Below are 56522 nucleotides of genomic sequence, written 5' to 3' on the forward strand. Positions count from 1 at the left end.
TGCAGCGCAACGTGGCGAATGCCCTGACCGTCCAGCTTGCGCCCGGCGCGCTGGATGCTCATCAGCGCGTCGGCGCCAGTCAGGTGAACGGTCATGCCACTTTCGTTGCTGCTCAGCAATGCTTTGTCACCCCAGCGCGCGTCGGCGGCCTGGGAGCTGAGCGTAATTATCATCGGTTGTGTTGTCATCGCGTGGCTCCGTTTGCGTTAGGTGTCACCTTGCGCCAGAACCGGCGCAAGGGGTGCATGAATTAGCGGGAGGTTGCCGCAGGCGATACTGCCCGCAGGCGCGTTACCGCTTTGTTAACCAGTTCGATAGCGTACTCAATTTCTTCTGCGCTAGTGAAACGTCCGAGCGAAAAACGCAGCGAGCTGTGTGCCAGCTCCTGCTCAACGCCCATTGCGCGCAGTACATATGAGGGTTCGAGACTGGCCGAGGTACAGGCGGAACCGGATGAGAGCGCCAGATCTTTCAGCGCCATAATCAGCGATTCGCCATCAACGTGGGCAAAACTGATATTGAGGATGTTTGGTGCGCCCTGTTCGAGCGAACCGTTGAGGTTCACATTACCCAGTTTACTGATGCCGCTCCACAGACGCTGGCGCAGCTCAGCCAGACGCGCCATTTCGCTGCTCATCTCTTCACGCGCAATGCGATAGGCTTCGCCCATGCCAACAATCTGGTGCACCGGCAAAGTGCCTGATCGCATACCACGCTCGTGTCCACCACCGTGCATCTGCGCATCGATTTGCAGACGCGGTTTACGTCGCACCCACAGCGCACCGATGCCTTTGGGGCCATAGAGCTTGTGCGCCGAGAACGACATCATATCCACCGGCAGTTCACTGACGTTAATCGGTAACTTGCCGACGCTTTGGGTGGCATCAACGTGGAACAGCACATCTCGCGCATGGCACAGCGCGCCGAGGGCAGCGATATCCTGAATCACACCGGTTTCATTATTAACGTGCATCAGCGACACCAGCACCGTATCGTCGCGCAGTGCAGATTCAAGCATCTGCGGCGTGACAATGCCGTCGCTGCCCGGCTGTAAGAAAGTGACATCAAAGCCTTCATGCGCCAGCTGCAAACAACTGTCGAGCACCGCTTTGTGTTCGGTTTGGCTGGTAATGATGTGTTTGCCGCGCGCCTGATGGAATTGTGCTGCCCCCTTAATTGCCAGGTTATCAGCTTCTGTTGCGCCAGAGGTAAAAACGATTTCACGCGGATCGGCATTGACCAGCTCAGCAATTTGATTGCGAGCAACATCAACGGCCTCTTCAGCCTGCCAGCCAAAACGGTGAGAACGGGAAGCGGGGTTACCGAAGGTGCCATCCATGGTGAGGAACTGCATCATTTTGGTGGCAACACGTGGATCGGCAGGCGTGGTGGCTGCGTAATCCAGGTAAATCGGTAATTTCATTGCGCTAAAACTCCGTATAAAAAATCATACGTCTTTATAGCATGCTTCGGCCTAACCTACCTTAGCAGGAAAGGCCGAAGTGAGATCAATTACGCGCGGAGATTAACGTTGATGGTTTCTTGCACACGATGCTGCTGGAAGCGGCGATTGTCGATCGCGTTCTGACGATCGGCAACATCGAGGATTTCCTGATTATTCACCAGTTCCGCCAGCGTGATGTTGTTAAGGAAGTCGCTGATGCGCTCACTCAGATCGCGCCACAGAACGTGCGTCAGGCAACGCTCGCCGCCCTGGCAGCCTTCTTTACCCTGGCATTTGGTGGCGTCGACAGATTCATCAACGGCGGTGATTACCGCACCCACGGCAATGGCGCCAGAGTCTTTACCTAACAGATAACCGCCGCCCGGACCACGAACGCTGGCCACTAAGCCATGCTTACGTAAGCGTGAGAATAACTGCTCCAGATAGGATAGCGAAATGCCCTGACGCTCAGAAATGTCAGCTAGCGGCACTGGGCCTTCATGTGAGTGCAGTGCAACGTCCAGCATAGCGGTTACGGCATAACGTCCTTTGGATGTCAGTCTCATAGCATACAACCTCGTAAGCGTCCGTCCGGTTATCGGCGGGTTATCTGATGAATTGACGCCAGTCTGACATTCCCGAGTAAAACGGTCAACTATTTAACCAAGTAATTTACTCAACTATTTAACCAACTGTTTCACTCAACTATTATCCCCATTACCTTTGCGCTTTTCGAATGAGGCCATCATGCCGCGCAGGATGTTCAGCTCATCGCGTTCCGGACGTGCGCGCGTGTATAAACGACGCAGCTTGCTCATCACCTGGCTTGGCGTGCCTTCACGAATAAAGCCGCTGTTCAACATCATCTTCTCAATGTGCTGATAGAAGCGCTCCAGATCGTCGACCAATGGATACGGCGATTCTTCAGGCTCGGCAACCGGCGCCGCTTTATCTTGCGCGTCCAGCCACGCCATCCGCACTTCGTAAGCGATGATCTGCACTGCCATCGCCAGATTTAGCGAGCTGTATTCCGGATTGGCCTGAATCGCCACATGGTAATGACACTTCTGCAACTCTTCGTTGGTCAACCCCACCCGCTCACGGCCAAATACCAGCGCAACCGGTGCCTGCTTGCCCTCTTCCACGCTTTTAATGCCGCACTCACGCGAGTCAAGCATAGGCCACGGCAGGGAACGCGAACGGGCGCTGGTGCCGACGACTAAACTACAACCGGCAATGGCTTCATCCATGGTATCGACAATGCGCGCATTGCCAATGACATCGCTGGCGCCGGCGGCGAGGGAAATGGCCTGAGAATCAGGTTTTACCAACGGGTTGACCAGATAAAGGTTGGTTAAACCCATGGTTTTCATGGCGCGTGCGACAGAGCCCATGTTGCCGGTGTGAGACGTTTCTACCAGTACGATTCGGATATTTTGCAGCATAATTAGAGGCGATCAGGGAAATGATGGCGCGCATCCTAACATAAAAGTAGGACATTTGCTGAACACACTGATATACTCCGCGCCGTTTTCCCCGTTCTTTAACATCCAGCGAGAGATACCGATGCATCCGATGCTCAACATCGCCGTGCGCGCAGCGCGCAAGGCCGGAAATTTAATTGCCAAGAATTACGAAACCCCGGACGCTGTCGAAGCCAGCCAAAAAGGCAGCAACGACTTCGTTACCAATGTTGACCGCGACGCAGAACGTCTGATTATCGAAGTAATTCGTAAATCGTACCCGAAACACACCATCATCACCGAAGAAAGCGGTGAACTGGCGGGCGAAGATCAAGACATTCAATGGGTAATCGATCCGCTGGATGGCACCACCAACTTCATTAAACGTTTACCCCACTTCTCAGTATCTATCGCTGTGCGCATCAAAGGCCGCACCGAAGTGGCTGTGGTTTACGATCCCATGCGCAACGAACTGTTCACCGCCGTACGCGGTCAGGGCGCACAGCTGAACGGTTATCGTCTGCGCGGCAGCACCGCTCGCGATCTGGACGGCACCATTTTGGCTACCGGCTTCCCGTTCAAGCTGAAGCAGCATGCCACTCCTTACATTAATATCGTAGGCAAACTGTTCACCCAGTGTGCGGATTTTCGTCGCACCGGTTCGGCTGCGTTGGATCTGGCTTACACGGCGGCTGGACGCGTGGATGGTTTCTTTGAAATTGGCCTGAAGCCGTGGGATTTTGCGGCGGGCGAACTGCTGGTACGCGAAGCGGGCGGCCTGGTGACTGACTTTACCGGCAACCACGGTTACCTGATGTCAGGTAACATTGTCGCCGGTAACCCACGCGTGGTTAAAGCGATGCTGGCCACCATGCGTGAAGAATTAAGTGAAGCGCTGAAGCGCTAAGTAAGAGAAGGCGGCTGAATCAGCCGCCTTTTTTATTACCGACGTTCGTGACTTAATACCTGATGCGGCTGTGTCTTACGACCAATCCGCCCCAAAACGCCCGCCAGAACCGCTTCGATGATCAGCATAAAGAAGGTAAACCAGCTTGCTTTTGCCGTTGCCGCAGCCGCTTTCTCAGCAACTTCACGTGCTTTCTGCTCCGCTTGCTGTTTCAACTGCTGATACTGCTGTACGGCTTTTTGGTAACTTTGCTCGGTCTGCGTAACAATTTGATCAACTTCCTGATCGCTTTTACCGGTACGAGCTTTAATAATATTTTTCAGTGCGTCGCGATCGGCCGCTTGTAAGGTATCGGAATGACGACTCATTACCCCTTTCAGCCAATTTGCCAGATCGGTATCCGCATTTTGTGGATTTTGCGCGCTTTGTTTCGCCTGATCCTGCGCATTATTTGCTTCGCTATTTACATCTTTTTGTAAATTTTCAGGTTGTAATTCCGGCTTACCCGTCTGACGAAGGGTCGTTTGCAGTTCATTCTTTAAATCATCCAGATTAATGTTATTTTCCTGAAGCTGTTGTTTTGCCATATTGGTTACCGATGGCGCAACGGCTGAAATTCCACTGCCTACGGCATTAACACCCGCACCTAAAATATTAAAAGCGCCGCCAATAATACCGGTTGCTAAGGTTATCGCCAGCCACAGGGTTAAAATGGTACTCACACCAAACATCAATAACCCATGTAGTGCGCCCTCCCGTTGCGCCAGCCGTCCAGCGACATAGCTACCTACACCAATCGCCAACAGCATACTTACGCCGGTCCAAATTAACGCCCCCGTGCCCAGATGTTGCAGCGGATTTTGTTCCTGTTGCGGATCGATGGATGTCGCGCCAATGGCTGTACCTAAAATACCTAATAATATATGGATGATTAGCGCAGCGATAACGCCGGCAAATACTGCGCTCCAGGAAATACGTTTCAACGGTAAACCGACATGGGCTTCATGCACAGTTTCCACGCTGCCATTATTAATCCGAGATTCAGGCATCGTTCTCTCCTCGCAAAATATCACGATAATTTTTTATTATTGCTAAATGGACCAGAAGTCTCACTGGTGTAATTGAGCTTAGTAAGAGAACGCTATTTTCACCAGATAACGACGAATGAGATATTTAATTATATGAAGTAGAGAACAAAAATAAACGCAGCGGAAGGATGTTCCCGCCGCGCTTATTATTTTTTTTACTTAAATGAGAGGACGAATTCCGCCGCCAATATCCGGCGAAGCACTTTGCCACAAAGCAACGCCTGCAGCGATTAATAGCACGCTTCCCAATAAAGCGAGCAGCGGCATCAGCAGCTTTGCTGACTGGCCGGTGCCACGTGAATTTCCTAAACGTAGCGCCAGTGTACGTGAACGCTGCACCAATAAACCCAGTGCCGAAACGGTTAATGCAGTGCCCGCCGCCATCGCCACGGCTGATGCCACACCCCAGACATAAACACCAATTACTTTAGAAAACAGCAGCATCATAATGGCACCGGAACAGGGCCGCAGACCCATGGAGAGCACCACCAGCGCCTGCGTTTTAGCGCTCACTGCCTTGTCCATCTGCGCCGCCGTTGGCAGATGCGCGTGGCCGCAACCGCAGTATTCATCATGCTGATGCTGCAGATGAATCGCTCGAATCTGCATTCTCTGCGCAGGACGTAAATATTGGCTCAGCAAACGTAGTGCACGCCAGCCTACCCACACGCCAAGCGCAATCACCAGCAGATAACTGCCCTTCTCCAGCCAGTAGCTGCCGAGATGCAGCTGACGTGATGAGGTCTGCAGCACCACCAGCATCATCGTGACTAAACCGATCGCCACGCCGCCCTGTAACAATGCCGCCAATAGCGTCAGCTTCAGGCTGGTTTTGAGCTTCGCGGGATGCGTTGCGAGAAACGTACTGATCACCACTTTGCCATGCCCCGGGCCAAGCGCGTGAAGCACGCCGTACGCCAGGCTAAACAGCATCAGCGTTCCCCCCGCCTGCTGCGGTTTTTCAGCCACCTGTTGCAAGAGTTGCGTCATCTCGCGATTGAGAACTTTTTGCCACAGCACGCTTTGCAGCAAAATTTGCGTCCAATGCTGCCAAAGCAGCACGCCAGCCAGCAGCAGTAGCACCGCCATTAGCCACAGCGGCCATAGACGACGTGAAGGAGAAGAAATCAATGACATGTCAGGGTTACCGTTTGGGCAAATTGCTGGCCGAGATCCATATCTTCCGGCGGCGCATCGGCCTTATCCAGCGACAGCGCATACTGCTTGAGCGAGTCATCGGGTTTAGGCGTATGCAAATCGATTTGGCAGTGTGATTTAACGGTGTCGTCCATGGTTAATGACTGCGGATTGTCGTAATACATATCCACGAAATAGCTCGGATCAAACGTCTGAATGCGATACTGCTTCGCGCTTAATGACTGCGGCTCCCCCAGCGGCACAATAAACTCCAGCACCGCTTTGTTACCCGCACGCGACAAGTTGTACTCTTTCGGCAAGTTGAGGAATTTAACCCGATTTTTGTCTTGCCACACTTCGGTGAAGTAGTGCTGACCCAGCACGTTAGCCATCACCTGCGCCGCCAGCTTTTTCCACACCACATCGCCGGGCTTCGCTTTTCCTGCGTCGTAGAGCAGGTCAGCCGAGGTGATTTCATCCATGGTCCAGACCATTTTCATACCACTTAAACGATCGTTTTCACTGATGAACTGGGTTTTCATATCAATAAAGCTATGCGGATGGGACCAGGCTAGCGTGCTGAACAACAGCGTAAACGTAATGAGAGCAATTTTCATGTGTTATAACGTAACAATTTTAAAGTGAAGTGGAGAGTGGTCCAGAAAAATTGTGACCCGCCCTAAAGCTCTGAACAAAAGTCACGACAAAGTACAGGGCTACCACGTGGAGTTAGCTATTCTTAGCTCAAAAATGACCTGCGGATTAACCCTTGATGAGTTCTGCACCTTCTTCTGCACCACTCTTCAGCCGTTCCCAGCGTCGTTGTCATCTGCTACTGCTGCTATTTCTGCCCGCTCCCGCGTTGACGCTTGAAAAGCTCTGCCAGTTAAATGGCGTGGCGCCTGTTGTCGCCAGACAGGATATCGCGGATGTGGGAGAGGAGATACAGCGTTACCATCAACTGGAGCTACACCAGATGGTAGATGGCAGCTTCCGCATTCATGGGACGGAACTGGACAGGCGACTCTGCCTGATCCACTGGCTGCGACGCGCGCTGCGTTTGTCGCAGGATTTCGTCTGCGAGCATTTTGCCCCGGTTCTGCGCCAGCGCCTGAAAGTATTGAAAATTGAGAAAGCGCTCTGGGATGAAACCAATCTGCAGGCGTTAATTCAGCACTGTAGCCTGCGACTCGCGCGTGAGTTTAGCCCACGCGATCGTCTGTTTTTGCAGATCTTTATGAAATATTCCCTGTGCCAGCGCCAAAACGCCATCTTTAGCGAGGCGCAGCGCGCGTGGCTGGCAGAGAAGATAGAACGAAGCGCCGCTGATGATGTTATCCACCATTGGCAGAAACGCTGCCATATAGCGCCTGATGTGAGCGAAACCGATTTCTGGACGCTGCTGTTTAGCCTGATTCACGCGCCTGATGGTGCACAGCTCCGCGATCCTCAGGCGGTGAAACTGATGGGTGCGGTACACGCGCTCATCGCACGCTTTGAACAATTGGCGCAGACACAGTTCAGGAATCAGCCTGAGCTCACCCTGCAACTCTTTACCCATCTGGCGCAGGCGCTGGACCGCAGCCATTTCGCTATCGGTATCGATAACAGCGTGGCGCTGGATGTGGCACGGCTTTACCCACGCCTGCTGCGCACTACGGAGCGCGCACTGCAGCATTTCAGCAGTGATTTTGGCACGCGTTTTAGCGCTGAGGAAGTGAGCCTGGTGGCGGTGTTATTTGGTGCCTGGCTGATGCAGGAAAGTGCGCTGCAGGAAAAACAGGTCCTGCTGCTGACCGGCGCAGATTCGGCGCTGGAAGAGCTGCTGGAGCAGCAGCTACGTGAGATGACGCTGTTGCCGATCAACATCACTTATCAAGACGTGATGCACTTTCAGCGTGAAGGGGCATCACGTGATATTGCGCTGGTCATCACGCCCTATGCTATCTCGTTACCGCTTTTTTCACCGCCGCTGATTCATGCCGAGCTGCCGCTGAGTAGCCATCAGCAGCAGCGCATTCGCCAGCTGCTGGAGACTTAAGCCACGCGCGGGCGCAGGAACAGTGCCGGAAGCGCCACGAGGGCCATCACCCAAAACAGGTGTCCTTGCAGATGGGTGAAAAGTACGCCGCAAATCATCGTCATTACCGCAATACCGCCGCCCATCGCCAGCGCGGAGTACAGCGACTGCAAACGAATCACTTCTGCGCCTTTGCGTGCGGCAATAAAGCGCATCGCAGCCAGGTGGCAAACGGTAAAGCTACCACAGTGCAGAATCTGCGCCACGATCAGCAGCGGCAACGCCGTGCTGGAACCGAGCAACGTCCAGCGCACAATGGCGCATACGCCAGATAGCAGTAGCAGATCGCGCGCGGTCCAGCGGCGGAACAGCTTGCTGCTGAGGGCAAAAACAACGATTTCGGCCACCACGCCCAGCGACCACAAATAACCGACAATTGACGCTGAATAGCCACTCTCTTGCCACCAGATAGCGCTAAAACTGTAATAGGCTGCATGCGCGCCCTGCAATAACGTTACGCACAGCATGAAACGCCATACGGCATTTTCACGCAGCAGCTCACGCCATGCTTGCCAGCCTCCGTCGGTCGTTGCCTGACGTTCATTGCCTTGTGGCTTCGTCGCTGGCGTTAACATCATGCCGCCTAACATGCTCATCGCCCCCAATGACAGCAGCACAAGAATTGCCTGTGATGAAAAGGCGCTGACTAACATGCCGGTCAAGGCGGAACTGATGACAAATGCCAGCGATCCCCAAAGGCGAACCGGGCCGTAAGCCAGGCCGATTTGCTGGGTCCAGGTTGCGGCTAATGCGTCGCTGAGGGGCACCAAAGGCGAGAAAAACAGGTTAAAGCCCACCATGACTAACAGCAGCCACATCCACTGCTGTCCAATCCAATAGCCGATCGCAAACAGACATGTCATTAACGCCAGCAGGCGTAGCGCGGTGATGAGCTGCGAGGGATTTTTCACCTGGGAAGCAATCAGCAAACTCCCCACAAAACGAGCCACCATGCCGCAGCCAATGAGCAGGCCAATTTTTTCGGCATCCAGACCGGTGCCTTTTAGCCAGACGCTCCAGAAAGGCAGGTAAATACCGTAGCAAAAGAAGTAAGTAAAGTAGCCTAATCCGAGCCATTTGGCCGAGCCGATTGCCATATTCCCTCCAGCAAAAAATGCTGCTCAGCAGCATGAGTGGCCGCTACTTTGTCAGAGCCCCGCGGCCACGGCAATAAAAAAAGGATGGCTTACGCCATCCTTTTTTATACCGCATCGGCAAGCGTAAAACTTACGCGTATACCGGCAGACGAGTGCAGATATCCAACACTTTCTGCTTAGTGCGTTCGATAGTTGCTTCGTCGTTAATGTTGTCCAACACGTCGGCGATCCAGCCCGCTAATTCACGGACTTCAGCTTCTTTGAAGCCGCGACGGGTAACGGCTGGAGTACCAATACGGACGCCAGACGTCACAAATGGGCTTTTCGGATCGTTTGGTACGCTATTTTTGTTTACGGTAATGTTGGCGCGGCCCAGAGCAGCATCCGCTTCTTTACCGGTCAGATTTTTGCTTACCAAATCGATCAGGAACAAGTGGTTGTGCGTGCCACCCGAAACGATGTTGTAGCCGCGCTCAAGCAGTACTTCCACCATCGCTTTGGCATTCTTAGCAACCTGCTGCTGATAAGTTTTGAACTCTGGCTCCATCGCTTCTTTGAACGCCACCGCTTTACCAGCAATCACGTGCATCAAAGGACCACCCTGACCGCCCGGGAACACCGCGGAGTTCAGTTTTTTGTACAGCTCTTCGTCACCGTTTTTCGCCAGGATCAGGCCGCCACGTGGACCCGCCAGGGTTTTATGGGTGGTCGAAGTGACGATGTGAGCATGTGGAACAGGGTTTGGATAGACATCTGCCGCGATCAGACCCGCAACGTGTGCCATGTCAACAAACAGGTACGCGCCAACGCTGTCAGCGATTTCACGCATTTTGGCCCAGTCGCAAATACCAGAGTAAGCAGAGAATCCGCCTACGATCATTTTCGGCTTGTGGGTTTGCGCCAGCTCAGCCAGTTCGTCGTAATTGATTTTGCCGGTTTCATCGATGCCGTAAGGGATAACGTTATACAGCTTGCCAGACAAGTTAACCGGAGAACCGTGCGTCAGGTGACCACCGTGCGCCAGGTTCATACCCAGGATGGTGTCGCCCGGCTGCAGCAGCGCGGTATATACCGCGAAGTTGGCCTGTGACCCCGAGTGCGGCTGCACGTTAGCGTAGTCTGCGCCGAACAGCGCTTTAGCACGATCAATTGCCAGCTGCTCAACGATATCAACGTATTCGCAGCCGCCGTAGTAGCGCTTGCCCGGGTAGCCTTCAGCATATTTGTTGGTGAGCTGTGAACCTTGTGCCTGCATTACGCGTGGGCTGGTGTAGTTTTCAGAAGCAATCAGTTCAATGTGCTCTTCCTGACGCACTTTCTCTTGCTCCATCGCCTGCCACAACGCGGCATCATAATCGGCAATGTTCATATCACGCTTTAACATCCGGACTCTCCTGACTCAGCTTACTTTTTAACGGCAGTTTAGGCCCCGGCAAAGGGGCGAAGGCGAACAGTGTAAACGGTTTTGCCAGGTGACGGTAGCGCCAACACCCTCTTTTTGCGCAATCGATTGGCATGGCGTTGGAACGGGTTTTTTACGCTTTTATTGCAGCCAGTAAATCATGATATTTCCTCACTCTAATCCCGATAAAATTTCAGGTTTGCGGCCCAGCCCGCACCTTTCTTGCTTAATCCTTAAGCATTACGAGGGATTTACAGGCGCTTAGATTGAACTTAAGATGCATTTAAAATACATGTTTAAATTCACCCTAAGGATTTCACCATGCTTGATGCCCAAACTATCGCCATTATCAAATCGACCTTGCCTGCTATAGCGCAAATCGGCCCCCAGCTTACCGGCCATTTTTATCAGCGCCTGCTAACGCAGCATCCCGAATTGAAAAATGTGTTCAACATGAACAATCAACGCAGTGGTAATCAACGGGAAGCGCTGTTCAATGCGATCGTCGCTTATGGCAGCAATCTGGAAAATCTGGCCGTACTGCTGCCTGCAGTAGAAAAAATTGCCCAGAAGCATGCCAGCTTAAATATTCAGCCCGATCAGTACGCCATCGTCGGAGAAAATTTGCTGGCAACCATTGATGAGCTGCTGCATCCGGGTGAAGAGGTGTTAACCGCGTGGGGTAAAGCTTATGGCGTGCTGGCGGATGTGTTTATTCAGCGAGAAGAAGCCATTTATCGTGAGTCCGAAGAGAAAATAGGCGGCTGGCGCGGCGCGCGTGATTTCCGTATTCGCGCCATCAAACAGGAAAGCTCCGTGATCAAAAGCTTTGAGCTGTTGCCAAATGATGGCATGCCGGTGGCGGCCTTTCTGCCCGGTCAATATCTGGCCATTAGCCTGCATCCAGCGGGCAGTGAAAATATCCAGCACCGCCAGTATTCTTTGACGCATCAGCCTAACGGCAAATTTTATCGAATTGCCGTGAAGCGCGAAGCCTTAGGCAGCGTCTCGGGCTGGCTGCACGATAACGCGCGGGTCGGAGATATCGTGCAGTGCGCTGCGCCAGCTGGCGATTTCTTCCTGCAGGCGCAACCTACGACGCCCGTTACGCTGATTTCGGCTGGCGTTGGTCAAACGCCCATGCTGGCGATGCTGGCAAATCTTGCCGAGCAACAACACCCTGCCGCAGTTAACTGGCTGCATGCGGCTGAAGCGGGTTCACAACATGCCTTTGCTGAAGAAGTGCAGTCACTCGGTGCACGTCTGCCAAACTTCACGCCATACATCTGGTATCGCCAGCCGGCAGCCACCGATGCCGGGCGCTTCGATGCGCAAGGCTTGATGGATCTGGCGAGTATCTCTTCCGCACTCAATCAGGCCGATCGTCAATTCTGGATCTGCGGCCCGCTGTCGTTCATGCAGTTTGTCGCACGTCAGTTAATTGATGCGGGTGTAAACACCGATCGCATTCACTACGAAGTGTTTGGCCCACACAAAGTGCTTTAAAACAAAAGCCTGCGCAAGGCAGGCTTTTTCAGGTAATGCGCGGAGGGGCTTAAATTGCCTCTTCGTCCTCTTCACCGGTACGAATACGTACCACGCGCGCCACGTCGAAGACAAAGATTTTGCCATCACCAATTTTGCCGGTTTGCGCGGTTTTCATAATGGTTTCTACGCAGGTGTCGACGATGTCGTCACCCACCACCATTTCGATTTTCACCTTTGGCAGAAAATCGACCATGTACTCGGCACCGCGATACAGTTCAGTATGGCCCTTCTGACGCCCAAAACCTTTCACTTCACTGACGGTCATCCCGGTGATGCCTACCTCGGCTAAAGCTTCACGTACATCATCGAGTTTGAATGGTTTGATAATTGCATCGATCTTTTTCATGACAGATCCTTTTTAACTCCCTCCATGATGGACGGATACCGTTAGTATAATTGTTCCTGACGCTGCCGCAGCAAGCTACTCTTTAAATTCGCTGGCGTCCAATTCATGGCGCGACAGCAGCTTATAGAATTCAGTACGGTTACGTCCAGCCAGACGCGCGGCGTTAGTCACATTTCCTTTGGTCATCTGCAGCAGCTTGCGCAGATAGTTCAGCTCAAATTGATTGCGTGCCTCAACGAAAGTAGGCAACGCAGTATTTTCTCCGGCCAGCGCCTGCTCCACTAGCGCATCCCCGATCACCGGTGCGGTACTTAGCGCTACGCACTGCTCAATCACATTCACCAGCTGGCGTACATTACCCGGCCACGACGCGCCCACCAGCCGTTTCATGGCATCGACAGAGAAACTGCGCACAAAGGGTTTATGGCGATCGGCGGACTGACGCAGCAGATGATTGGCCAGCAGCGGGATATCTTCCGCGCGCTCATGCAGCGCGGGAATTCTGAGATTTACCACATTGAGGCGATAGTAAAGATCCTCGCGGAAACTTTTTTTCTCCATCGCTTTCGGCAAGTCGCGATGCGTCGCCGAAATAATACGCACATTAATAGTTAAATCGCGGTTGCTGCCTAGCGGGCGCACTTTGCGCTCCTGCAGAACACGCAGCAGTTTCACCTGTAGCGCCTGCGGCATATCACCAATTTCATCAAGGAATAGCGTGCCGCCTTCCGCAGCCTGGAACAAGCCTTCGCGTGCGCTAACGGCACCGGTAAACGCGCCTTTGGCGTGGCCAAACAGCTCAGATTCCAGCAGTTGCTCCGGCAGCGCGCCGCAGTTAATCGCAATAAACGGTTTTGTCGCGCGCGGGCTGGCCGCATGAATCGCCTGCGCCAATACCTCTTTACCGGTGCCGCTTTGACCATTGATCAAAATACTGACGTCGGATTGCGCCACCATATGTGACTGCTCCAGCAGACGCAGCATTTGCGGATTACGCGTCACAATCGTTTCACGCCATCCCTCATCGCCGATGGGCGCACGCTGCGCCAGCGCTTCATCAATCGCTTTGTAGAGCGCATCACGGTCCACCGGTTTTGTCAGAAAGCTAAACACGCCTTGCTGGGTCGCCGAGACGGCTTCCGGAATCGAACCGTGGGCGGTGAGGATGATGACCGGTAATCCCGCGTGACGTTTCTGGACTTCGCCGAACAGAGCCAGACCGTCCATCTCATCCATGCGCAGGTCGCTTATCACTAAATCGACCTTCTCTTTTTGCAGATGACGCAACGCTTCCGGGCCACTGGCCGCCGTCGCCACCTGATAACCTTCACTGCTCAGACGCATACCGAGCAATTTCAGTAAGCCCGGATCGTCATCCACCAGCAGTAAGCGTGCGGCTTGTTTCATGATTACTGATCCTCACTTTGCACATCGCTACCGTGCGATGTGTCGCTGCTGTCTGCGGCTTTGCGCGATGACAACTGGCGTTCAATATCCGTTAAACGCTCGAGTTTGCGTTGGGTATCCACCAGCGACTGACGCATTTTGGTTTGCTGCTGGCGCAGGTTATCCATTTCAGCATCGTTGCTCTGCTGCAGGGCAGCGTAACGTCCACGCGCTTCACTCAGCTGCAGCTGGGCCGCTTGATTACTGCGCCACAGCTGCAGCAACGGCCGAACTGACGCCGGATAAAAGGTGCCGTAACTATCTAAGGTATCGACATAAGTGCGGCGCTCAACCGGCGTCACGTTGCCGTTCGACAGTAAGATGCCTTGCTTAAAGGCGCGCGCCCATCCCTGTACCGGCCAGCGACGCGCTTCGGCGCGCGCTTCAGCAGGTGATAAGCGCTCTGCACAATCAATGGCGCGCTGCCAGTAAAGCGGGTTACTTACAGCGGCTGGCGTTTCGATTTGCCACAGGTTTTGGCAATCGGTCGCCAGATAATCGGGCAGACGCACGTCCGGCTCAGGCAAGCTGGCGCCATTATGCTGCGCAGGATCGCGTGAGGGGGCCTGGCAGGCGCTAAGGCCCAACGCCAGCAATGCACAGCTCACAAATTTGCATAGGGTTAATTTCATTAATCAGGCATTCCCGGCGCTGGTCGTCAAAATTATACGAAAACAGACATCCGCATCCTTGCGCGTTACCAACTGCAAATCACCTTGCATCCTGCGCAGGCAATCTTTGGCAATGCTTAAACCTAGCCCACTGCCTTTAACCGGCCCTTTACGCTGTTGGCTGCCCTGATAAAAGGGCTCGAAAATCATCGCCTGCTCTTCAGCCGGAATTGGTGTGCCGGTGTTTGCCACCTCAATCCACACCTGGTTGCCTTTCTGCTGGCTCTGCAGCCAGATGTTACCGGATTCGCTGCCGTAGTTCACGGCGTTCGAATAGAGGTTATCAATGACGCGCTGCAGCAGCGTGGCTTCCGCCAGGCAGTGATGAACTTGCAAATCTACGTGCGTTGTCAGTGCTCGCGCGTTAGCCGGCAGTGAATGTACTTTCAGTACCGCAGCGATGATGTCATTTAACGCAACCGGTTCCAGCGTCAGGGGGCCATCGGCCAGCTTGCGGTTGTAATCCAGCAATTGTTCAATCAGCCGCTGTAAATGACGGCTGCTGGTATCGAGTATCGCCACCACTTCCTGCTGCTCGGCATTCAGCGGTCCAGCGACCTGATCGGCCAGGAGTTCTGTCCCTTCGCGCAGGCTGGCGAGCGGCGTTTTCAGTTCATGGGAGAGATGGCGCAAAAATTCATGGCGCTGCGCTTCGAGCCAGCTCAGACGCTCACTCAACCAGACAATGCGTTGTCCCAGCGAGCGAATCTCGCGCGGGCCACGAAAACTGCCGCTATCACCCAGCGATCTGCCCTCGCCCAGACGATTAATCATGCGTTCAACACGTTTTACTGGGCCAATGATCATGCCGGTAAACAGCAAAACCAGCACCAGGCTAATCAGGAAGAGAATCAGTGCCTGCCAGCCAAAGAACTGACCGCGATCGGCAATTTCACGCTGCAGCTGGAGGCCGCGCGAAAACACCACTTCACGCGTCGCCTGAACCATTTGCGTGTTGGCGTCGGAAAATCGTTCCAGCGCACTACCAGCCTGAGCTTCGGGATTCCCGTTATCGCATTGCATCTGCTGCAGCTGCGGCAAAGTGGTTTGCAGCACTTTAAAAGAGGGAAGATCGGGCAAACTGGCGGCGTGGCTGCTCAGCATCTGGCCGTAGCGCGTCCACTGTGTTTGATATAGCTTCGCCAGTGACACATCACCTAATACGCAATATTGGCGATAGCTACGCTCCAGCTCAAGGGCGGTACGCGCCATTGCCTCGCTACGACGAACGTCGGTGAAGGTATTGCGGTTGGTATCCGCCGCCTGATTGCTCAGCGCCGAGAGGCTTTCCCACGCTTGCCATGCCAGCACCAGCAATGGCAGTAGTACCAGCAGAAAGGCCATCAACACCAACTGCCGCAGGGATCGGGGGAACAAACGCCATTTCTTCACAACCGCGCTTCCTTAAATGTGAGCTGCAGGCATGCTAGCGAAGTATCAAAACGGAGGAAAGGCCGGATATGAAAACGGCAGGCCTTTTGGCCTGCCGTGAGAGCGACGCCGCAGCATCGCTTACAAAATAGGTGGAGCCTAACTCAACGTTGCGTCCGATGTTTGATAACGTTGCAAAGCAAGCGATTATCGGTGAGGTGGACGACAGGCTCCGTTTGGTGCGTCATTCAGTTTTTATGAGCTCAACCGCCTAAGCGGGGCAATCATAAACAGGAGAATGAGCCACAATGTGAGTATAGCAAGTATCGTGCCAGAAAATAAATAGTGTTGATTATCAGAGGAGTGCCAACAAGGCAGCGAGAATTGTCGGTAAAGCGGACCGATTGGTCAGATACAAGTGTCGCCAATTAGCAACGCGTTAAGAGCCCTCATTTTTCAACATTATAAATCAATGGGTTAAATGTCACCTTTTGACGACACTGGCATGGCGGGATTGTCGCCTTTTTCCGACAGTTTGCATACTTGTGCGGTTTTTAGCCAGGTCGCCATTAATGGCGACCCTACAAAAAAATAAAGGCCGCGGTTAGGCGGCCTTGTAAGGTGCGCATTGATGCGCACCAGCAAAACAACTCAAGATTAACGCTTAGCCCAACTGCTTACGCGCATTGCGGAAGATACGCATCCACGGGCTGTCTTCGCCCCACTCTGCCGGGTGCCATGAGTTGCTCACGGTGCGGAACACGCGCTCAGGATGCGGCATCATAATGGTCACACGACCGCTTTCGTTGGTGACTGCGGTGATGCCGTTTGGAGAGCCATTCGGGTTCGCCGGATAGCGCTCCGTCACTTTGCCAAAGTTATCGACGAAGCGCAGCGCCACCAGACCTTTGCTCTCCAGCTGTGCCAGATGCGCACCGTCACGCACTTCGACAAAACCTTCGCCGTGTGATACGGCGATGGGCATGTGCGATCCTACCATGCCGTCCAGCAGCAGCGATGGGCTCGCCGCCACTTCGACCAGGCTGAAACGCGCTTCAAAGCGCTCGGACTGGTTACGCACAAAGCGTGGCCACAGTTCGCTGCCTGGAATCAGTTCACGCAGGTTCGACATCATCTGGCAGCCGTTACAAACGCCCAACGCCAGCGTTTGTGGACGATGGAAGAAGTTCTCAAACTCATCACGTACGCGGCCGTTGAACAGGATGGATTTGGCCCAACCTTCCCCCGCACCCAGCACGTCACCGTAAGAGAAACCACCGCACGCAACCAGCGCCTGGAACTCTTCCAGGCCGCGACGACCGGCCAGCAGATCGCTCATGTGTACGTCAACCGCAGTAAAGCCAGCGCGATGGAAAGCCGCCGCCATCTCCACGTGGGAGTTGACGCCCTGCTCACGCAGCACCGCCACACGCGGACGCGCGCCGGTGGCGATCATCGGTGCCGCAACGTCCTCTTCTGGCTTAAAGGTTAGATGCACGTTCAGACCTGGGTCCTTGTCATCTTTCTTCGCTTCATGCTCCTGATCGGCACAGGCTGGGTTATCACGCAGACGCTGCATCTGCCAGGTGGTTTCTGCCCACCAGGTACGCAGCGTGGTGCGGCTTTCGCTGTACACTGCACTGTCGCCAGAACGGATCACGAAGCGGTCGCCCGGCAGCGCTTTACCCATCACGTGCACGTTAGCGCTCAGGCCGTGGTCAGCAAACACCTGCTCCACTGCAGCGCGATCCGCGGCGTTGATTTGCAGTACCGCGCCCAGCTCTTCGGTGAACAGCGCTGCCAAAGCATCGCTGCCCAACGCGGCGATATCAACGTCGATACCGCAGTGTCCGGTGAAGGCCATTTCTGCCAGCGTCACCAGCAGGCCGCCGTCGGAACGATCGTGGTAGGCCAGCAGTTTCTGCTCGGCCACCAGCGCCTGAATAGCATTGAAGAAGCCAGCCAGCTGAGTGGCATCACGCACATCGGCTGGCTTGTCGCCAAGTTGGCGATAAACCTGCGACAGCGCGGTTGCGCCCAAGGTATTAGCGCCGTTACCCAGATCCACCAGCAGCAGCAGATTGTCTTGATCGGCCTGCAGCTGCGGCGTGACGGTGCGACGCACATCTTCAACGCGCGCAAACGCGGTGATCACTAATGACAACGGCGAGGTCATTTCACGCTGCTCGGTGCCTTGCTGCCAGCGGGTTTTCATCGACATCGAATCTTTGCCTACTGGGATAGTGATACCCAGCGCCGGACACAGCTCTTCGCCAACCGCTTTCACTGCGGCATATAAACCCGCATCTTCTCCCGGGTGGCCGGCTGCGGCCATCCAGTTCGCAGATAGCTTGACGCGTTGCAGTGAACCAATTGAGGTGGCTGCGATGTTGGTCAGCGCTTCGCCTACCGCCAGGCGACCGGAAGCCGCGAAGTCGAGCAGCGCGACCGGTGCACGTTCACCAAGGGAGAATGCTTCACCATGATAGCTATCGAGGCTGGCGGTGGTGACGGCGCAGTTGGCAACGGGGATCTGCCATGGACCCACCATCTGATCGCGCGCGACCATGCCGGTTACGCTGCGATCGCCGATGGTGATCAGGAAGGTTTTTTCCGCCACGGTTGGCAAATGCAGCACACGATGCACCGCATCAGCAATCGTAATACCCTCACGCTGCAGCGCATCGCCTTTGGCTTGCTGGCTGGCAACATCGCGCGTCATCTTCGGCGTTTTGCCCAGCAGCACGTCGAGCGGCATGTCGATTGGCTTATTGTCGAAATGGCTGTCGGCGAGGTTCAGATGCAGCTCTTCAGTCGCTTCACCAATCACCGCATACGGCGCGCGCTCACGCTGGCACAGCTCATCGAACAGCGCCAGCTTCTCTGGCGCCACCGCCAGCACATAACGCTCCTGCGATTCGTTACACCACACTTCCAGCGGGCTCATGCCTGGCTCATCACTGAGGATGTCGCGCAGGTTAAAGTTGCCGCCGCGGTTACCATCGCTGACCAGCTCTGGCATCGCGTTCGAGAGACCGCCCGCGCCGACGTCGTGGATAAACAGAATCGGGTTGGCTTCCCCTAGCTGCCAACAACGGTCAATGACTTCCTGGCAGCGGCGCTCCATTTCCGGGTTGTCGCGCTGTACCGAAGCAAAATCAAGATCGGCATCTGACTGGCCTGAAGCCATCGAAGAAGCCGCACCGCCGCCCAAACCGATGTTCATGGCCGGACCGCCCAGCACGATCAGCTTGGCGCCCACCACAATCTCGCCCTTCTGTACGTGATCGGCACGGATGTTACCGATACCGCCCGCCAGCATGATTGGCTTGTGGTAGCCGCGCAGTTCTACACCATTGTGGCTGTTAACGCGCTCTTCATAGGTACGGAAGTAGCCGTTAAGGGCCGGACGACCAAATTCGTTGTTGAATGCCGCGCCGCCCAGCGGGCCTTCGGTCATGATGTCCAGCGCAGTGACAATGCGATCCGGCTTACCGAAATCCTCTTCCCACGGCTGTTCGAAGCCTGGAATGCGCAGGTTCGAAACCGAAAAACCGACCAGTCCGGCTTTTGGTTTCGCGCCACGGCCGGTTGCGCCTTCATCGCGGATTTCGCCACCGGAACCGGTCGCGGCACCCGGCCATGGCGAAATGGCAGTTGGATGATTATGGGTTTCGACTTTCATCAGGATGTGCGCTTCTTCCTGATGGAATTGATATTCGCCCTGCTGCGCATCCGCGTAGAAGCGACCAACCTCAGAACCTTCCATCACCGCGGCATTGTCTTTATAGGCCGAGAGCACGTGCTCAGGGTTATGTTCAAAGGTGTTTTTGATCATTTTAAACAGCGATTTCGGCTGCTTTTCGCCATCAATAATCCAGTCGGCGTTGAAGATCTTGTGACGGCAGTGTTCGGAGTTTGCCTGCGCAAACATGTAGAGCTCAATGTCGTTAGGATTACGCCCCAGCTTAGTAAAGGCATCAAGCAGGTAATCGATCTCATCATCGGCCAGCGCCAGGCCCAGCGTGGTATTGGCCTGTTCAAGCGCGCGGCGGCCTGCGCCCAGCACGTCGATGCTTTTCAGCGGCTGCGGCGGCTGATGGGCAAACAGCTGCTGCGCATCGCTGAGGTCAGCGAATACGGTTTCCATCATGCGGTCATGCAGCAGGCTGGCAAGCTGCTGCCACTGCGCTTCCGTCAGCTCGGGGGCCTGCACATAGAAAGCCATACCGCGCTCAAGGCGTAACACCTGGGGCAGATCGCAGTTGTGTGCGATGTCGGTGGCTTTCGATGACCACGGCGAGATGGTGCCGGGACGCGGCGTAACCAGCAACAGACGCCCTTGTGGCGCATGTTCGGCGAGAGAAGGACCGTATTTCAGCAGGCGTTGCAGGCGGGCGTGTTCATCCGCGCTGAGCGGTGCGCTGACATCGGCAAAATGGACGTACTCGGCGTAAATATCACTCACTGGAAGGTGAGCGTCCTGAAAGCGGGTCAGCAGTTTGTTTACACGAAATGCCGACAGAGCGGGCGAACCACGCAGAATTTCCATCATTAAAGATCTCTCGTCTTTGAAGTGCCGGGCGACGCTTCATTGGGCGCAACAGGGGAAAACGGGCGGTATTATAGAGAAACAGCACGGGATACGAAACCGTTTGCGCATAAATTCTGGCACCTGGCGTTTGGCTGAATTTTGCACAATTCTTGCTATAAAAGTTGCCCTGCCTCTTTTTGTTGCGCAAAATGCCCCTCGCTCTGGGAGTTAAAACAACATAAATACTGCCTTTTAAAAGACAGAGGCCTGTGAGCCATTACGAGACAACTATTTGAAACGCCTAAAAATAAACTATCTGTTTATCGGTCTGATCACCGTGCTGCTTGCGCTAGCACTGTGGCCCTCCATCCCGTGGTACGGGGGAGGAAAAGACGCGCTATCACAGATCAAATCACGCGGAGTGCTGCGCATCAGCACGGTGAACTCTCCGCTGACTTACTACACCATTAACAATGCACCAGCCGGAATGGATTACGAGCTGGCGAAGCGCTTCGCCGATTATCTTGGCGTGAAACTGGAAGTTGAGGTGCGTCCTAACCTTGGCGATCTGTTTGACGATTTGGATGATGGTAAAGCGGATTTGCTTGCCGCCGGTTTGATCTATAACAGCGAACGCCTTGCGCACTATCAAAGTGGCCCGAGCTACTATTCGGTGTCGCAGCAGCTGGTGTACCGCATTGATAAGCCTCGCCCGAAAAATCTCGGCGATCTTAAAGGCCGCCTGATTGTGCAGTCCGGTTCGGCATATCTGTCAACTTTACGTTCCGCCAAAGCTGACAGCTATCCCGATCTCGACTGGGCGATCTCCACCGATCAAGGGCAGAAAGCGCTGCTTGAAGCCGTCGCCGACGGTAAGCTGGATTATACCGTGGGTGATTCGGTCACCATTGGCTTGCTGCAACGCATTCATCCGCAGCTGGCGGTGGCATTTGATGTGACGGATGAAGAGCCGGTGACATGGTATCTGCCGCGTAACGATGATGACAGTCTGAATGCGGCCATGCTCGACTTCTATAGCCAAATGGGTGAAGAAGGCGCGATGGCGCGGCTGGAAGAGAAGTATCTTGGTCACGTCGGCACTTTCGATTACGTAGATACGCGTACTTTCCTGCGCGCCATCGATAATACGCTGCCCGATATCAAACCGCTGTTTGAGAAGTATTCCGCCACCATGGATTGGCGCTTGTTAGCGGCGATCTCTTATCAGGAGTCGCACTGGAATCCGCAGGCCACCTCGCCCACCGGCGTGCGCGGCATGATGATGTTGACGCGCAATACTGCGGACAGCCTTGACGTGAACGATCGGCTCGATCCCGAGCAGAGTATTCGCGGCGGCAGTGAATATCTCAAGCGCATGATGGAAAAGGTGCCGGAGACGATACCTGAAGATGAGCGCATTTGGTTCGCGCTGGCGGCCTACAACATGGGCTACGCGCACATGCTGGACGTGCGTAAGCTGACGGCGAAACAGGGCGGCAACCCGGATAGCTGGGCAGATGTGAAGCTGCGCTTGCCAATGCTGAGCCAGAAACGTTACTACACGCAAACCACTTACGGTTACGCACGCGGCCACGAAGCTTATAACTACGTGGAGAATATTCGTAAGTATCAGATCAGTTTGGTGGGATATTTGCAGGAGCAAGAGAAGCGCATCGCGCAACAGTCGGCGCTGGAAGCGGAATTAGGCGCCGGTTACCCGGCAGTCGAACCGAAAATTGCGATGAATTAACCGCTGCGCTGCGCCTGTCGCAGCGCTTTCTTTTGCTCGCGACGCATGCGGAAGAAGTCACTCAGCATCCCGGCACACTCGTCTGCCAACACACCGCAATCAATCTGGATTTGATGATTCATGCCGGGATGACCAATAACGTCCAGTAAAGAACCCGCCGCACCGGTTTTCTCATCTTTGGCGCCAAATACTAACCGCGTGATGCGACTGTGCACCATCGCACCGGCGCACATCACGCAAGGCTCCAGCGTTACATACAGCGTCGTATCCAGTAAACGATAGTTTTCCAGCACTTTGCCGCCCTGACGCAGCGCCATGATCTCCGCATGCGCGGTAGGATCGTGCTGACCAATCGGACGATTCCAGCCCTCTCCAATCACGTTATCGCCCTGCACCAGCACCGCACCCACTGGAACCTCGCCCTGCTCCCACGCACGACGCGCCAACTCCAGCGCATAACGCATCCAATATTCATCTGTCTGTGGGTTCACCGGGCAACTCCTGCGGGCATCAAAGGCGGCGCATTATAGCGATGCTACTGCCGGAATCGAAGCGTTATTCCAGCTGTTGCAGCTCGCCGCGCGGCGTAACGCGCCAGCGATGCTGACAGAAGAACAGCAGCGGGTTGTCCTGCTTGCTGTCGCTGTAGCCACTATACAGCTGAAGAGGCGTGCCGATTTTCTCCTCCAGCTGCGCCACCTTTTCGTGCCCCAGGCAACGCATGGCCAACAAACGTCCACCGCGGCCCGGTTTCATCTGGCTGGCGATAAGTTGCACGCGCGGCAGGAACGCTGAATCAAAATAGACTTTTTCTACCAGCGACTGCGGAGAACCGGTAATCAGCCAGACATCGGCATCATTGCTGCTGAGATAATCGGTAAGTCGCTGTTGCACCACCGGAAAGGCGGTCACGCGTTCGCGGAACCAGTCAGCAAATTCGGCTTCACGCTGACGCAGGCGCGTTTCACTGTGGCCAAAAGTAATCGCCCATAGCAGTAAACTCATCGGCCAGCGCGCCGCGCGACCTTTGATCAGCATACCGAGCCCAATCACCGGTAACAACGGCACCACCAACAGCACATTGATCGGCTGACGTCGCAGCAGGTAGCGCATAAAGGTGCCAAACATATCTTGCTGATGCAGCGTGCCGTCCAGATCGAAAAACACCACGCGTCGTTGCGTACCTTTTGTCAAACAACACTCCTTTTCTATCCTTCGCGGTTTCTGCACTACAGTGTAGCCAGCTTCAGCGTTCGGGGCGAAAACTGCTATTTTTAATTCCAATGACTACAATGCCAGCTGAATAGTTTATTCTCTTTGCCCGCGCGTTGTTATCTGGCCGAAGCCTGCCAGCACCATAAGTGCAAAGCGCTCCGCGCTATCTGGAAAGCTGAATTAAGGATCTAACCATGAGTTCATTGCTGCGAATTCGCCAACTTTATCCTCGACTGGCGCTAAATGAGCGTCGATTGGCGGATTTTTTGCTGTCGCAGCCGGATCGGGCACGGCATCTGAGTTCGCAAAAGCTGGCGGAAGAAGCCGGCGTTAGCCAGTCCAGCGTGGTGAAATTTGCGCAAAAGCTGGGCTATAAAGGATTTCCGGCGCTGAAGCTGGCGCTGAGCGAATCGATGGCCGACCGTGATGCGATTACGGTACACAATCATATTCTTAGCGACGATCCGCTTAAAGTGGTGGGCGAGAAACTGCTCACCGAGAAGATCTCCGCGATCCGCGCCACGCTGGATATCAACAGCGAAGAAAAGCTGATGCAAACGTTGCAGCTGTTGAAAAATGCCAATCGTATTTTACTGGTTGGTATTGGCGCATCCGGTTTGGTGGCAAAAGATTTCTCGTGGAAGCTGATGAAAATCGGCATCAATGCGGTGGCTGAACAGGATATGCATGCGCTGCTGGCCAGTGTGCAGGCAATGGCACCCGGCGATGTGTTATTGGCAATTTCCTATACCGGCGAACGGCGTGAAATCAATTTGGCGGCGCAGGAAGCGGCACAGGTAGGCGCCGATGTGCTGGCCTTCACCGGCTTCACGCCAAATGCGTTACAGCAGTGTGCAACCATTTGCCTGTATACCGTGGCCGAAGAGCAAAGTACGCGTAGCGCGGCGATATCATCCACCAGCGCACAACTGGCGCTGACCGATCTGCTGTTTATGGCGCTAGTACAAAACGATCCTGAACGCGCGTCCAGCCATATTCGCCACAGCGAAGCGTTGGTGAAAAAGCTGGTGTAACAATTTTAAAGGCCGCTCAACGGCCTTTTGATTATGCGACACATTGAAATTTCAGGACTTGCTATATGTTTTTATTACGTTGAAATGTGCATCAGTTTTAAATTCGAGGCGATATTTACCACCATTTAACACATAAATTAACTCGTAACTCTCATGCTCTTTAAGGACAAATGGAATGCAAGTATTTAGTCGTTTCGTTTCAACGTCATCTTTAACGACTAATGGTTTAGCATAATTATTTTCAGAAGAACTCAACATGTAATACTCTAATTGATCTTCAGGAACAGTTTTTATGCAAAGCTGATTTCGTCCTATAAAGGCATCACCTTTTAGATGATAGCTCAGCCTATCGCCAACGCATCCACTGAGTAAAAAAAGCATCGGTAAAAAAAGGCGTTTATTCATTATGGGAAGCACCTTAAAATTGATCTATATTTTTCCGTCAAGTCATTAACAGGCTTATTACGCTCATGGTTTTTATATTTATTCATCCTATGATACGTAAGATAATCAAGCGTTGTTAACAACCAATAATCTGCAACAATTGAAGCCTGCTGTTCCATTGGGTAAAAAGACAAGATGCATTTAATAAGTGCATATTTATAATCTACCTACCAGGAGACCTCCACCCAAATTAACACTTTGTAATATTGCCTCAGATGAAACCATACTCTGACCTTGGCATTACTGTTTTATTTCAACATTGATTGATTTAAAGCAGTAAACCAGCGATCAAAAGTCACACCTTTTGTGATAAAGTGCGCGGCTACTTTCAATACTTCGACAGCAGCCATGGCTTTACTCATCACCACAAAATGCATCAACTGCGATATGTGCGAACCTGAATGCCCAAATCAGGCAATCAGCTTAGGCGACGCGATCTATGAGATTGATGTTGACCGCTGCACCGAATGCGTGGGCCATTATGATGTGCCGACCTGCCAAAGCGTCTGCCCGATTGATAACACCATTATTGCGGATCCACAGCACCCGGAAAGTCGTGAGATGCTGTGGGAGAAGTTTGTGGTGTTGCACCCTTAGTTCTCGATAATTACCGTCGCGCAAGCGTAATGGCGTTCATCCGCTAACGTCACATGCACGTGCTGTACGCCGAGCTGGCTGGCAATCACTTTAGCCTGTTCAAAGAAACGTAACCCCGGCTTGCCCAGCGCGTCGTTGTACACTTCAAACTGATTGAACGCCAGGCCACCGCGAATGCCGGTACCGAACGCTTTCGCGGCCGCTTCTTTTACCGCAAAACGCTTGGCAAGAAAACGCACCGGCTGCTGGTGCGCCTGATATTGCTGCCACTCGGCTTCGCTCAATACGCGGCGCGCCAGGCGATCGCCGGAACGCTCAATCACGCCCGCGATACGCTCGATCTCTACGATGTCGCTGCCAAGTCCGAGAATCGCCATTAGCGACGCGCTTCCCGCATCAGTTGTTTCATCTCAGTAACCGCATCCGCCAAACCGCTAAACAGCGCGCGACCAATGATTGCGTGACCGATATTCAGCTCATGCATCTCAGGCAGTTCAGCAATCGGCTGTACGTTATGGTAGGTCAAACCGTGGCCGGCATTCACTTTCAGGCCAAGGCTGGCCGCGAAGGTAGCGGCTTTTCGGATACGCGACAGCTCAGCCTGGCGCTCGAGTCCTTCTGCCGCTTCGGCGTACGCGCCGGTGTGAATTTCAATATAGGGCGCGCCACTGGCAACGGCGGCTTCAATCTGGCGATGATCGGCATCGATAAACAGCGACACCAAAATCCCCGCTTCACTTAGCAAACGCACCGCCGCATTGATTTTATCCTGCTGGCCAGCCACATCCAGCCCACCTTCGGTGGTGACTTCCTGACGCTTTTCCGGCACCAGACAAACGAAGTGTGGTTTGATTTCGCAGGCGATGTCGATCATCTCGTCCGTGACCGCCATCTCCAGATTCATGCGCGTCTGAATGGTATCACGCAGAATGCGCACGTCGCGGTCGGTAATGTGGCGACGATCTTCACGCAGATGCACGGTAATGCCGTCGGCACCGGCCTGCTCGGCAACAAACGCGGCCTGCACCGGATCGGGATAGTTTGTGCCACGCGCATTGCGCACGGTAGCAATGTGGTCAATGTTGACGCCTAACAGCAACTCAGCCATGACAATCCTTAAATGTGTTCAGTGTGTTTGCAGTGTACCGTGCTGAATATATCAGGCGGTAGAACCAGCGCTAGTCGTTTGCCACATCGGGTTTCTTTTTTGGCACAAACTGGCGAAACAGCTCCTGACTCTTCAGCGGTTTACCACCAAGATAGGGCTTCAGTGCCATGCGCGTAAAGCGTTTAGCAGCGCGCAGGCTATCAGCATCCGGAAAATCACGTTCCCATATTGCCCGCAGTTGACGGCCGGTAAAGCTACGCTGGTTCACCACCAAACTGGCAATAAACCCTTTCTCTTCACGATAGCTGTAGGTCATCTCATCGGCGATCTCTTCGCCGCTGCCGGCGCAGTGCAGGAAATCCACGCCGTAACCAAGATGTCCCAGTAGCGCCAGCTCAAAGCGGCGTAGCGCCGGTTCAGGCGAGCCGTTGCCTGCCGCCAGCGTTTGGATGCAATGAAGATAATCGAAGAACATGTCAGAGAAGGGAATTTGCTGCTCCAGCACGCGCGAAAGCAGTTCATTAACGTACAGCCCGCAGTAGAGCGTGATGCCGCTCAGCGGTAATGCCAGTGAAACGGCTTCGGCGTTGCGCAGCGTTTTGACGTCGCCGCGGCCGCCCCAGCGCACCAGCAGTGGCGTGAAGGGTTGCAGCGCGCCTTTTAATTGAGAGCGGCGCGAACGGGCGCCTTTGGCAAGGACGCGGACGCGCCCTTCGCTTTCGCTGAACAGATCGAGGAGCAGGCTGGTTTCGCTATAAGGGCGACTATGCAGCACAAAGGCGCGTTGCCAGCCTTCCATCGATTAACCTTCGTCAGAGTAACCTAAGCTGCGCAGCGCACGTTCATCGTCCGCCCAGCCAGATTTCACTTTAACCCACAGTTCAAGATGCACTTTCGCCTCAAACATCTCTTCCATGTCTTTACGCGATTCAATGCCGATGGTTTTGATCTTGGCGCCTTTATTGCCGATCACCATCTTCTTCTGGCCTTCGCGCTCAACGAGGATCAGGCCATTGATGTCATAGCCGCCGCGATCGTTAGAGACAAACTGCTCAATTTCTACGGTGACGGAATAAGGCAGCTCAGCGCCAAGGAAGCGCATCAATTTTTCACGGATGATCTCAGATGCCATAAAACGCTGCGATCGGTCGGTGACGTAATCTTCCGGGAAATGATGCTCAGATTTTGGCAGGCATTTGCGCGCAATCGCTGCAATAGCGTCAACGTTTTTGCCGCTTTCCGCAGAGATCGGTACGATTTCAAGGAAGTTCATCTGCTGGCTGAGGAACTGCAGATGGGGCAATAGAATGCTCTTATCCTGAATGTTATCGACTTTATTGATCGCCAATACCACAGGAACTTTGTTATCACGCAGCTTGTTAAGCACCATCTCGTCATCTGGCGTCCAGCGCGTGCCTTCAACCACAAAGATCACCAGCTCAACATCTCCGATGGAGCTGCTGGCTGCACGGTTCATCAAGCGGTTGATCGCCCGCTTCTCTTCCATGTGCAGCCCTGGCGTATCCACGTAGATCGCCTGATAAGCGCCTTCGGTGTGGATGCCCATAATGCGGTGACGCGTGGTTTGCGGCTTGCGTGAAGTGATCGACACCTTCTGCCCCAGCAACTGGTTCAGTAAAGTGGATTTACCGACGTTTGGTCGGCCTACAATCGCGACAAAGCCGCTATATGTTTCGAGTTCGCTCATTCGAGTCCTGACTTGGGCAGCGCCGCTTTCGACGCTGCGATGTGACTTATTTATTCGAGGCCAAGCTTAATTAATGCCTGTTCGGCGGCAGCTTGCTCGGCTTTACGGCGGCTGGAACCAATGCCCACCACCGGTTCTGCCATACCACTCACCTGACAGTGAATGGTGAATTCCTGATCGTGGGCTTCGCCACGCACCTGTACCACCAGATACGAGGGCAGCGGCAGGTGACGCCCTTGCAAATACTCTTGCAGGCGCGTTTTCGGATCTTTTTGCTTATCGCCTGGGCTGATCTGCTCCAGACGCGAGTGATACCAATCAAGAATCAGCTTTTCGACGGTCTGAATGCTGCTATCAAGGAAAATGCCGCCAATCAGCGCCTCAACGGTATCCGCGAGAATCGATTCCCGACGGAAACCGCCGCTTTTCAGCTCGCCCGGACCAAGACGTAAACATTCGCCGAGGTCAAATTCACGCGCCATCTCTGCCAACGTATTGCCGCGCACCAGCGTGGCACGCATGCGGCTCATATCGCCTTCATCGACGCGCGGAAAGCGGTGATAAAGCGCATTAGCGATCACGTAGCTGAGAATAGAATCGCCAAGGAATTCAAGACGTTCATTGTGTTTACTGCTGGCACTACGGTGCGTCAATGCCTGCTGCAATAAATCCGGATGAGTAAAAGTGTAGCCCAGTTTGCGCTGCAGCTTGTTAATGACGATGGGGTTCATGCGATTCCAGTTGTTCTGTGCGTCTGTCACTCTGCATACGAAACAGGGCTGCGTACCAACCTGTTCTGTTTCGTGTGCACTGGCCTCCCTTACGGAAGGCCAACCTTTTTTTAAAGCTAATTAGTGAATCCCACCAATGCGGCTAAAGCGCACGCCGGTCGGCCACTGTCCTTCTTGTTTCTCGAAGCTCATCCAGATAGCAACCGCTTTGCCGACCAGATTCTTCTCGGGCACAAAGCCCCAGTAGCGGCTGTCGGCGCTGTTATCACGGTTATCACCCATCATGAAATACTGCCCTTCCGGCACAATCCAGGTCGATTGCGGCTGACCCGGCTGCTGATAATACATGCTTGCCTGACTCTGCGCTTCGTTTACTAACAAGATATCGTGCGTTACGTTGCCCAATGTCTCTTTACGCGTGCCGAGACGCAGGCCGCCCTTCATGGTTTCGCCCTGCGGTGCTTCGAAGAAGCCGTTGCCGGTTTCATTACCATCGAAACCGCTGAAGGTCTGAATGAAGTTGCTTGGCTCAACGTTAGTGTACGTCACCGGCAGTGCCGTGTCGCAATTGCCGCTGCTGCAACCCGGATTGATAGTCAGGGTTTTGCTGTACGGATCAAACACCACTTTGTCGCCCGGCAAACCAATCACGCGCTTGATGTAATCGACGCTTGGATCTTTCGGGTATTTGAAGACCGCGACATCACCACGCTGCGGATGACCGGTAGGGATCAGCGTATTTTGCGCAATCGGATCTTTAATACCGTAGGCAAACTTCTCTACGAGGATGAAGTCGCCAATCAGCAGCGTTGGCATCATTGAACCTGATGGAATCTGGAACGGCTCAAAAATAAATGAACGCACGATCAACACCACTGCCAGCACCGGGAATACCGATGCCGTAGTTTCAACCCAACCCGGTTGCGCTGCGACTTTCGCCAACGTTTTACTGTCGAGCGCGTTGCCTGCCTGCGCTTGTGCCGCAGCTTGTTTAGCACGACGAGCCGGAGCCCATTTAAAGCGATCGATACACCAGATAATGCCAGTGACCAGCGTGGCGATCACTAAAACCAGGGCGAACATGTTAGCCATTAAAAATCCTTATTTGCTGTCTTTACCGACATGCAGAATGGCAAGGAATGCTTCCTGCGGCAGCTCAACGTTGCCGACCTGCTTCATTCGCTTCTTACCGTCTTTCTGCTTCTGCAACAGTTTCTTCTTACGGCTAACGTCACCGCCATAGCATTTCGCCAGGACGTTTTTACGCAGCTGCTTGACCGTTGAGCGAGCGATAATGTGGTTGCCGATTGCCGCCTGAATCGCAATATCAAACTGCTGACGAGGGATCAGATCTTTCATCTTCTCCACCAGATCGCGGCCACGATATTGCGAGTTATCACGGTGAGTAATCAGCGCCAGCGCATCAACACGTTCTGAGTTAATCATCACGTCGACACGCACCATGTCAGAGGTTTGGAAACGTTTGAAGTTATAATCCAGCGACGCATAACCGCGTGACGTTGATTTCAGACGGTCGAAGAAATCGAGTACCACTTCAGCCATCGGAATTTCGTACGTCAGCGCGACCTGCTTGCCGTGGTAAACCATGTTGGTTTGCACGCCACGTTTTTCGATGCACAGCGTAATGACGTTGCCAAGGAACTCCTGCGGCAGCAGCATATGACACTCAGCAATCGGCTCGCGCAGTTCGGCAATGTTATTCAGCGGTGGCAATTTCGACGGGCTGTCGACGTAAATCGTTTGACCGTCGGTGGTTTCCACTTCATACACTACGGTTGGCGCGGTGGTGATCAGATCGAGATCGTACTCGCGCTCCAGACGTTCCTGAATGATCTCCATGTGCAACAGACCGAGGAAGCCGATGCGGAAACCGAAGCCCAGCGCGGTTGAGCTCTCTGGCTCGTAGAATAGTGACGCATCGTTCAGACTCAGTTTGCCCAGCGCATCACGGAATGCTTCATAGTCGTCGGAACTGATTGGGAACAGGCCAGCGTAAACCTGTGGCTTCACTTTTTTGAAGCCCGGCAACACTTTTTCCGCCGGATTGCGCTGCAAGGTCAGCGTATCGCCCACTGGCGCGCCGAGGATGTCTTTAATCGCGCACACCAACCAGCCTACTTCACCGCAGTTCAACTCGTTGCGATCAACACGTTTTGGCGTGAAGATACCTAAGCGGTCAGCGTTATAGCTTTGGCCAGAGCTCATGACCTTCACTTTGTCGCCTTTGCGCAGCGTGCCGTTCTTAATGCGAATCAGCGACACCACACCAAGATAGTTATCGAACCATGAGTCGATGATCAGCGCCTGTAAAGGACCTTCTGGATCGCCTTCTGGCGGCGGAATATCGCGCACCAAACGTTCCAACACATCGGGCACGCCGATGCCAGTTTTCGCCGAGCAGCGCACCGCGTCGGTCGCATCGATGCCGACGATATCTTCAATCTCTTCCGCCACACGCTCAGGATCGGCCGCAGGCAGGTCGATTTTGTTCAGTACCGGTACCACTTCCAGATCCATTTCCATTGCGGTGTAGCAGTTTGCCAGCGTCTGTGCTTCAACGCCCTGTCCTGCATCGACCACCAGCAATGCTCCTTCACACGCCGCCAGCGAACGGGATACTTCATAGGAGAAGTCAACGTGACCCGGAGTATCGATAAAATTGAGCTGGTAAGTTTCACCGTTCAGCGCTTTGTAATCGAGCGTTACGCTCTGCGCTTTAATGGTAATGCCGCGCTCACGTTCCAAATCCATTGAGTCAAGAACTTGCGCAGCCATCTCACGATCGCTCAGGCCACCACAAATTTGAATCAAACGGTCAGAGAGCGTTGATTTGCCGTGGTCAATGTGAGCGATGATGGAGAAATTTCGTATGTGCTTCATTTATATGAATATCTTCACGTAAAAAATCAGTGGAAAACTTGAGCACAGACACTTTCAGGAAAGGGAGCTTTCCCCGAAACCTTGTCGGCCTCATTAATGACGACGCATATTACACTGTTAACGTCGCGCGTTAAAGAATGGAACTGTGGGGAATCGCAACAGAATTCAGAGATTAAGCAGAACGAAAAAGGCCGCACTAGACGCGGCCTGATGGGGATCAAGCTTCGTTTTCCACACGCAGTGCATCAGGAGGTAACGCAACGCTGAGAATCACGGGCTGAAAAGCCTCGCGATCGCCAAATAAGTTAGAAACACCTTTAGCGACAATAAAGCCACCGATTCCGCCCAACAGCGCGCCACAGGCCGCCGCTAAATCGCTGTGGAACAGCATCTGAAAAATCCCTGCAACTAAAAACAGGCCAAACAGCGGCGTCATGTAAACCAGCAACGCTGAACCCAAAAGGCTACTTTCACGGATGCCCAACTCAATACGCTGACCCGGTTGGAGCGGCTCAGCGCTGGCGATTGTCATCACGTGTGCGTTTTTAGGGCCCAGCTGATTAAGTGCGTGGCTGCCACAGCCTTTGCGTGCTGAGCAGCTATTACACGAGGTTTTTGCTTCCGTGTGCAGCGTGGCAACACCTTCTTTCCACGCCACAACGGTGGCCCATTCTCTCATCATTTTTGTGCACCCGAATCTATACTGTCCGCAATACGTTTGGCAGTGGCGGGCGGTAATTCACCCACCACCGTAATTTCACGATTATCGCGCACTTCTGTCTGCACCGTACGACGCCCAGTGCGCAATGCTTGCACGCTACTGCTTTTATCGGCAGGGGTGATATTGATGGCAAAACTAAATAAGCCATCGCTATACAGACGAGATTCAACGGTTTTGTTCATCGACGGAATATCACGTCGGCTTTGTGAAATCAGCTTCATGCCCGCCGGAAGCCAGTTTGGCTGCCAACTGAGTTCAACTTTGTCACCAGCCGGTAACGATAGCGAAGGCGGCAAGTTGGCCTTTTCCAGCCCCTGCATCAAATTACGTACGCCTTCATCGACGGCAAAACTGATCACGCGGAACTGCTCCAGCGTTTCGCCATCACGATCCAGCAGATCGATCCGCAGCGGCAATTTGGTATCGACATCCAGCCACACCACATAGCTGTAGCGCGTACCATCACGTGACACGATGCGCACCACTTCACACAGCTGATCGGCCATGCGCGAGCGCCCCACCGGGATGAAATCGTAGGCCTCACCCAAACGGGAGAAGTCCGCGAACATTAACCCAGGTAGCGCATCAATAATGTGATTGCCCGGCAGAGAGAAAGGATCCAATCCTGGCTCGAAATAGCTGATGTCATTACCACGCTGGATGACTTCACGGCGCGGCCCATCCATCTGCAAGAGTTGGGCGAAGATACGATTGTCGATAACCGCGTGACGATAACGCAGAGATTCAATGCCAAGGCGCGAGACATTGATGTAGGCAAATTCGTAGTTGAGGTTCTGGCTTGCCTGCTCCATCTGTTGCAACAACGCCCCGGACGCAGAGGTCTGCGCCGAGGCGATAGATGAGCAAAACAGGCTGCCTGCCAGCAGGCTAACGGCACACCAAAGCTGCTTCATTACTGCTGCTGAGTTCCTAACGACTGATTTCCGGGAACATTAGCCTGAGCCTGTTGCGGATCGTTCTTTTCAAACTGAACCTGATCGGCATGCAGACGACGTTGCAACTCATAATCCTGCAGCATGGCATTCACGCGACGACGCTGTTCCTGCACCTGCTGGTTAGAGCTGTTGGTATCAAATGCTTCTGAAGGCACGCCCAAGCTAACTGGCGATGCTTTACCCATCATTGGCAGCGTATTAAACGCTGGCGAATCAGAGGCTTCAGTAGCACTGCCCGTTGGAGAACTGTTGAAATGCTGAACACCAACGATGACTGCCAGTGATACGCAAGCCGCCACACCAACCTGAGTCAGTTGAGCAGCCCAGCTCCCACCGCGGCGCCAAAACGGCATCTTCTCATAACGAGACGGCTCAGGCTGCGCTTCAGGGATCAGCGGAGTCACTTTGCGCGCTGGCTCGTTTTCGATGGCCGCAGCCACGCGTGCGGAGATATCAAAATGCAGCACTTCTCCGATATCACCTCGCAAGGTGTCGCGGATGAGGTGGTAGCTTTCCCAGCTTTGCTGAAGATCCGTATCCCTGGACAACGATGCCAACACTTCGTTATCTAAAGTTTCACCATCCATTAAAGCGGAAAGTTTTTCTTTCTGCATGCTTTGGTACCCTTCCAGTAGCCGTTATCACTGACGTTGGATAAGCGGTTGAACTTTATTATCAATAGCCTCTCGTGCTCGGAAGATACGCGAACGTACGGTACCAACCGGACAATCCATGATGACGGCAATCTCTTCGTAACTTAGGCCATCCAATTCCCTGAGGGTAATAGCCATACGAAGATCTTCGGGAAGCGCCTCAATGGTGCGAAAGACGATTTGTTTCAGTTCCTCAGACAACATTAAGTTCTCAGGGTTCGAAATTTCTTTCAGTGCGCCTGCACTTTCAAAATTTTCCGCGTCAATCGCATCCACATCGCTGGATGGTGGACGTCGCCCCTGAGCAACCAGATAATTTTTCGCTGTGTTAACCGCAATGCGGTACAGCCATGTATAAAAGGCGCTGTCGCCACGGAATGATTCCAGTGCGCGATACGCTTTAATAAAAGATTCCTGAACCACGTCAGGCACATCGCCTGAAGGAACATAGCGTGAAACCAGGCTCGCCACTTTATGCTGGTAACGAATCACCAGTAGATTAAAGGACTTTTGATCTCCCTTCTGAACCCGCTCAACGAGAACCTGATCCGTTAACTGCTCGCTCATCCGAGGTAATGTCTCCCCAAAACTTTTTTATGCGTAAGTGAACTGCCAGCACATCTCATTGTTCTGAGCAAGCATGCGCTTAGAGTGATCTGTTGGCCTGAAGTTCACTACGACCAGAATTTTTCCGTATCGGAACCACGACATCATTGTTGTTGATTGTCTTTCAGTGTAGCGACTTGCCACGCTGGCGGTGTCTTTTGCGGCACCGATAATCGCTGGCAGAGTACCTTATGACGCCTGCATTTTCATCTTTATTACCTGAATTTTCAGAGTGTTTGATATAAAAAACACGTTCTGTTTATTTTTAAACTTAACTCACTGATATCGCGTTACAATCTCTCTTTGCTGGATAATTTTTCCACGCATCTTGTTCAAAATACTTCACAGCAACCGCATCCGGGCTTATGCTCAAGCCACCTTTTGTTTAGTAAATTAAACATTATGACTACGCTCCCTGAATATCAGTGTGATGTGCTTATCGTCGGAAGCGGTGCCGCAGGTTTGTCATTAGCATTACGCCTGGCACCGCATTATCAGGTTACCGTGCTGAGCAAAGCCCAGGTCAATGAGGGTTCAACCCTGTATGCCCAAGGCGGAATCGCGGCAGTATTTGATGAAACCGACAGCATTGAATCGCATGTGGAAGATACGCTGATTGCCGGTGCAGGCTTGTGCGATCGCGACACCGTAAACTTTATTGCCAGCAACGCGCGTCATTGCGTGCAATGGCTGATTGACAATGGCGTAGCCTTTGACAAAGAACCGCACGGTGATGGGGAAGCACGTTACCACCTCACGCGTGAAGGCGGCCACAGTCATCGTCGCATTCTGCACAGTGCTGATGCCACCGGTCGCGCGGTGGAAACCACGTTGGTAAGCCAGGCGCTTAGCCATCCCAATATCCGTATTATTGAACGCACTAATGCGGTGGATTTGATCCTCTCCGATAAACTCGGCCTGCCAGGGAAACGTCGCGTAGTGGGCGCGTGGATCTGGAACCGCAATCGTGAACAGGTAGAAACCTGTCGCGCGCGCGCCGTGGTGCTAGCGACAGGCGGTGCGGCGAAAGTGTATCAGTACACCACCAACCCCGATGTCGCATCGGGCGATGGTATTGCCATGGCATGGCGCGCCGGCTGCCGCGTGGCCAATCTGGAATTCAATCAATTCCATCCCACCTGTTTATTCCATCCGCAGGCGCAGAACTTCCTGTTAACCGAAGCATTACGCGGTGAAGGTGCCTGGCTGTTGCGTCCCGACGGCACGCGCTTTATGCCAGATTTTGATCAACGCGCCGAGCTGGCCCCGCGCGACGTCGTGGCCCGAGCCATCGATCACGAGATGAAACGCCTGGGCGTTGATTGCATGTATCTCGACATCAGCCATCAGCCGGAGAGTTTTGTGCGTGCGCACTTCCCGATGATCTATGAAAAGCTGCTGACGTTTGGCCTCGATCTCACCAAAGATCCGATTCCCATCGTACCCGCAGCACACTACACCTGCGGCGGCGTGATGGTCGATCAACAGGGCCGTACCGACGTTGACGGGCTGTATGCCATTGGCGAAGTCAGCTACACCGGTTTGCATGGCGCGAATCGGATGGCATCAAATTCGCTACTGGAGTGCCTGGTTTATGGATGGTCAGCGGCTGAAGACATGATCGCTAGCCTACCCGATGTCACCGCAGTCGAACATTTGCCTGCATGGGATGAGAGCCGCGTAGATGATGCAGATGAACGGGTTGTTATCCAGCACAACTGGCATGAGCTGCGGCTCTTTATGTGGGATTACATGGGCATTGTGCGCACCACCAAACGTCTGGAGCGCGCGCTACGGCGTATCAATTTGCTGCAGCAGGAGATCGATGAGTACTACGCTCACTTCCGCCTCTCTAACAATCTGCTGGAACTGCGCAATCTGGTACAGGTAGCCGAGCTGATGGTGCGCTGCGCGCTGGAGCGCAAAGAGAGCCGCGGGCTGCACTTCACCCTCGACAATCCCGAGCTCCTTGCCGACGCGTTACCCACCATCCTGCAGCCTAAAAGTTAGCGGAATAGGTAGAACGCTTTGACCAGGCTGAGCCAATCTACCGAATAGCTTTTATCTTCATTACGAATGGCAAGACGTTCCAGCAACGTTTCGCCAGCGGTGGGTGAAAAGCCCAGCACCAGGCGATTCGGCGGACGCTGGGCATAAGCGGCAACGTCGTAACGATAACGCAGATGCCATCCATCCGCCTGCGCCAGCGAAATCAGCGTTTCACCCGCCTCAGCGGGCAGCACCACGCAAAACAGGCCCTCTTCTTCGATCAGCTGTGCGGCACAGCGCAGCAGCGTGCGATGATCGAGCGTGGTGGTGCTGCGCGCGGCATCTCGCTCTGCGCTGCTGGAAGCCATCCCTGGCGCAAAGAAAGGTGGATTACTGACGATCAGTGAGTAGCGCTTTTCACACTGCTCGCTCCAGCTCACGATATCCTGATGATGGACCGTTATTCGATCCGCCCACGGCGAGGCCTGCATATTTTCCTGCGCCTGGCTCGCCGCATTGGCTTCCAGTTCAACCGCATCAATTTCAACCGGTTGCGGCGTGCGTTGGGCCAGCATTAACGCAATTAGCCCGCTACCGCAGCCAATGTCGAGAATGCGGCGCACACCCGCAACCGGAGCCCAGGCACCGATTAATACGCCATCCGTACCGACTTTCATCGCACAGCGATCGTGCGCTACAAAAAACTGCTTAAAGGTAAAACCATCTTTTCTTAACGTCGCCCGCACCGGCGGTTGGTCCTGAGACATGCTTAACTACCATTGAATTTTTTACTGCCGGAAGTGTAACGTGGTGGGGATGGGAATTCACCTGCGCCTGTAATACCTACACAAACAGATGAAGATTATATTCGTTCTGTCTATAATCAGCGCCCCAAACTGAGGTAGACCATGACCGTAACCACATTCTCCGAACTCGAACTCGACGAAAGCCTGCTACAAGCTTTGCAGGAAAAAGGCTTCACTCGCCCTACTGTTATTCAGGCCGAGACCATTCCTGCCGCGCTGGAAGGCCGTGACGTTCTGGGTTCGGCTCCAACCGGGACGGGGAAAACTGCAGCGTTTTTGCTGCCCGCTTTACAGCATTTGCTCGATTTTCCGCGCAAAAAGTCAGGCCCACCGCGCATTCTGATTGTTACCCCGACGCGTGAACTGGCAATGCAGGTTGCCGATCACGCACGTGAACTGGCTAAACATACGCACCTTGATATCGCCACTATCACCGGCGGCGTGGCGTATATGAACCATGCTGAAGTCTTCAGCGAAAACCAGGATATCGTGGTGGCGACCACCGGCCGCTTACTGCAGTACATCAAAGAAGAGAACTTCGACTGCCGCGCCGTCGAAACGCTGATTCTTGATGAAGCTGACCGCATGCTCGACATGGGCTTCGCTCAGGATATCGAGACCATCGCCGCAGAAACCCGCTGGCGCAAACAGACGCTGCTGTTCTCTGCGACGCTGGAAGGCGAACACATTAAAGACTTCGCCGAGCGCTTGCTGAACGAGCCGGTTTTCATTGAGGCCGACCCAAGCAAAAGCGAACGTAAAAAGATTCAGCAATGGTATTACCGCGCCGACGACCTCGAGCATAAAAACAAGCTGCTGATTCACCTGCTGAACCAGCCCGATGCAACGCGCGTTATCGTGTTTGTACGCAAACGTGAGCGTCTGCATGAGCTGGTTACCTGGCTGCACGAAGCCGGTATTCGCACGAGCTATCTTGAAGGTGAAATGGTGCAGGTGAACCGTAACGAAGCCATCAAACGCATGAATGATGGCCGCGTTAAGGTGATGATCGCCACTGATGTTGCCGCGCGCGGTATCGATATTGACGATATTTCGCACGTCATTAACTACGATTTGCCGCGCACCGCTGATACCTACCTGCATCGTATCGGTCGTACTGCGCGTGCGGGCCGTAAAGGTACCGCGATCTCTCTGGTTGAAGCGCACGATCACGTGCTGCTGGGCAAAATCACCCGTTACATCAACGAACCGTTGAAAGCGCGCGTGATTGAAGAGCTGCGTCCAGCAAGCCGCGCGCCAAGTGCCAAAGTAACCGGAAAACCGTCGAAAAAGGCGCTGGCGAAGCGTAAAGAGAAGAAAGAGAAAGAAGAAGAGAAACCGCGCGTGAAAAAACGCCATCGCGATACCAAAAATGTCGGTAAACGCCGCAAGCCAAGCGGCAGCGAGGCGTCAGAATCCGGTGCGGAATAAAACAGCACTCACTACATTTAATCGCCTCTTTTGAGGCGATTTTTTTATTTAAGCGTAGCGAAATACTGCTTTCGCAGTGGAATTACTTTAAGACTACGATCCGGTCCACTGAACTGAACCCCTAAAAAGCAAAAAAGCCGCGTCGATAGGCCTCCACGCGGCTTGTATTGCTGTGTGTATTTTCGTCAGCGCTAAAATTACAGGCTTTCGGTGAACGTACGGGTAATCACATCACGCTGCTGTTCTGGCGTCAGCGCGTTGAAACGAACTGCATAACCAGAAACGCGGATGGTCAACTGCGGATATTTTTCTGGATGGTTTACCGCATCTTCCAGCGTTTCACGACGCAGTACGTTAACGTTCAGGTGCTGGCCACCTTCAATGCGCACCTGCGGTTTCTGTTCCAGCGGAATTTCACGATAGGCAATTTCACCCAAATCGCTGATCGCAACGATTTGATCTTCAACGAAATCACCTTTGGCGCACAGGCAGCGCGCTTCGGCTTTATCATCATCCAGCAACCAGAATGAATTCAATAGCTGTGGATTGTTTGCCTGAGTAATTTGAATACCGGTAATCATAGAAGGCCTCCAGGGCATTACGCCGTCGCATCAGGACGGCGAGGTTAATGACGTTATCGAATGCTCTGGTATATCACCGCGAGAAGACCGCTGTTTTGACCTGTATCAATTTCGCCCAATCATCAATCAGCGGTTTAAATCTAACAAATTGATTCATAACAATTTAAACAATTAACTTTTTCTGCAATTATTCAAATTATTTTTACCCTTCTGCTGTTGAGCATGACACGTTAAGCTAGTTGCAAAATTTTGCAGGGAGTCAATGATGGCTGAGAAGCTAACCTGGCACGACGTGCTGGCTGAAGAGAAAGAGAAACCTTACTTCGTTGAGACGCTCAAAGCGGTTGCCAATGAACGCGCCGCGGGCGTGACGGTTTATCCGCCGCAGAAGGATGTATTTAACGCCTTCCGCCTGACTGAATTGGGCGATATCAAAGTGGTCATTTTAGGGCAAGATCCCTACCACGGCCCAAATCAGGCACATGGATTGGCCTTTTCGGTGCTGCCAGGCGTGGCTATTCCGCCGTCACTGCTAAATATGTACAAAGAATTAGAGCAGGATATTCCCGGCTTTATTCGTCCGCAGCACGGTTTTCTTGAAAGCTGGGCGACGCAAGGCGTGATGTTGTTGAACACCGTGTTGACGGTGGAAGCCAGTAAGGCGCATTCACACGCGCGCTTTGGCTGGGAAACCTTTACGGATAACGTCATCAGCGCCATCAATCAACATCGCGAAGGCGTGATTTTCTTGCTGTGGGGATCGCACGCGCAGAAGAAAGGCAGCATCATCGATACTCAGCGACATCATGTATTGAAGGCGCCACATCCCTCTCCGCTCTCCGCACATCGCGGCTTTTTTGGTAGTAAACACTTTTCTCAGGCTAACGCGCTGCTAAGCCAATCAGGTCAAACGCCGATTGACTGGATGCCAATTTTGCCCTGAAAAACAAACGGCCGCATTCAGCGGCCGTTGTCATTACAGTAACGGATTAGCCTTTGGCTTTCGTCACTGCCACCATCGCCGGACGCAACAGGCGGCCGTTAAGGGTGTAACCGCGCTGCATCACCATCAGCACATGGTTTGGCGCCATATCGTCAGACTCCATCATTGACATCGCCTGATGGATTTCCGGGTTGAACGGCACGTTAGTATCGCCAACCACTTCTACACCAAACTTACGCACCGCGCCCAGCAGCGACTTCAGCGTCAGCTCGATGCCTTCAATCATCGAAGCCAGTTCGGCGTTATCTTTGTCTGCAACTTCCAGCGCGCGCTCCAGGCTATCAATCACTGGCAGCAGCTCGTTGGCAAATTTTTCCAGGGCAAACTTATGCGCCTTTTCTACATCCATCTCGGTACGGCGGCGGATGTTTTCGATCTCCGCTTGCGCACGCAGCTGTGCATCACGCACGCCGGTCTGCGACTGTGCTAATTCAGCTTCCAGTTGCGCGATACGTTCATCACGAGGATCCACCTCAGCGGTTGTCTCTGCGTCCACGTGCTGCTGATCCTGTTGAATTTCTTCTGAGACTTGCTCGTTTGGGGTGTTCTGTTCTTTACTACTCATGAATTTCTCCGCGTTTTGCACATTCATCTCGCTGGTTGGCTTATTATGGGGATCAGTTTGACGGTTTCAAGTAAACCCATCACATTGCCTGGCCGTTTTGGCTTATAAGGAACTCGCGCTAAATGAACAAACACTTTAACTGCATCGGGATTGTCGGTCATCCGCGTCATCCTACGGCGTTAACCACCCATGAAATGCTCTGGCGCTGGCTAACAGCGAAGGGCTATGAGGTGATTGTTGAGCAGCAGATTGCGCGCGAGCTGGATTTAAAAAACGCCGAAACCGGCAGCCTGGCGGACATTGGCCAACGTGCCGATTTAGCCGTGGTTGTTGGTGGTGATGGCAATATGCTCGGCGCGGCACGCGTATTGGCGCGCTATGACATCAAAGTCATCGGCATTAACCGTGGCAATCTCGGTTTTCTCACCGATCTCGATCCAGACAACGCACAACAGCAGCTTGATGATGTGTTGCAGGGCGACTATTTCGTTGAAAGCCGCTTCTTGCTGGAGGCGCAGGTGTGCAAGGAAGCGTGTTCACCGCGAATTGGCAGCGCCATCAATGAGGTCGTGCTACATCCCGGTAAAGTGGCGCACATGATTGAATTTGAAGTCTATATTGATGAGGTTTTCGCTTTTTCACAGCGCTCCGATGGACTGATTATCTCTACGCCAACCGGCTCAACAGCCTATTCGCTCTCGGCTGGCGGCCCTATTCTTACGCCATCGCTGGACGCGATTACCCTGGTGCCGATGTTCCCGCATACGCTCTCCGCGCGTCCGCTGGTGATCAATAGCAGCAGTACGATTCGCCTGCGCTTTTCATCTTTGCGTAGCGATCTGGAGATCAGCTGCGACAGCCAGATCGCCCTACCAATCCAGGAAGGTGAAGATGTCCTCATTCGTCGCAGCGCCAATCATTTGAACCTCATCCATCCAAAAAACTATAACTATTTTAATACGTTAAGTTCAAAGCTAGGCTGGTCAAAAAAATTGTTCTGAAAATCACCGCTGAGCACTTTACTGTATAAAAAACCAGTTTATACTGTATGTAAAACCATATCTGTTTTTACATACAGGTGATTCTATGTTGGCACAATTGACCATCAGTAACTTTGCTATCGTTCGTGAACTGGAGATCGACTTTCATCGTGGTATGACGGCGATCACGGGAGAAACCGGCGCAGGTAAATCCATCGCAATCGATGCGCTGGGTCTGTGTTTGGGCGGCCGCGCTGAAGCAGATATGGTGCGTCAGGGTGCCAGTCGCGCGGATATCTGCGCCCGCTTCCAGTTGAAATCGTCCCCCTCAGCGCAACGCTGGCTGGTAGAAAATCAGCTGGATGAAGGAAACGAATGCCTGCTGCGTCGCGTGATTAGTGCCGACGGACGGTCGCGTGGCTTTATTAATGGTACATCGGTGCCGTTGTCGCAGTTACGTGAATTGGGTCAATTATTGATTCAAATTCACGGCCAGCATGCCCATCAACTGCTGCTGAAATCGGATCATCAAAAACATCTGCTGGATGCGTACGCTGCCCATGATGGCGTGCTGGCTGAGATGCGCCAGCATTACCAGCGCTGGCATCAGAGCTGCCGGGCATTGGCGCAGCATCAGCAGCTTTCACAAGAGCGCGAATCGCGTCGTGAGCTGCTGCAGTATCAATTAAAAGAACTCAATGAATTTGCCCCTCAGTCAGGCGAATTTGAACAGATTGATGAAGAGTACAAACGCCTGGCAAACAGCGGCCAACTGCTTTCGACCAGCCAGCAGGCGCTGCAAATCTTGGCCGATGGTGATGACACGAATCTGCAAAGCCTGCTGTATAGCGCTCGCAATATGCTGGGTGAGCTGCTGACGTTGGATAATAAAGTCAGCGGCGTATTCAATCTGCTGGAAGAAGCGGCAATTCAACTCAGTGAAGCCAGCGACGAACTGCGCCATTATTGTGAACGTCTGGATCTCGATCCCAACCGTCTGCATGAACTGGAGCAACGTCTGTCACGACAGATTGCCCTTTCGCGTAAGCATCACGTTTCCCCTGAAGCCTTACCCGTTCTTTACCAGCAATTGCTTGATGAAGCGGAGCAGCTGTCGCAGCAAGAGAGCGACCAGGAGCTTCTGCAGTCTGAGGTGGTAGCCCATCATCAGGCAGCATTAGCCAGTGCGGAAAAACTGCATCAACTGCGTGAACATTCGGCGCAGGAATTGAGCCAACTGATCACACAAAGCATGCGCACCTTAGCCATGCCGCACGGCCAGTTTGCCATTGTGCTGGAGTTCAATGCCGATCAACTCACCGCTGATGGCGCGACGCGCATTGATTTTCGCGTAACCACTAACCCAGGCCAACCCTTACAGCCGCTAGGTAAAGTGGCTTCGGGTGGTGAACTGTCGCGTATAGCTCTCGCGATTCAGGTGATCACCGCGCAGAAAATGGAAACGCCAGCGATGATTTTCGATGAAGTGGATGTCGGCATCAGCGGCCCAACCGCCGCTGTCGTGGGGCAAATGCTCCGTCAGCTTGGCGAGTCAACGCAGGTGATGTGTGTAACGCATCTGCCGCAGGTTGCCGGTTGTGGCCATCAGCACTTCTATGTCAGCAAAGAAACAGATGGTGCGATGACGGAAACCCATATGCAGCCGCTGGACAAACGTGCCCGCCTGCAAGAGTTAGCCCGTTTACTGGGCGGAAGCGAAGTCACGCGTAACACGCTGGCTAACGCTAAAGAACTTTTAGCCGCCTGATAACGCACTTTTTTTCCGACTGGTGGTCTTATGCTTGCTCTGTAGAGGTTTCAAATAGCGAAAAGGTTTATTATCATCGGCTGTTATAAAGATCGAGTGATAAAGCCTGCCGCAGGCAGAGTTCAGAATTTGATGGCAGAAAAATAGCCTGCTGAAAGGCGTTTGGCCCCAGAAAAGGAATGTATAGATGCGCTGTAAAACGCTGACTGCCGCGGCAGTAGTAATGTTGATGATGACCGCCGGATGTTCCACCCTTGAGCGCGTTGTGTATCGTCCGGATATCAATCAGGGGAACTACCTGGTCGCCAACGATGTGTCGAAGATTCATAACGGTATGACGCAGCAGCAGGTCGCCTATACCCTTGGCACGCCGATGATGCATGATCCCTTTGGCAGCAACGTTTGGTATTACGTGTTCCGTCAGGAACCAGGCCATGAAGGCGTTAAACAGCAGACGCTGACCTTGACCTTCGACAGCAATGGTACGTTGACCAACATTGATAACAAACCAAAGCTCTCTGGTAGCGAAGGCTAAGTGAACACCATAAAAAAAGGCGCCTGGGCGCCTTTTTTGTTTTTAATCTCAGCTATTTCTTCTCAGCGGAACGTTCTGCACGTTGACGACGCAATTCTTTAGGGTCAGCGATCAGTGGACGATAGATTTCAATACGATCCCCATCCTGCACAACATCGCCTGGCTTCACAGGGCGACTATAAATACCAACTTTGTTGCTATTTAAGTCAATATCCTTACGTAGCGACAACAAACCCGATGCGTTAATGGCTTGCTCAACCGTTGTGCCCTCTGCCACTTTTATCGAGCGCAAATACTGCTTATCGGGCAACGCGTAAACCACCTCGACGCTGATATCAGGCACGATATACCTCTTTCGCGCGCTGACTGAACGCCTGCACCATGCTGTTGGCAAGCTCTTTAAAGATACGGCCAAATGCCATTTCAACCAGCATATTGGTAAATTCAAAATCGAGATTCAACTCAACTTTACAAGCATCATCACCTAATGAAGTGAAGTGCCAACCGCCTGTCAATTTTCGAAATGGGCCATCCACCAGCTGCATTAAAATACTCTGGTTACTGATCAACGTATTGCGGGTGGTGAAGGTTTTACTGATGCCCGCTTTCGAGACATCAACCGCCGCAGTCATTTGATCTCCGTTGTTATCCAGCACGCGGCTGCCCGTGCAGCCCGGCAGAAACTGAGGATATGCGTCCACATCATTCACAAGACGGTACATTTGCGCAGCGCTATAAGGGACCAGCGCTGAACGACTAATCTGGGCCATAATGGTTCCTGTTCGTCACAAAACCATTGAATAATACCATTTTCGGTCACCAAACAAAAATTCACGGCTTTGCCTGGTGTGCTAAAATGGAGTGTTTTTTACCGCCCTGCAGGACAGGGGATGCGCCCATAAACTGAGTGATGTAGACTACGCCGCACTATGACAAAGAAAAAAGCTAACAAACCCGGTTCAGCCACTATTGCCCTCAATAAACGCGCACGCCATGAATACTTCATTGAAGAAGAGTTTGAGGCGGGTATGTCGTTACAAGGATGGGAAGTCAAATCACTCCGTGCCGGCAAGGCTAACATCAGCGATAGCTACATACTGCTGCGCGATGGCGAAGCTTATCTGTTCGGCTCGACTTTCCAGCCGCTGGCCGTTGCCTCAACACACGTGGTGTGTGATCCCACGCGCAATCGTAAGCTGCTGCTGAACCAGCGCGAACTTGATTCGCTGTACGGTCGTGTTAACCGCGAAGGTTTTACCGTGGTTGCACTATCAATGTATTGGAAAAATGCCTGGGCCAAACTGAAAATCGGCGTGGCACGCGGCAAGAAAGAACATGACAAACGTGACGATGTTAAAGAACGTGAATGGAAAATGGATAAAGCACGTATCATGAAGAATTCAAAGCGTTAAGCGCTGGATTTCAACGTCTGTTTTCTGTAGTATAGAAATTTCTTGGGGCTGATTCTGGACTCGACGGGATTGTGAAGCCTTAGGAGCATGCCGAGGGGCGGTTTGCCTCGTAAAAAGCCGCAAAAAAATAGTCGCAAACGACGAAAACTACGCTTTAGCAGCTTAATAACCTGCTTTAAAGCCCTCTCTCCCTAGCTTCCGCTCTTAAGACGGGGATCAAGAGAGGTCAAACCCAAAAGAGATCGTGTGGATGCCTTGCCTGGGGTTGAAGCACTAAATCTAATCAGGCTAGTTTGTCAGTGGCGTGTCTGTCCGCAGCTGGCCGGCGAATGTAAAGACTGACTAAGCATGTAGTGCCGACGGTGTAGTAATTTCGGACGCGGGTTCAACTCCCGCCAGCTCCACCAAAAAAAGTTGGACAGTGGGAAGACAACGACTTGTAAGTCAGCACGTTAACCACTGCGTCCGGGCAGGAACCAGCCTGAAACCGGACAAACCGAGATACGCAAAAGAGCCCCGGCTCCTGAGCGACAAAAAAGCCCGCGCAAGCGGGCTTTTTTGTGTCTGTATCTTTTATTACACGCTTCCGCTTGTGATAAAAGCATTTCCCGCCCGATATACAGCGAAGCGGGGTACCTCGCCTGCTGGCGGCTTGCAGTATACCGATGATGAGCGGTAAGAATCGCCAATCTTCATCATCAGTGCATGCTGCTTACCACGGCCAATCGCTGGCAGTCTGATGCCCTGTAGCCTGAAATTCATGCCCGGCAGCCGCCCCTTATTTCCCGTATCGGCCTTACAGAGATGTTTTTCTTCACCCTCGCTACTTAAAAGAAGATGAAATTGCTGCCTCTGTCTCCGGCATTCAGCCGTCACGGTCAGGTTTGTATCCAGAATGCGATCAAAGTTTTCGCCCGCAATGTGAAAGATGACGTGCCATCCACCGGTGTCTGACCAGCTGAATTTGCCGGACGGCAAATCAATCCCGCCAGACTGTGCGTTGTAAATATCCCCGGTAATGTGCTTCGCATCCAGCGTCCCATCAATGGTGCAGGTGTCCTTAATGAGTACATTATCCAGCTCCCCCTTTAACGCACGGATCGTTCCACTGATGTCCGCTTTTTTTGCCGTAAGCTTTCCTTCAGGTGTCAGCTCAAACGCGGGCGGCGTACCGCTGCCGGTAATGCTGACCGCCTGCAGTTTTTTGATAAGGGCTTCATCAAAGAATATCCGGTCGTCCTCAATCACCAGGGCGGGAGAGTGATTACCGTTCCGGGGATTGACGAACGCCACGCGATCCGCGGCCATTAAAATCTGGCTCTGCATTCCGTCAGGCTTTTCCTCAATCCCCATGCCGAAGCCCGCCAGGCAGTACTTACCGTCTCTTAGCTGCTGCATCTTCACTGACCACAAGGAATTAAGATGTCCCTGCGTATCAGTCCAGCTCTTACTGATTTCCTCGATTTTCGACGCGCCCTTACCGAGCACCGTCATTTTCTGAAGTAAATCTTTTCCCAGGTGAGTGTCGGTAATTTTGTCTTTAAAGAATTCCAGGTAGCCATCGGCATCTTCGCTGGCACGTGCGATTTTCTCAAGGTAGTCCGATTTACCCAACGGATTCACGCTTCGCACATAGAAGTAATAATTCCTATCATGCTTTAACCCGTCTTTTATCCAGCTGGTGCCCTCCCCGAGATACTGCGCCTGAGTTTCCACATCGGCGGAATTCGAAATTTTGTGAGTGGCAAAATAAAATTCATAACGGACGGTGGCGTCATAAACGGCCTGATGCGGTACCAGCGTTACCTGGAAATAGCCTGGTGTCACGTCAACGGACACGGGAGGCTCTGGTGCGGCAACCGTAATGCCGGTCATAACCGGTTCACTTTTCTGCCCGGCCTCATTAAGAGACCAGACGGACACCCTGTAGCCCCCGGGGTCAGGGAGCGTGAACGTACATTCAGGCTTGTCCACCCTGTGACTGAACACAAGGTTACCCGAAGCGTCATCGCCGCGCGTGACCCGGATGTCAAATCGCGCGCTGCTGAGGGTGCGCAGGATTTCCCATCGGGCGATGGCATGAATGTGGCCGGATGAGGCGCTGACGCTGACATGAAGATGCCGGACAGCGGGCGGTAACATGCCGTGCTCGCTGGCCGGGGGTTCTGAAAAGCGCCTGCCTTCGTCCACCCGCGCTTGCTTTTCCGGACAGTGCTGAAGCGCAGTCACGGCATAGCCGCCGTTTTCGCTTTCACGAATGGCCACGCAGCGAAACAGGCGCTGCCGCAGACCCGGCAGTTTCAGTCCCCAGACGCTTAATGACATTATGCCTTCAGGCATGCTGTCCACTTCGACACAGTCAGGTTCGGGATGACCGGTCACGCTGACGGTCACAGGCTGTCCGGTCTCGCTTATCAGATTCAGCGTGGCGCGCCCCTTTCCTGGAAGAGACACAGGGCGGTCAAGCCTGAGTAGTTTTTTCTCAGGCTCTGCGGCAATGATCCGGCCACCGGTTGCGGTCCCGGCATAATCGTTGTCGCAAATTTCGAAGATATCACCAGGGATATGACGCAGCCCTTCAGCCCCCACACAAAAATCGACGGTCTGGGTTTCCAGCAATTCGGTCTCAATAATCCATAATCCGTGACGGTGTGCCTGCCCCCGACTGGTACAACCAAACGCATCGACTTTCAGCAGGTTTCGCCCGTAGCGTTTTATGGCCTCACGGTCTTCCACCAGCTCAACCGACGGCTGCCAGTTATTATGGGGATCAATAAAGCTCACCTCGATCGCGTTGTGACGGTCCTTCAGTGCGCTGAAGCTGTAGTGAAACTGGCCACCGGCCACGCTGGCATTGGTGTAAGTCCAGACAGTGTCTGAGGGCGCATCCGGAATAAATGTCAGCCGCTGGCCGTTCCATACGGGCATGCAGCGCATCATGGCGCAGAAATCACTGATGGCATCAAACGTCTTTCGCTGCTGCGTGAGCCAGGCGTTGCAGCGGATACGCGGCTCCTGTCCGCCATACCCGTCGCCAACGCTTTCATCACAGTATCGTGCAATGTTAAACAGCGCCCACTTATCGACATCGGCAATGCCCATCCGCCTGCCCAGACCATAACGCGGGTGTGTCAGCAGGTCATACAGACACCATGCCGGGTTGTCCGTCCAGGCTTCCTTAAAATCGCCGTTCCAGCGATCGCTGGCATAGCTTCGCGTCAAGGGATCGTAGGTAACAGGCACCTTTACCAGTCGTCCTCGCATCTGATAACTACGCTGTGCCCGCTGGTTGCCTGATTTTTCTGAATCAATCTTCAGCCCCACGACCGCCGTGCAGGGATAGCACTGCCGGATATCGGTGATTTCTGTATAAGAAGACCAGAAGGTTTTATTGAACAGGTGGTTATCGGTACTGTCCGTCGTCACGCGTTGTACACGAACATCAAAGGGAGGTGTTGGCAGGTCTTCAAGAACGACTGAAAACGCATACGGCTCATGCGTACAACCCTTCACGGTGATGTCTTTTTCTGTTTTCCAGCCTGCAGGATGCCGAATATGAATCTGCAGGTTAACCGATGTATCCTGCGTTTCGCCTTTTTTGTTGACCGAGAAAAGCTGGTGAACGCCCAGCGTTAGGCGAAGCCGGTCGGTTTCTTTTCCATCCACCGTGCGGGTGACGGCATACTGCGCGGTGATGTCAGCATTAATCAGCTTTTCCCGGGCTGATGACTCAAATCCGCTCAGCGGTGGCTGTTCAGCGGTTCCGGCATGAAAATGCATGTTCACGCCCTGTATGTTTACCTGTCCGTCCGTTCCCAGCACAGGGGTGCCGTTAACTAATACACTCTTCAGGCCGCTGACTGGGCCCGCAATGGGCCCCTCGCTGATAATATCGATGACACTCAGAACCTGAGATGAGCGTAGATTGTCAGATTTGTCATGTGGCGTTTTATCGTGATGATGGAAGATGCTCATGAATTCATCCTGCGGGAAATGATCAGGGATGCACCCTTTTCTGTCTCCCGATTAATGGCCAATAACAATTGTCTTACCCTCCCCACTCAAATCCCGGGTGGCGATCTCCTGAGAAATCACGCGTGACCCCACTCGCATTTCCCCATACAGGACCGGTACCGGTGTGCCCTGGGCCATCATGTTTTCTGTACCAGAAAACCATGAGCTTTTTCGGTTTAGATCATCAGCGGTTGCTGGCCGGGGTGCCAGTAACTGCGCTGCGCCGCCCAGCATCAGGCTGGCCCCCAGAGAAAATGCGGCCCCACTCAGCGAAAGCGTCGTCGCCCCCAAAGTCCAGGCGAAAGCGTTCAGGCCAGGGATAAATGACGCCGCAATGAGCGCAGCTCCCGCAAACAGCTGAAGCAGCCCCCGCCGTGAAGCCCCTTGCAGACGGGGAACCAGATGAACAACGGCACCGGCCGGAAGTTTTTCATGCAGACGGGCATGCAGGTTGCCAGTATCAAGATCGCTGCCGGCGATACGTACCTGATAAAGACCTTCACGAAACTGGCGTCTGAACTCACCGGACTGCATCACCAGCGCATGCAGCGCCTCTGCCGCCGTCATCACATGCAGATCAATACGCCTGCCAAACCGGGCAAGATTGCCATACAGGCACACCCGGACGGACCGGGCGGTTTCAGGGGAGGCTGTGCTCATTTTCATCTTCCGCTCCAAAACAATAAATTTGGCCTTCACACACCAGCCACCAGCTGCAGGCGCTGTGCGTCATTGCGGCTTTGTCCGCAGGACTCAGTTCAGGTGGCCCATCAGGATGGCTGTGAACCAGCGCGATAATCGTGCCGGCGGCAGAGGCACTCAGGTAATCTTCAGGCGCGATCAGAAAGTGCTGACAGGGGTCAGCGGACGCGTTAATGCAGGGGAGATACTGATGACCGACCGGTGTCCGGATGATCAGGCCACAGCACTCCTCCGGGTGACAAGCGCGGGCATGACACAGGATCGCTTTCGTCAGGCGTTCGCGTGTTACGGCACTGAATGTGTATGTCATTACGCAGAACACGTCTCAATCGACAGAAACCCGCCAAAGCGCCTGATGTTATGCCGTAGACGGCAACCTGCCGCACAGTTGCCGCAGTGATCCTGGACAATGTCTGTCACCGGCTGGCCATTGCTGTCTGCGACAGCCGGCCCGGCGTAACCGCACTCTGCGGAGCGGTATGCCCAGGGGCAGAGGTCAGCCAGCATAATGCGCCCGGGACACATCAGTCCGTCGGTTTCCGTCGGCACGGCCAGGATAAACCGGGCCGTCAGAGACGTGAGTTCCGCCAGCTGCTCGATAACATAACGACTGACGACTTCCTGCTGCGGATCCGCGTCCGGATTACCGAGCCTGAAATTTACCGCGTCCAGAAAGCGGGCGCAGACTGAACGGCGAGTGACCGTTGCACCCACGAGGCTCTGATACGCTTCGGCCAGACCCGTCACAATGCCATACAGATTGGAGACCACGAGCGACGGCCGTGCTGCCGCCCCCCTGCCGCTCATACTGCTCTCTTCCATTCTGACGGGATATGGCCGGTATCGACGCTTTTGCCAGACAACCGATTTACCGTATTCGTTCTGCTCGTTGCAGAAGAAATAACGCTGACCGCCGGTTGCCGACAGATCGGCTTCCCAGAGGTCGATTCGGGCAGACGACGCTGTCCGGATAAGTTCGCTCAGTGTATGAGCAGGGATCGTATTCATTCAGGCTACCTCATGCCGGAACCCGTTCAAATTCGCCGGTTATTTCCGTACGCTTTGCCATTCTCACTGCTGACCAGCGTCGGCAGACGAAGATCGCGGGTGCTGACTGGCCTGGCGGCTGCCATAAAAATGCACTGACGCCACCGTGTTGCGAGAGAAAGTCATCTACAGCCTGCATAGTCGCGTGCGGTCCCGACAGCATGATGCTATAGCGGCTTTGCACGCCATTTATGCCATCCGCGCGCCGCTGCTCATACCCGTCACCAAAGCGGATAGTCTGCACGCGCGGCTCACGCTCCGTGCGCATGCCCGGCCTGACTTTCCAGCTAAAGGTTTTCATCAGGCACGGCCTCCGCTCATCATGCCGCCGTCACGCTGCTGCTGCAGGAAGAAATCCTTCGCGCCCTGGCGCCCCAGCTCGTACATCGTTCTGGCGGCCTCCGGCCCGAGCTGCCCGTTGCGGCCATCGTTGTGAATGGTTACGTTAAAGGTAGGTGCGTAATTCATGCCAGCGCCCGTCATTCTTGCCACCACGCCAAGCTTGCCGTCGGCACCACGACGCAGGGGAAAAATGCCCTCCGGTCCGGCTTCCCCCATGACGCCAGCGCCGTGGGCAAACGCAAACAGTGTCGGCGTACGCACCACCGTTCCGCTGAAAGCACGAAGCCCCCGTGAATGAAAGACGCCCCCCTGCGCGTGAAATGACAGCGCCTGCTGTTTAAGCAGGTCGGAGAAGATATCCACGCCTTTCACCAACGTCATTTTCACCAGCACCTGGGTGAGCATGCTCAATACTGACCGGGTAAAGTCGCGAAAACCGGCCTTCCCCTCCGTCAGCAGGGTGCTCAGCTGCGTACTCAATCCGTCCAGCGCACGTGAGGAAACCTCTTTTATCCGACTGTTTGCATCAAGTGCCGCATCACGGTATTCAGCCCACCCGCTTTTTGCGCCCGCCAGCCAGTCAGCCCGGAGCTTTTCTTCAGCCTGCCAGGTCTTTTGCTGCGCCTTCAGCACCGCTGACAGAACGTCTGGTGCCTCTGAATACGTGGCACTGAGCCGGACAACGCTGGCATGCTGCCGCGCCTCCCGGGCCGACAGGCCGTGTTCAAGCGCCGCAATTTCCGCCTGCCGCGTGCGCTGCTGCTCCGTAAATTTTCCAGCCTGCGCCTGAAGCTGATTCATGCGTTCCTGAAGCGCAACTTCATCCCCCAGCACGGCCAGTTTTTCCTGCTGAAGCAGGACGCTGGCTTTGGCAGTAATCAGGGATTTTTCCTCACGACTCAGCTGACGCTTCTGTGCCGCCGCTTCCAGAACATGGAATTTAGCCTGAGAAGCCCAGAGGTCTTTGCGCTGCTGGCTGACAATACCGGCTTCCTGATGTGTTTTCAGTGCATGAAGCCGGGCCTGCAGCGCCAGCATGTCGGCCTGCGCCTTTTCGCCTGCGAGGGCAGCCGCCGACGGCTGATGTGCGTCCCGCCGTTTTCGGCGGCCTGCGACAAGCGTGTCATAGCGCTGTTTTTCACGGCGCATCGCCTCCTCTTTAACCTCACGGGATGCCCATGAATGGCGGATAACTGACAGCGCGCGCTGATGTTTTTCCTCTTCCGTTTCGTACTGCTTTTTCAGGCTCTGGTCAGCATCGAAACGGCGCTTCTTACGGATTTCCGCATCCTGCTCTGCTTTATCCCGGGCGGCCTTCAGATCACGCTGAAACTTTTGGTCTTCCAGCCGGGAAAGCCTGTCCCTGTCCCGTTGCATGACAGGTATCCAGGCTTTGCCCAGACCCTTTCCACCCGCGTTCAGTTTCTCCTTTAAAGCAGCAATCTGCTCTTCAAGCGATCGCTCCCGTCCGATGCCCAGCATGACATCCCAGGCACCCGCAGCCGTCTCCCCCAGCCATTTCCAGGTTTTCTCAAGCGTCCCCAGACTCTGCGTGACCTCGTTACTTCGGGTTCGCATGGCTTGCGCATAGCGATCCATGGCCAGCGCTGCCGCATCCGTTTCACGCCCCTGTTCAGCCAGACGGGTGATGTTTTCCAGCTCGGCTTCCGTCAGTAAGTGCAGGGATTTATCCAGCTCGCGAACGGCAGCCACAGGTGTGTCCTGAAGCCGTGCAAACTGCCGGATAGTTTCTTCTGTGGCCTGACCGGTTACGGCTTTAAGACGGGCCGCAACATCAGCGACCTGCCTGATGTGCTGCTCGCTGAACAAACCTGAGCCAGTAACCTCTGCCAGTACGTCTGCGGCTTCATGCTGAGTGATACCGTTTCCCTTCAGAGTCCGGCTCATCACCTGCAGCGCTGAGGTTGTGTGGGCGGCATAGTGACCGGTCAGGATCAGGGCTTTATTGAATGCTTCCGCTTCCTGGCTGCCCTGATACCACGCCCTGCCCAGCCCCCAGACAGCGGCGGCAATACCACCAACAACGCCTGCCACGCCCAGGCCGCGCAGGGTCATCAGCTTCTCAATCCACCCGGCATTGTTGGCGAGCGTAATACCGGAACCACGAAGCGCACCAAAATTACCCCTGGCCACTTCACCAAGTAAAACACCAAGTTCGCGTCGCGCCGCCGCGCTCTCGAGGCCCAGCGAATGCGTCGTCTGACGCGCCGATTCCAGCTTACGGATATAAATATCTGCCGCATCACCCAGTCCCAGCTGTGCCGCACGCGTTCTCAAAAGCTCTTCACGTGAAAGTCGCTGTGTGGCCAGCTGCGCTTTCAGCTGGCTGAGAAAACGGGCTTTTGCCTGGGAGGCCAGCACTTCAGCGCGTGAGGCGGAAGAAACCTGCTTCGCGGTGCGCCCGGCCTGCTGACCCGCATTTTTCAGCTGCCGCTCGACCCGCCCCATCTGTTCATGAAAACGGGTGGTTTCAGCACCAAGGTTTACGACGAGGTCAGCAATCTGCTGGGACATGCCGTTCTCCTCCCATGGATTCTGCCATAGCCATCAGCATGTCATCAGTCATGCGTTCATCGGGTCCCGATGGTGCGAGCAGGCTGAAATCTTCGGCCTTTAATGTGCAGTCACCTGCCTTGAGCGCAACCAGCGTACTGCTGAGTGCAGCAAATTCAGCATCCAGCAGACGGTGGCTGAAAGGCGTATGCGAGAAATAGCGCTGCCAGTCGGACAGCTCAGATGACGTCATCTCGCTCAGCATGCGGTGCCAGTCCGGGCGCTGAAACTCGTGGGCCAGACACATGATAAATTTCAGCTCCCGGCCGACTGCTTTACTTCCGGGCCCTCCGCTGCCTCATATTCCCGCTGTTCTTCTGCCTTCACATCGACGTCGAGACCGCTGAGCATCATCACCTTCTCGGCTGCCTGAGACAGCGCTTTTTCAGGCCATTCGGACAAGATCTGGTGATAAATCTCCTCCACATCCGCTTCGCGGTTACCGTTCCAGCGCGCCCGGGAGACAAGCCAGGCATTGGACTCAGTATTGAGCCGTACCAGTGCGGCCCCTTTACCGGCTTCCGTTGTATTTTGCTCACTCTCAGCCAGCAGTCTGGCAATACATTCAAAGTATTCAGCGCGCTGTAATGCCGTGAGTTCGTACAGTTCGGCCTGCTCAAAACCGTAATAAAAAACTGTTTTTTCCAGAAACATCAGCGTTCACCTCCATGGGGGGTATTATCAGGGCCAGGGGCTGGTTTTACCGGTATCTCTTCAGCCAGAACCGGCCGGCCGCTATTTGTGACTTTGATGGTTCGCGTAATGACTTCTTTTGCAGGAATAGTCTTGCCGAGGCTGCTGACCCAACCCCGGAACAGATCAACCGTGCCGTTTGGATAGCGAATTTTGTAATAGCGAACCTCCCCGCTGTGAAACCAGCTCAGTAAATCCTTCTGCCCCTGCTCGCCGGGTTTCCACGCAAGCGTAATACTGGCTTCGCCTGCCGACTTCTCGCCCTGCGCTGTGGCTTTCCAGTCGGCATCCGGATCGTCCAGCCATGTGTCGTCGTAACTCTCTGCGCTGATTTCGCCTGGTTGCAGCTCGCGGATCTGAGCCAGTCGCGTCCAGCCGTTATCGTCCAGCGGTTTAGCGGTGGCATCGCCACTGCCGATGAAAATCAGTAGGGTGGTTCCTGCACCTTTGACTGATGCAAGAGGATTAGGTGTCACCATAGTGGCTCCTTACATCTGATAGGTAATGAGATAAGTCAGATCGGCTGAACCCCAGCTCGCCATTTCACTGTCCCGCTGCCAGTCATAACTCTGCGGCGTGAGCGTATCGATCATGGATGAAAGTGCCGGCACATTAACGAGCGCCGGAAGAATATGGCGTTCAACCCACTCATCCAGTGCCGTATCCGGTTGGGTTGCCCGTAGGAATAGCTCGATATGCAGCGTGGCCTGCCAGGCTTCTGCATCCAGATAGTTACCGCTGTAGCGGGCGTCTGACAGATAAACGGCTACGGCGGGCAGTTCTTTTTCATCAATAAAAACGGGGCGGCCATCATGAAAGGCCGCCCCGCTGATGTGGGACTTAAGCGCATCCGTGAGGGTGCGCCTGATTTCAGCATGTTTTTTCATAACCTCCTCCTCAGGTACAGCCTCAGCTGGTATTTTAGCGCGGCGGCCAGTTCAGCCTGCATATCCGTTTCCAGCAGCTGCCGGCTTTGTTTCTGATAGCTCTCCGTCAGCGGTCCGGACAGCGGGATTTTTACAACCTGAACCGGGTAGCGACTGCGGCCGGTGCGCTGCAGTACATGCCAGCGGCCGTTAGCCAGTTGCTGTATAAATGCATTCCGGAAAGTAAACCGCCCGA

56 protein-coding genes, 1 other RNA gene and 1 pseudogene (2 of these 58 cut by a window edge) are annotated in these 56522 nt (G+C 53.8%); 14 read left to right on the plus strand and 44 right to left on the minus strand.

All coding sequences use genetic code 11. From position 1 onward, the window contains the following. From pepB to trmJ, 4 genes are all read right to left on the minus strand, one after another. On the minus strand, window positions 1–188 hold the start of the coding sequence (pepB, locus tag ACIP6T_RS10635; protein WP_097096421.1) for an aminopeptidase PepB. The gene continues 1099 nt to the left of window position 1, outside the view; only the first 188 of its 1287 coding nucleotides appear in the window; its start codon is at window positions 186–188; its stop codon lies beyond the left edge, outside the window. 62 nt (window positions 189–250) lie between these two features. After that, window positions 251–1423, minus strand: a complete 1173-nt coding sequence (locus ACIP6T_RS10640) for an IscS subfamily cysteine desulfurase (RefSeq protein WP_400456820.1) — start codon at window positions 1421–1423, stop codon at window positions 251–253. A gap of 89 nt (window positions 1424–1512) precedes the next feature. Beyond that, the gene (iscR, locus tag ACIP6T_RS10645; RefSeq protein WP_097096419.1) at window positions 1513–2010 is read right to left on the minus strand and encodes a Fe-S cluster assembly transcriptional regulator IscR; all 498 of its coding nucleotides are present in this window, start codon (window positions 2008–2010) and stop codon (window positions 1513–1515) included. 135 nt (window positions 2011–2145) lie between these two features. Continuing rightward, on the minus strand, window positions 2146–2889 hold the full coding sequence (gene trmJ, locus ACIP6T_RS10650) for a tRNA (cytosine(32)/uridine(32)-2'-O)-methyltransferase TrmJ (protein ID WP_400456823.1): 744 nt from the start codon (window positions 2887–2889) through the stop codon (window positions 2146–2148). A gap of 121 nt (window positions 2890–3010) precedes the next feature. On the opposite strand from trmJ, the gene suhB reads away from it, so the two are divergent. Next, window positions 3011–3814, plus strand: a complete 804-nt coding sequence (gene suhB, locus ACIP6T_RS10655) for an inositol-1-monophosphatase (RefSeq protein WP_345829858.1) — start codon at window positions 3011–3013, stop codon at window positions 3812–3814. A 35-nt stretch (window positions 3815–3849) separates the two neighbouring features. Here suhB and ACIP6T_RS10660 read toward each other — a convergent pair whose 3' ends face one another. The 3 genes from ACIP6T_RS10660 to ACIP6T_RS10670 form a co-directional block, all read right to left on the minus strand. After that, window positions 3850–4863 (minus strand): hypothetical protein, encoded by a 1014-nt coding sequence (locus ACIP6T_RS10660; protein ID WP_400456825.1) that lies wholly within the window; start codon window positions 4861–4863, stop codon window positions 3850–3852. Between the two features lie 198 nt (window positions 4864–5061). Beyond that, window positions 5062–6039: a nickel/cobalt transporter gene (locus tag ACIP6T_RS10665; RefSeq protein WP_400456827.1), complete on the minus strand. Its 978-nt coding sequence runs from the start codon at window positions 6037–6039 to the stop codon at window positions 5062–5064. Next, window positions 6030–6656 (minus strand): DUF1007 family protein, encoded by a 627-nt coding sequence (locus ACIP6T_RS10670; protein ID WP_400456829.1) that lies wholly within the window; start codon window positions 6654–6656, stop codon window positions 6030–6032. The genes ACIP6T_RS10665 and ACIP6T_RS10670 overlap by 10 nt, the downstream gene beginning before the upstream one ends. Before the next feature lie 155 nt (window positions 6657–6811). Between ACIP6T_RS10670 and csiE the strand changes: the two genes are divergently transcribed. After that, entirely contained in the window at window positions 6812–8080 is a 1269-nt protein-coding gene (gene csiE / locus ACIP6T_RS10675) for a stationary phase inducible protein CsiE (RefSeq protein WP_400456831.1), read from the plus strand. Here the strand turns inward: csiE and ACIP6T_RS10680 are convergent. Both ACIP6T_RS10680 and glyA read right to left on the minus strand, forming a co-directional pair. Further along, complete coding sequence (locus ACIP6T_RS10680) at window positions 8077–9216, minus strand: 3-phenylpropionate MFS transporter (RefSeq protein WP_400456833.1); 1140 nt, start codon at window positions 9214–9216, stop codon at window positions 8077–8079. The genes csiE and ACIP6T_RS10680 overlap by 4 nt on opposite strands. A gap of 130 nt (window positions 9217–9346) precedes the next feature. Next, on the minus strand, window positions 9347–10600 hold the full coding sequence (glyA, locus tag ACIP6T_RS10685; protein ID WP_097096412.1) for a serine hydroxymethyltransferase: 1254 nt from the start codon (window positions 10598–10600) through the stop codon (window positions 9347–9349). 339 nt (window positions 10601–10939) lie between these two features. On the opposite strand from glyA, the gene hmpA reads away from it, so the two are divergent. After that, entirely contained in the window at window positions 10940–12124 is a 1185-nt protein-coding gene (hmpA, locus tag ACIP6T_RS10690) for an NO-inducible flavohemoprotein (RefSeq protein ID WP_400456836.1), read from the plus strand. A gap of 49 nt (window positions 12125–12173) precedes the next feature. Here hmpA and glnB read toward each other — a convergent pair whose 3' ends face one another. The 5 genes from glnB to purL form a co-directional block, all read right to left on the minus strand. Beyond that, window positions 12174–12512 (minus strand): nitrogen regulatory protein P-II, encoded by a 339-nt coding sequence (gene glnB / locus ACIP6T_RS10695; RefSeq protein ID WP_007886217.1) that lies wholly within the window; start codon window positions 12510–12512, stop codon window positions 12174–12176. 75 nt (window positions 12513–12587) lie between these two features. Beyond that, on the minus strand, window positions 12588–13919 hold the full coding sequence (glrR, locus tag ACIP6T_RS10700) for a two-component system response regulator GlrR (RefSeq protein WP_345828715.1): 1332 nt from the start codon (window positions 13917–13919) through the stop codon (window positions 12588–12590). A 2-nt stretch (window positions 13920–13921) separates the two neighbouring features. After that, window positions 13922–14590, minus strand: coding sequence for a two-component system QseEF-associated lipoprotein QseG (gene qseG / locus ACIP6T_RS10705; RefSeq protein ID WP_345828713.1), 669 nt, complete (start codon window positions 14588–14590; stop codon window positions 13922–13924). A 3-nt stretch (window positions 14591–14593) separates the two neighbouring features. Further along, a complete protein-coding gene (locus ACIP6T_RS10710) occupies window positions 14594–16021 on the minus strand; it encodes a HAMP domain-containing sensor histidine kinase (RefSeq protein WP_345828711.1) in 1428 nt (475 codons plus the stop codon). 643 nt (window positions 16022–16664) lie between these two features. Then, window positions 16665–20555 (minus strand): phosphoribosylformylglycinamidine synthase, encoded by a 3891-nt coding sequence (purL, locus tag ACIP6T_RS10715; RefSeq protein ID WP_400456841.1) that lies wholly within the window; start codon window positions 20553–20555, stop codon window positions 16665–16667. Window positions 20556–20826: 271 nt separating this feature from the next. Here purL and mltF point away from each other — a divergent pair, with 271 nt between their 5' ends. Beyond that, window positions 20827–22284, plus strand: coding sequence for a membrane-bound lytic murein transglycosylase MltF (gene mltF, locus ACIP6T_RS10720; RefSeq protein ID WP_097096406.1), 1458 nt, complete (start codon window positions 20827–20829; stop codon window positions 22282–22284). Here mltF and tadA read toward each other — a convergent pair. Together tadA and yfhb are read right to left on the minus strand one after the other, a co-directional pair. Then, window positions 22281–22775: a tRNA adenosine(34) deaminase TadA gene (tadA, locus tag ACIP6T_RS10725; protein ID WP_097096405.1), complete on the minus strand. Its 495-nt coding sequence runs from the start codon at window positions 22773–22775 to the stop codon at window positions 22281–22283. The genes mltF and tadA overlap by 4 nt on opposite strands. 64 nt (window positions 22776–22839) lie before the next feature. After that, on the minus strand, window positions 22840–23478 hold the full coding sequence (gene yfhb, locus ACIP6T_RS10730) for a phosphatidylglycerophosphatase C (RefSeq protein WP_097096404.1): 639 nt from the start codon (window positions 23476–23478) through the stop codon (window positions 22840–22842). Between the two features lie 215 nt (window positions 23479–23693). On the opposite strand from yfhb, the gene ACIP6T_RS10735 reads away from it, so the two are divergent. Beyond that, window positions 23694–24533 carry a MurR/RpiR family transcriptional regulator gene (locus ACIP6T_RS10735; RefSeq protein WP_097096403.1) on the plus strand — a complete coding sequence of 280 codons (840 nt, stop codon included), beginning with the start codon at window positions 23694–23696 and terminating at the stop codon, window positions 24531–24533. 51 nt (window positions 24534–24584) lie between these two features. Here the strand turns inward: ACIP6T_RS10735 and ACIP6T_RS10740 are convergent, their stop codons facing one another. Beyond that, complete coding sequence (locus ACIP6T_RS10740) at window positions 24585–24938, minus strand: putative T6SS immunity periplasmic lipoprotein (RefSeq protein WP_345828706.1); 354 nt, start codon at window positions 24936–24938, stop codon at window positions 24585–24587. 387 nt (window positions 24939–25325) lie between these two features. Here ACIP6T_RS10740 and ACIP6T_RS10745 point away from each other — a divergent pair, with 387 nt between their 5' ends. Then, complete coding sequence (locus ACIP6T_RS10745) at window positions 25326–25574, plus strand: YfhL family 4Fe-4S dicluster ferredoxin (RefSeq protein WP_345828705.1); 249 nt, start codon at window positions 25326–25328, stop codon at window positions 25572–25574. Here the strand turns inward: ACIP6T_RS10745 and acpS are convergent. The 11 genes from acpS to rpoE form a co-directional block, all read right to left on the minus strand. Beyond that, complete coding sequence (gene acpS, locus ACIP6T_RS10750) at window positions 25571–25951, minus strand: holo-ACP synthase (RefSeq protein ID WP_007886180.1); 381 nt, start codon at window positions 25949–25951, stop codon at window positions 25571–25573. The two genes, ACIP6T_RS10745 and acpS, sit on opposite strands and share 4 nt — an antisense overlap. Next, window positions 25951–26682, minus strand: a complete 732-nt coding sequence (gene pdxJ / locus ACIP6T_RS10755) for a pyridoxine 5'-phosphate synthase (RefSeq protein WP_400456846.1) — start codon at window positions 26680–26682, stop codon at window positions 25951–25953. The genes acpS and pdxJ overlap by 1 nt, the downstream gene beginning before the upstream one ends. Window positions 26683–26752: 70 nt before the next feature. Then, the gene (gene recO / locus ACIP6T_RS10760; protein ID WP_097096400.1) at window positions 26753–27481 is read right to left on the minus strand and encodes a DNA repair protein RecO; all 729 of its coding nucleotides are present in this window, start codon (window positions 27479–27481) and stop codon (window positions 26753–26755) included. Window positions 27482–27484: 3 nt separating this feature from the next. Further along, complete coding sequence (gene era / locus ACIP6T_RS10765) at window positions 27485–28390, minus strand: GTPase Era (protein WP_008101512.1); 906 nt, start codon at window positions 28388–28390, stop codon at window positions 27485–27487. A 50-nt stretch (window positions 28391–28440) separates the two neighbouring features. Continuing rightward, window positions 28441–29121: a ribonuclease III gene (rnc, locus tag ACIP6T_RS10770; protein ID WP_036620136.1), complete on the minus strand. Its 681-nt coding sequence runs from the start codon at window positions 29119–29121 to the stop codon at window positions 28441–28443. A gap of 120 nt (window positions 29122–29241) precedes the next feature. Further along, window positions 29242–30213 carry a signal peptidase I gene (gene lepB, locus ACIP6T_RS10775; protein ID WP_097096399.1) on the minus strand — a complete coding sequence of 324 codons (972 nt, stop codon included), beginning with the start codon at window positions 30211–30213 and terminating at the stop codon, window positions 29242–29244. Between the two features lie 9 nt (window positions 30214–30222). Next, window positions 30223–32022: a translation elongation factor 4 gene (gene lepA / locus ACIP6T_RS10780; protein WP_097096398.1), complete on the minus strand. Its 1800-nt coding sequence runs from the start codon at window positions 32020–32022 to the stop codon at window positions 30223–30225. Between the two features lie 217 nt (window positions 32023–32239). Further along, window positions 32240–32704, minus strand: coding sequence for a SoxR-reducing system protein RseC (gene rseC, locus ACIP6T_RS10785; RefSeq protein WP_097096397.1), 465 nt, complete (start codon window positions 32702–32704; stop codon window positions 32240–32242). Further along, on the minus strand, window positions 32701–33657 hold the full coding sequence (gene rseB / locus ACIP6T_RS10790) for a sigma-E factor regulatory protein RseB (protein WP_097096396.1): 957 nt from the start codon (window positions 33655–33657) through the stop codon (window positions 32701–32703). The genes rseC and rseB overlap by 4 nt, the downstream gene beginning before the upstream one ends. Further along, window positions 33657–34313, minus strand: coding sequence for an anti-sigma-E factor RseA (gene rseA, locus ACIP6T_RS10795; protein ID WP_400456851.1), 657 nt, complete (start codon window positions 34311–34313; stop codon window positions 33657–33659). Before rseA ends, rseB begins: the two co-directional genes overlap by 1 nt. Window positions 34314–34340: 27 nt before the next feature. Then, complete coding sequence (rpoE, locus tag ACIP6T_RS10800) at window positions 34341–34919, minus strand: RNA polymerase sigma factor RpoE (RefSeq protein ID WP_007886161.1); 579 nt, start codon at window positions 34917–34919, stop codon at window positions 34341–34343. Window positions 34920–35360: 441 nt separating this feature from the next. On the opposite strand from rpoE, the gene nadB reads away from it, so the two are divergent. Beyond that, complete coding sequence (gene nadB, locus ACIP6T_RS10805; protein WP_097096394.1) at window positions 35361–36968, plus strand: L-aspartate oxidase; 1608 nt, start codon at window positions 35361–35363, stop codon at window positions 36966–36968. Here the strand turns inward: nadB and ACIP6T_RS10810 are convergent. Further along, on the minus strand, window positions 36965–37714 hold the full coding sequence (locus tag ACIP6T_RS10810) for a tRNA1(Val) (adenine(37)-N6)-methyltransferase (protein WP_400456855.1): 750 nt from the start codon (window positions 37712–37714) through the stop codon (window positions 36965–36967). The two genes, nadB and ACIP6T_RS10810, sit on opposite strands and share 4 nt — an antisense overlap. A gap of 141 nt (window positions 37715–37855) precedes the next feature. On the opposite strand from ACIP6T_RS10810, the gene srmB reads away from it, so the two are divergent. Then, window positions 37856–39184 (plus strand): ATP-dependent RNA helicase SrmB, encoded by a 1329-nt coding sequence (srmB, locus tag ACIP6T_RS10815; RefSeq protein ID WP_400456857.1) that lies wholly within the window; start codon window positions 37856–37858, stop codon window positions 39182–39184. A gap of 197 nt (window positions 39185–39381) precedes the next feature. On the opposite strand, the gene grcA is transcribed toward srmB, so the two are convergent. Continuing rightward, window positions 39382–39765, minus strand: a complete 384-nt coding sequence (grcA, locus tag ACIP6T_RS10820) for an autonomous glycyl radical cofactor GrcA (RefSeq protein ID WP_097096391.1) — start codon at window positions 39763–39765, stop codon at window positions 39382–39384. Window positions 39766–40030: 265 nt separating this feature from the next. Here grcA and ung point away from each other — a divergent pair, with 265 nt between their 5' ends. After that, window positions 40031–40708, plus strand: a complete 678-nt coding sequence (gene ung / locus ACIP6T_RS10825) for a uracil-DNA glycosylase (protein WP_345828688.1) — start codon at window positions 40031–40033, stop codon at window positions 40706–40708. Between the two features lie 46 nt (window positions 40709–40754). Here the strand turns inward: ung and grpE are convergent, their stop codons facing one another. Continuing rightward, the gene (gene grpE, locus ACIP6T_RS10830) at window positions 40755–41333 is read right to left on the minus strand and encodes a nucleotide exchange factor GrpE (protein ID WP_097097663.1); all 579 of its coding nucleotides are present in this window, start codon (window positions 41331–41333) and stop codon (window positions 40755–40757) included. A gap of 122 nt (window positions 41334–41455) precedes the next feature. On the opposite strand from grpE, the gene nadK reads away from it, so the two are divergent. The 3 genes from nadK to bamE all read left to right on the plus strand — a co-directional run bounded on the left by nadK (window position 41456) and on the right by bamE (window position 44616). Further along, entirely contained in the window at window positions 41456–42334 is an 879-nt protein-coding gene (gene nadK, locus ACIP6T_RS10835; protein WP_097096389.1) for an NAD(+) kinase, read from the plus strand. A gap of 85 nt (window positions 42335–42419) precedes the next feature. After that, window positions 42420–44081, plus strand: coding sequence for a DNA repair protein RecN (gene recN, locus ACIP6T_RS10840; protein WP_345828685.1), 1662 nt, complete (start codon window positions 42420–42422; stop codon window positions 44079–44081). Window positions 44082–44268: 187 nt separating this feature from the next. After that, the gene (gene bamE, locus ACIP6T_RS10845; protein ID WP_097096387.1) at window positions 44269–44616 is read left to right on the plus strand and encodes an outer membrane protein assembly factor BamE; all 348 of its coding nucleotides are present in this window, start codon (window positions 44269–44271) and stop codon (window positions 44614–44616) included. Between the two features lie 52 nt (window positions 44617–44668). Here the strand turns inward: bamE and ACIP6T_RS10850 are convergent, their stop codons facing one another. Both ACIP6T_RS10850 and ACIP6T_RS10855 read right to left on the minus strand, forming a co-directional pair. After that, a complete protein-coding gene (locus ACIP6T_RS10850; protein WP_097096386.1) occupies window positions 44669–44959 on the minus strand; it encodes an RnfH family protein in 291 nt (96 codons plus the stop codon). Then, the gene (locus ACIP6T_RS10855; protein WP_097096385.1) at window positions 44952–45386 is read right to left on the minus strand and encodes a type II toxin-antitoxin system RatA family toxin; all 435 of its coding nucleotides are present in this window, start codon (window positions 45384–45386) and stop codon (window positions 44952–44954) included. Before ACIP6T_RS10855 ends, ACIP6T_RS10850 begins: the two co-directional genes overlap by 8 nt. A gap of 159 nt (window positions 45387–45545) precedes the next feature. Here ACIP6T_RS10855 and smpB point away from each other — a divergent pair, with 159 nt between their 5' ends. Continuing rightward, complete coding sequence (smpB, locus tag ACIP6T_RS10860; protein ID WP_097096384.1) at window positions 45546–46028, plus strand: SsrA-binding protein SmpB; 483 nt, start codon at window positions 45546–45548, stop codon at window positions 46026–46028. A gap of 44 nt (window positions 46029–46072) precedes the next feature. After that, window positions 46073–46435, plus strand: a transfer-messenger RNA (tmRNA) gene (ssrA, locus tag ACIP6T_RS10865). A 169-nt stretch (window positions 46436–46604) separates the two neighbouring features. On the opposite strand, the gene ACIP6T_RS10870 is transcribed toward ssrA, so the two are convergent. The 11 genes and pseudogenes from ACIP6T_RS10870 to ACIP6T_RS10920 form a co-directional block, all read right to left on the minus strand. Next, window positions 46605–50003 (minus strand): phage tail protein, encoded by a 3399-nt coding sequence (locus tag ACIP6T_RS10870; protein ID WP_400456864.1) that lies wholly within the window; start codon window positions 50001–50003, stop codon window positions 46605–46607. Between the two features lie 51 nt (window positions 50004–50054). After that, entirely contained in the window at window positions 50055–50708 is a 654-nt protein-coding gene (locus ACIP6T_RS10875; protein ID WP_400456866.1) for a tail assembly protein, read from the minus strand. Next, on the minus strand, window positions 50683–51054 hold the full coding sequence (locus ACIP6T_RS10880; RefSeq protein ID WP_400456868.1) for a C40 family peptidase: 372 nt from the start codon (window positions 51052–51054) through the stop codon (window positions 50683–50685). Before ACIP6T_RS10880 ends, ACIP6T_RS10875 begins: the two co-directional genes overlap by 26 nt. Then, window positions 51054–51752, minus strand: a complete 699-nt coding sequence (locus ACIP6T_RS10885) for a phage minor tail protein L (RefSeq protein ID WP_097118634.1) — start codon at window positions 51750–51752, stop codon at window positions 51054–51056. The genes ACIP6T_RS10880 and ACIP6T_RS10885 overlap by 1 nt, the downstream gene beginning before the upstream one ends. Before the next feature lie 10 nt (window positions 51753–51762). Further along, a complete protein-coding gene (locus ACIP6T_RS10890; RefSeq protein ID WP_400456871.1) occupies window positions 51763–52092 on the minus strand; it encodes a phage tail protein in 330 nt (109 codons plus the stop codon). Beyond that, on the minus strand, window positions 52092–54668 hold the full coding sequence (locus tag ACIP6T_RS10895) for a phage tail tape measure protein (RefSeq protein WP_400456873.1): 2577 nt from the start codon (window positions 54666–54668) through the stop codon (window positions 52092–52094). The genes ACIP6T_RS10890 and ACIP6T_RS10895 overlap by 1 nt, the downstream gene beginning before the upstream one ends. Further along, window positions 54649–54954 (minus strand): phage tail assembly protein T, encoded by a 306-nt coding sequence (locus tag ACIP6T_RS10900; protein ID WP_400456875.1) that lies wholly within the window; start codon window positions 54952–54954, stop codon window positions 54649–54651. The genes ACIP6T_RS10895 and ACIP6T_RS10900 overlap by 20 nt, the downstream gene beginning before the upstream one ends. 8 nt (window positions 54955–54962) lie before the next feature. Further along, on the minus strand, window positions 54963–55361 hold the full coding sequence (gpG, locus tag ACIP6T_RS10905) for a phage tail assembly chaperone G (RefSeq protein ID WP_400456877.1): 399 nt from the start codon (window positions 55359–55361) through the stop codon (window positions 54963–54965). Window positions 55362–55378: 17 nt separating this feature from the next. After that, a pseudogene (locus ACIP6T_RS10910) lies at window positions 55379–55879 on the minus strand (phage tail tube protein); the annotation flags it as partial. A gap of 9 nt (window positions 55880–55888) precedes the next feature. Continuing rightward, a complete protein-coding gene (gpU, locus tag ACIP6T_RS10915; RefSeq protein ID WP_400456879.1) occupies window positions 55889–56287 on the minus strand; it encodes a phage tail terminator protein in 399 nt (132 codons plus the stop codon). Continuing rightward, a protein-coding gene (locus tag ACIP6T_RS10920; RefSeq protein WP_400457127.1) for a phage tail protein crosses the window boundary here: on the minus strand, window positions 56284–56522 show its end. The gene runs 328 nt beyond the window's last position; only the last 239 of its 567 coding nucleotides appear in the window; the start codon falls outside the window, past its right edge; its stop codon occupies window positions 56284–56286. The genes gpU and ACIP6T_RS10920 overlap by 4 nt, the downstream gene beginning before the upstream one ends.

The organism is Pantoea sp. NPDC088449 (genome assembly GCF_044753225.1).
GTDB classification, from domain to species: Bacteria; Pseudomonadota; Gammaproteobacteria; order Enterobacterales; family Enterobacteriaceae; genus Pantoea; species Pantoea floridensis.

What these genes read in the sequence shown, in the direction of transcription:
- ACIP6T_RS10640 (WP_400456820.1), bottom strand. Translation starts at nt 1,423, where the DNA reads ATGAAATTACCGATTTACCTGGATTACGCAGCCACCACGCCTGCCGAT.
- iscR (WP_097096419.1), bottom strand. Translation starts at nt 2,010, where the DNA reads ATGAGACTGACATCCAAAGGACGTTATGCCGTAACCGCTATGCTGGAC.
- trmJ (WP_400456823.1), bottom strand. Translation starts at nt 2,889, where the DNA reads ATGCTGCAAAATATCCGAATCGTACTGGTAGAAACGTCTCACACCGGC.
- suhB (WP_345829858.1), top strand. Translation starts at nt 3,011, where the DNA reads ATGCATCCGATGCTCAACATCGCCGTGCGCGCAGCGCGCAAGGCCGGA.
- ACIP6T_RS10660 (WP_400456825.1), bottom strand. Translation starts at nt 4,863, where the DNA reads ATGCCTGAATCTCGGATTAATAATGGCAGCGTGGAAACTGTGCATGAA.
- ACIP6T_RS10665 (WP_400456827.1), bottom strand. Translation starts at nt 6,039, where the DNA reads ATGTCATTGATTTCTTCTCCTTCACGTCGTCTATGGCCGCTGTGGCTA.
- ACIP6T_RS10670 (WP_400456829.1), bottom strand. Translation starts at nt 6,656, where the DNA reads ATGAAAATTGCTCTCATTACGTTTACGCTGTTGTTCAGCACGCTAGCC.
- csiE (WP_400456831.1), top strand. Translation starts at nt 6,812, where the DNA reads ATGAGTTCTGCACCTTCTTCTGCACCACTCTTCAGCCGTTCCCAGCGT.
- ACIP6T_RS10680 (WP_400456833.1), bottom strand. Translation starts at nt 9,216, where the DNA reads ATGGCAATCGGCTCGGCCAAATGGCTCGGATTAGGCTACTTTACTTAC.
- glyA (WP_097096412.1), bottom strand. Translation starts at nt 10,600, where the DNA reads ATGTTAAAGCGTGATATGAACATTGCCGATTATGATGCCGCGTTGTGG.
- hmpA (WP_400456836.1), top strand. Translation starts at nt 10,940, where the DNA reads ATGCTTGATGCCCAAACTATCGCCATTATCAAATCGACCTTGCCTGCT.
- glnB (WP_007886217.1), bottom strand. Translation starts at nt 12,512, where the DNA reads ATGAAAAAGATCGATGCAATTATCAAACCATTCAAACTCGATGATGTA.
- glrR (WP_345828715.1), bottom strand. Translation starts at nt 13,919, where the DNA reads ATGAAACAAGCCGCACGCTTACTGCTGGTGGATGACGATCCGGGCTTA.
- qseG (WP_345828713.1), bottom strand. Translation starts at nt 14,590, where the DNA reads ATGAAATTAACCCTATGCAAATTTGTGAGCTGTGCATTGCTGGCGTTG.
- purL (WP_400456841.1), bottom strand. Translation starts at nt 20,555, where the DNA reads ATGATGGAAATTCTGCGTGGTTCGCCCGCTCTGTCGGCATTTCGTGTA.
- ACIP6T_RS10735 (WP_097096403.1), top strand. Translation starts at nt 23,694, where the DNA reads ATGAGTTCATTGCTGCGAATTCGCCAACTTTATCCTCGACTGGCGCTA.
- ACIP6T_RS10740 (WP_345828706.1), bottom strand. Translation starts at nt 24,938, where the DNA reads ATGAATAAACGCCTTTTTTTACCGATGCTTTTTTTACTCAGTGGATGC.
- ACIP6T_RS10745 (WP_345828705.1), top strand. Translation starts at nt 25,326, where the DNA reads ATGGCTTTACTCATCACCACAAAATGCATCAACTGCGATATGTGCGAA.
- acpS (WP_007886180.1), bottom strand. Translation starts at nt 25,951, where the DNA reads ATGGCGATTCTCGGACTTGGCAGCGACATCGTAGAGATCGAGCGTATC.
- pdxJ (WP_400456846.1), bottom strand. Translation starts at nt 26,682, where the DNA reads ATGGCTGAGTTGCTGTTAGGCGTCAACATTGACCACATTGCTACCGTG.
- recO (WP_097096400.1), bottom strand. Translation starts at nt 27,481, where the DNA reads ATGGAAGGCTGGCAACGCGCCTTTGTGCTGCATAGTCGCCCTTATAGC.
- era (WP_008101512.1), bottom strand. Translation starts at nt 28,390, where the DNA reads ATGAGCGAACTCGAAACATATAGCGGCTTTGTCGCGATTGTAGGCCGA.
- rnc (WP_036620136.1), bottom strand. Translation starts at nt 29,121, where the DNA reads ATGAACCCCATCGTCATTAACAAGCTGCAGCGCAAACTGGGCTACACT.
- lepB (WP_097096399.1), bottom strand. Translation starts at nt 30,213, where the DNA reads ATGGCTAACATGTTCGCCCTGGTTTTAGTGATCGCCACGCTGGTCACT.
- lepA (WP_097096398.1), bottom strand. Translation starts at nt 32,022, where the DNA reads ATGAAGCACATACGAAATTTCTCCATCATCGCTCACATTGACCACGGC.
- rseC (WP_097096397.1), bottom strand. Translation starts at nt 32,704, where the DNA reads ATGATGAGAGAATGGGCCACCGTTGTGGCGTGGAAAGAAGGTGTTGCC.
- rseB (WP_097096396.1), bottom strand. Translation starts at nt 33,657, where the DNA reads ATGAAGCAGCTTTGGTGTGCCGTTAGCCTGCTGGCAGGCAGCCTGTTT.
- rseA (WP_400456851.1), bottom strand. Translation starts at nt 34,313, where the DNA reads ATGCAGAAAGAAAAACTTTCCGCTTTAATGGATGGTGAAACTTTAGAT.
- rpoE (WP_007886161.1), bottom strand. Translation starts at nt 34,919, where the DNA reads ATGAGCGAGCAGTTAACGGATCAGGTTCTCGTTGAGCGGGTTCAGAAG.
- nadB (WP_097096394.1), top strand. Translation starts at nt 35,361, where the DNA reads ATGACTACGCTCCCTGAATATCAGTGTGATGTGCTTATCGTCGGAAGC.
- ACIP6T_RS10810 (WP_400456855.1), bottom strand. Translation starts at nt 37,714, where the DNA reads ATGTCTCAGGACCAACCGCCGGTGCGGGCGACGTTAAGAAAAGATGGT.
- srmB (WP_400456857.1), top strand. Translation starts at nt 37,856, where the DNA reads ATGACCGTAACCACATTCTCCGAACTCGAACTCGACGAAAGCCTGCTA.
- grcA (WP_097096391.1), bottom strand. Translation starts at nt 39,765, where the DNA reads ATGATTACCGGTATTCAAATTACTCAGGCAAACAATCCACAGCTATTG.
- ung (WP_345828688.1), top strand. Translation starts at nt 40,031, where the DNA reads ATGGCTGAGAAGCTAACCTGGCACGACGTGCTGGCTGAAGAGAAAGAG.
- grpE (WP_097097663.1), bottom strand. Translation starts at nt 41,333, where the DNA reads ATGAGTAGTAAAGAACAGAACACCCCAAACGAGCAAGTCTCAGAAGAA.
- nadK (WP_097096389.1), top strand. Translation starts at nt 41,456, where the DNA reads ATGAACAAACACTTTAACTGCATCGGGATTGTCGGTCATCCGCGTCAT.
- recN (WP_345828685.1), top strand. Translation starts at nt 42,420, where the DNA reads ATGTTGGCACAATTGACCATCAGTAACTTTGCTATCGTTCGTGAACTG.
- bamE (WP_097096387.1), top strand. Translation starts at nt 44,269, where the DNA reads ATGCGCTGTAAAACGCTGACTGCCGCGGCAGTAGTAATGTTGATGATG.
- ACIP6T_RS10855 (WP_097096385.1), bottom strand. Translation starts at nt 45,386, where the DNA reads ATGGCCCAGATTAGTCGTTCAGCGCTGGTCCCTTATAGCGCTGCGCAA.
- smpB (WP_097096384.1), top strand. Translation starts at nt 45,546, where the DNA reads ATGACAAAGAAAAAAGCTAACAAACCCGGTTCAGCCACTATTGCCCTC.
- ACIP6T_RS10870 (WP_400456864.1), bottom strand. Translation starts at nt 50,003, where the DNA reads ATGAGCATCTTCCATCATCACGATAAAACGCCACATGACAAATCTGAC.
- ACIP6T_RS10875 (WP_400456866.1), bottom strand. Translation starts at nt 50,708, where the DNA reads ATGAAAATGAGCACAGCCTCCCCTGAAACCGCCCGGTCCGTCCGGGTG.
- ACIP6T_RS10880 (WP_400456868.1), bottom strand. Translation starts at nt 51,054, where the DNA reads ATGACATACACATTCAGTGCCGTAACACGCGAACGCCTGACGAAAGCG.
- ACIP6T_RS10885 (WP_097118634.1), bottom strand. Translation starts at nt 51,752, where the DNA reads ATGAATACGATCCCTGCTCATACACTGAGCGAACTTATCCGGACAGCG.
- ACIP6T_RS10890 (WP_400456871.1), bottom strand. Translation starts at nt 52,092, where the DNA reads ATGAAAACCTTTAGCTGGAAAGTCAGGCCGGGCATGCGCACGGAGCGT.
- ACIP6T_RS10895 (WP_400456873.1), bottom strand. Translation starts at nt 54,668, where the DNA reads ATGTCCCAGCAGATTGCTGACCTCGTCGTAAACCTTGGTGCTGAAACC.
- ACIP6T_RS10900 (WP_400456875.1), bottom strand. Translation starts at nt 54,954, where the DNA reads ATGTGTCTGGCCCACGAGTTTCAGCGCCCGGACTGGCACCGCATGCTG.
- gpG (WP_400456877.1), bottom strand. Translation starts at nt 55,361, where the DNA reads ATGTTTCTGGAAAAAACAGTTTTTTATTACGGTTTTGAGCAGGCCGAA.
- gpU (WP_400456879.1), bottom strand. Translation starts at nt 56,287, where the DNA reads ATGAAAAAACATGCTGAAATCAGGCGCACCCTCACGGATGCGCTTAAG.